Origin of the sequence: Thetidibacter halocola (assembly GCF_018224955.1) — a bacterium.
Taxonomy (GTDB): Bacteria; Pseudomonadota; Alphaproteobacteria; order Rhodobacterales; family Rhodobacteraceae; genus Thetidibacter; species Thetidibacter halocola.
The window spans coordinates 1-56,447 of record NZ_JAGTUU010000007.1; the positions used below are offsets into that span (position 1 = coordinate 1).

The following is a 56,447-nucleotide window of genomic DNA, read 5'->3' on the forward strand; positions in this document are numbered from 1 at the left end:
ATTTCGCCCGGCGTCTCAAAACCCTCGGTGGCCTCACACCATACGAATACATCTGCAAGGTCTGGAACTCAGAACCGGATCGATTCATCCTCGACCCGATCCACCAGATGCCGGGACTGAACACCTAGCCCATGTCTCGAAGAGCCAGCACACGCTCGTGGCCGCCGCGATCCGACAGGCATTCGACCAGCCTGACCGCACCCATGCCGGGGAAACCTGGCAGCGCGTGGCGGATCAGCTCCGGCGGCGCTGGCCCAAGCTGGCCGAGCTGATTGATGCCGGCGAACACGATGTGCTGCCCTGCATGGCCTTACCACGACAGCACCGCACCAAGTTGCATTCGACCAACCCGATCGAGCGGCTGAACAAGAAAGTGAAACGGCGTGCCGACGTCGTGGGCATCTTCCCGAATGAAGCCTCTATCATGCGCCTGATAGGCGCCGTGCTCTTCGAGCAGAACGACGCATGGCAGCCCTCGACCCGCTACATGATGGTCGAGGCATTCGCCCAGATCGACAAGGACGAGATCGACACCGTTCTCAACATAACCACGAAAGCCGCCTGATCATGCCTCAGGCCATCCGGGAAATTACACCAGCTTGACGGACGTGACCGTTTGGAAAATGTGGACGAGTCATCGGACCCGTTGCGCTTCCGATCATCGAAGAATGTCGGTCCTTGGGTTGGTCTGACACCCTCTCGCAGCCAGTCCGGAGAGCGGGATGTCTCAGGCGGCATCAGCAAGGCCGGGGACGTGAACCTGAGACGCGCCCTATGCCAAGCGGCTACGGTCATGCTGAACCGTGGGCGGGGCACCGGGCTCCGGACATGGGCATCCCGTGTTGCCAAACGCCGCGGGCGGAAACGAGCGATGGTTGCCTTGGCTCGCCGCATTGCTGTCGTGTTGCATCGTATCTGGGTCGATGGAACGACCTTCAGGATGGAGGCTGTGCCGAGCACCTAAGCCTGACCGCTTCGCCTGCCTGAATGCAGGCACCCGATGTCCCGAAGGGACGCGGTTCCAGTGATGTCGGGGTCTGGACCGTCGCCAGCCACGCTGAGCACGCCAATGAGATGGACACGCCGGAACTGCATCGAACCAGCATCTTGTCGGCAGCCCTCGGGCTGACCACGAACCGAAGCATGTTCCCGACGACTTCAAGAAAGAGCCGCGAGACGGCAGTCGAACCGACCCTGCCGCTATAGCCCGTTAGCGGGATTGGCACGCGTGCCCGAAATCGTAGGACGAAGCGGGACCCGTTACTGAAGTCCTGAGCCTAGGCGGCAGATACCGCGGTGATCCTTTGGAGCTTGGTTCACAAACAGGTCCGCGTTATTCGGGTTGCACGACTGCAAGGTTCATTGAACCTAGGAGCACTTTCCTGAAAACGACAAAGGGCCCCGTGGGGCCCTTGTTTCATTGGTCGGAGTGAGAGGATTCGAACCTCCGGCCCCTGCCTCCCGAAGACAGTGCTCTACCAGGCTGAGCTACACTCCGACCGTGACGCGGCGATTACAGAAGCGCCGCGGCTTTGGCAAGGGTCAGTTTTCGTCTTTTCCATCCTTGATATGTGGCGAGATCCGGAACGATGGGACATAGCTGCGCGACTTTGTCCGCAGAACCGGCGTCTGCGAGGCCGCGCCCTTGCTACTTTCGCGCGCCACGATGTAGATGCCCGAGGCGATGATGATGCCCGCGCCGACGATAGTCGGCGTGTCGATTGTCTCTCCGAACAGAAAATAGCCGAAGAAGGTCGCCCAGAGGATCTGGGAATATTGCATCGGTGCGACGGTGGTGGCCTCGCCCCTCTTGTAAGCGGCGATCAGGCATAGGCCCGCGACGAAGCCCAGCAGCGAGATCATCCCCGCCGCGCCGAAATCGGTGATCGGCATGGGCTTGTAGACCGGGATCATCAGCAGGCCCACCAGCAGGAAATTCGCGGCCATCGGGTAGAGCAGCATGACGACCGCCCGTTCCTCGCGGCCGATCTTGCGCATGATGATGGCCGAGAGCGCGCCCAGAAAGGCCGACCCGACCGCGGCCAGGTGACCCGCCGACAAGGGCGACGATCCCGGCCGCAACACCACCATCACCCCGATCAGGCCAACCACGACGGCAAGACCGCGCCGGATCCCCACCTTTTCACCCAGTATGGGGATCGACAGGATCGTGATGATCAGGGGTGCCGCGAAGAGGATCGCATAGGTCTGCGCCAGCGGTAGGACGGAAAAGGCGTAGAAGGCGCACATTCCGTTCAGCACCGCCGCCGCGGTGCGCAGCGCCGTCCACCACGGATGCACCGGCACCAGGTTGCCCTGCGTCACGTCGCGCATCAGCATGAAGGCCACCAGCGGGAAGGACAGCAACGTTGAGAAGAAGATCGTCTGGAACGGCGAATAGGTAGCGCCGAGGAACTTGATGACGACGTCATGCGAGGCATAGATGGCGAAGGACAGCAGGGCAAAGCCCGCGCCTTGTGCGTTCGGCGTCATGGGAGTTCTCGTCTTGCGCGGCCTGCGGGAGTCTAAGCGGGGCGGGCGGCGGGATGCAAGGGCGCTCCCGTTCAATCGGAAGGTAGGCGCCGCCCCTGATCCCGATCAAGGCGGTCGCCGCCCTCTTTGTTCAGCCTCTTCGATGCGCATTCATCGATCGGGCGGCACAGCCGGCCAGACCTGCCAACGGCGGGAGCCATGCCGAAAACCGGTCCGTTCTGGCGGCGTGCCCTGACCGGATTGTGGATCGCTCTGTGCCTGGTCATTTACGCAGCGGCGCCGGCCGAGGCGTGCGAGCCGGACTGCGCCCTTGCGGATACCGTCCTGTTCGAACTGGCCGCGCCCGGAGGCGTCCAGGTCTTCACGATCTCCATCAATCCCTTCCTGGTCTCCGGCCGGATAAGCGCGCGGGGCGGCACGGGTTTCCCGTTCGACGGCGGTTATGTCGCCACGAATTACCATGTCGTCGCCGATGCCGACATGCTGGTGATCTTCGAGGACGGTGCCGTGCACGACGTCGAGATCATCGGCATCGACCCTTCGGCGGACGTGGCCGTGCTGCACCCGATTCCACCGCTGATGGAAACCGAAGGGCTGGCCTTTGCGCCGTTCGACCCGGTGACGATCGGCCAGCAGGCGATTGCCATCGGGTTTCCGCTGGGGCTGGGGAAATCCATGTCCAAGGGTATCATCTCGGATGTGAGCCGCGTGCTGCCGATCACCACATCAAGCTGGATGGCGCCCTATCTGCAGACTGATGCCGCGATCAGTCACGGCAATTCCGGCGGGCCGTTGCTCGTTTCCTGCGGCCGGGTGATCGGCATGGCCACGACGGCGATCATCAGGGAAGGCGCGGAAAACCTCGGCTTCTCCATCCCGATACCGGCACTGGCGCCGATCCTGCAGAGCTCATCGAGACCGGGGCGGTGTCGCGGCCGTGGCACGGGCTTCACGGCCAGATCGTGCCCCCTCCGATCCTCTTGATGCTCGGCATTCCCGAAGAGGAGTGGGGCAGGTTCACTGGATTCCTGGTTGAGAAGGTTCAACCCCGCAGCGCCGGGGATACAGCAGGGCTGCGCGGAGGCCGCTGGCCGACGATGTGGGGTGGCAACGAGATCCTTCTGGGCGGCGACATCATCACCGAGGCGAACGGAATTCGCATCACCGAACACGATCAAGCGCTCGACGTCGTGCGCAGGCTGAAGGTTGGGGCGCGTATCGACCTAGTCTACCTGCGCAATGGCAACAGGATCACCGCATCGGTTGTTCTGCCGGAGCGGCCGCTGATCGCGGAAGAAATGGAAATCCACATGCGCCGCCAGTGAGGGCCGGGCGGCATCGCCCGGCCCGAGGATGCATCTCAGAGAGAGGCGTCCAGCGCAGCGACGATGGCGTCGCCCATTTCCGAGGTCGAGACCGGCGCGCGGCCTTCTTCGCCCAGCAGGTCGGCGGTGCGCAGGCCGTCGGCCAGCACCTTTTCCACCGCCTGTTCCACGCGGGTCGCGTCGTCGCCCATGTCGAAGCTGTAGCGCAGCGCCATGGCGAAGCTGAGGATGCAGGCGATCGGGTTCGCCTTGCCCTGGCCCGCGATGTCGGGGGCCGAGCCATGCACCGGCTCATAGAGCGCCTTGGGGCGGCCGTTCTCCATCGGGGCGCCAAGCGACGCCGAGGGCAGCATGCCCAGCGAACCCGTCAGCATTGCCGCCAGGTCGGACAGCAGGTCGCCGAACAGGTTGTCGGTCACGATCACGTCGAACTGCTTGGGCCAGCGGGTCAGCTGCATGGCGCCGGCATCGGCATACATGTGCGACAGCTCGACCTCGGGATAATCCTTGCCCACCTCGGTCACGACCTCGCGCCACAAAACGCCGGATTCCATGACGTTGGCCTTTTCCATCGAGCACAGCTTCTTGTTGCGGCGCATCGCCAGTTCAAAGGCCGAACGTGCCACGCGGTCTATTTCCGACTCGGTGTAGCGCTGGGTGTTGATGCCCACGCGCTCGTTGCCTTCCTCGAAGATGCCGCGCGGCTCGCCGAAGTAGACGCCCGAGGTCAGCTCGCGCACGATCATGATGTCGAGACCGGCGACCACGTCCTTCTTCAGCGACGAGAAATCTGCCAGCGCGTCAAAGCACTGGGCCGGGCGCAGGTTGGCATACAGATCCATCTCCTTGCGCAGGCGCAGCAGGCCGCGCTCGGGCTTCAACGAGAAATCGAGATTGTCGTATTTCGGGCCGCCCACGGCGCCCAGCAGGACGGCGTCGACCTCTTGCGCCTTAGCCATCGTGGCGTCGGCCAGCGGCGTGCCATGCGCGTCATAGGCGCAGCCGCCGACGAGATCCTCGGACACGTCGAAGGTCACGCCACGGCGGGCGCCGAACCAGTCGATGATCTTGCGGACCTCGGCCATGACCTCGGGGCCGATCCCGTCACCGGGCAGGATGAGAAGCGAAGGGTTGGACATTGCGGGCTTTCCTTTGCGGCAGTCGTTTGCGCTGCGGTAAACAAGGGCGCCGCGATGGTCAAGAAAGCTGCGTCGGCCATGCGGGCGCTGGCGGCCTGATCCGCGCGCCTCGCTGGACATTTCCGCCTGTCTGTGACAAGGCCGCGCGGGTCACGAGGAGCATGCCATGACCGCCACCGTTACCCGTTTCGCCCCGTCGCCCACCGGCTATATCCATGTCGGCAACCTGCGGACGGCGCTGTTCAACTACCTGATCGCGCGCAAGTCCGGCGGCACCTTCATCCTGCGGATCGACGACACCGATCCGGAACGGTCGAAAGAGGCCTATGTCGACGCGCTGAAGCAGGACCTGGAATGGCTGGGCCTGCATTGGGACCGGGTGGAACGGCAGTCGCTGCGGCTGGACCGCTATGCCGACGCTGCCGACAAGTTCCGGCAGATGGGCCGGTTCTACGAGGCGTTCGAGACGCCGGTGGAACTGGACCTCAAGCGCAAGAAGCAGCTGAACATGGGCAAGCCGCCGGTCTATGATCGCGCCGCGCTGGCCCTGTCGGACGAGGACAAGGCCCGCCTGCGGGCCGAGCGTGGCGATGGCGTCTGGCGCTTCAAGCTGGATCAGGAGCGGATCGAGTGGGAGGACGGCATCCTCGGCCCGATCTCTATCGACGCGGCCAGCATTTCCGACCCGGTGCTGATCCGGGCGGACGGGCAGGTGCTGTATACTCTGGCCTCGGTGGTGGATGACACCGACATGGGCGTGACCCACGTGGTTCGCGGCAACGACCACGTCACCAACACCGCCACGCAGATCCAGATGATGCGCGCGCTGGGGTTCGAGCCGCCGTCCTTTGCGCATCATTCGCTTTTGACCGGGCCGCAGGGCGAAAGCCTGTCGAAACGGCTGGGCACGCTGGCGTTGCGCGACCTGCGCGAACAGGGGATCGAACCCGAGGCGCTGCTGAGCCTGATGGCGCGGCTGGGCTCCAGCCAGCCGGTCGAGCTGCGCCTGACGCTGGACGAGATCGCAGACGGGTTCGACCTGTCGCAGTTCGGTTCCGCGCCGACCAAGTTCGACGCTGCCGACCTGTTCCCGCTGACCGCGAAAAAGTTGCACGGCCTGCCATTCGAGATTGTCGCCGCCGAGATTGCCGCGCTGGGCGTGCCGCTGGACAAGGCCGAGGCCTTCTGGTCGGTCACGCGCGAGAACATCACGACCCGCAAGGAACTGACCGAGTGGTGGGCGCTGTTCCGCGACGGGGCGGCGCCGCTGGTGGATGACGAGGATCGCGACTTCGTCGGGCAGGCGCTGGCCCTGCTGCCAGAGCCCCCCTACACGCCCGAGACCTGGCGCGAATGGACCGCGCTGGTCAAGGACCAGACGGGTCGCAAGGGCAAGGGCCTGTTCATGCCGCTGCGCAAGGCCGTCACCGGGCGCGAGCGCGGGCCCGAGATGGCCGACGTGATGCCTCTGTTGCAGAAAAAGCCGGGCTGATCCCGGCCCGAGGAACGGACGAACGCCCCGGAGCCGGCTCCGGGGCGTTTTTCGTTCAGGCCGCCGCTGGCAGGCCGGGGGCGCTGCGATTTTCCTTGATCGGCAGGTGCACCAGCGCCGACAGGGCGCCCACGCCCACGCCGATCCACCAGACCATCGTGTAATCGCCATAGGCGTCATACATCCGGCCGCCCAGCCAGACTCCCAGGAACCCACCCAACTGGTGCGAGAAGAAGATCAGGCCGTACAGCGTGCCCATGTAGCGCAGGCCATAAAGATGCGCGACGAGGCCCGAGGTCAGCGGCACGGTCGCCAGCCAGAGTGCGCCCATCACCGCCGAGAACACCAGAACGGAGACCGGCGTGATCGGCAGCAGGATGAACACCGCCCCGGCGATGGTGCGTGCCGTGTAGATGCCGCTCAGCAGGTATTTCTTGGTGTAGCGCTTGCCCAGCCAGCCCGCTGTCAGCGTTCCGGCGATGTTGAACAGCCCAATCACCGAAATCGCCACAGCCCCCAGCGCGCTGGTCGTGCCGATGCCGATCCCGTCCAGCACCGAGCCGGGCAGGATCGGGCCGCAGAGTTCCGTCACGAAGGCGGGGAAATGGGCCGTGATGAAGGACAGCTGGTAGCCGCAGGAAAAGAAGCCGATGAAGATCAGGTGGAAACTGGGGTCGCGCGTCGCCCGGCCGACAATGGTGCCCATGCTCTCCTGCAATTCCGCCTTGCTGGCCGGTTGCGGCGCGCGCATCAGCGGAAGGCTGGCCAGCATTCCCAGCACCATCGCGGCAAAGACCAGGAACACCGACTGCCACGGCATCATGCCCAGCAGCCATTCTGCCAGTGGCGCGCCGACGACCTGCCCGGCACTGCCCGCTGCCGTGACGATGGCGAGGCTCATCGAGCGGTTCTCGTCATTCGAGGCGCGGCCGACCACCGCCAGGACCACGCCAAAGCCCGTGCCCGCGATGCCGAAGCCCACCAAAACCTCCCAGGCCTGCATGGAAAACGGCGTTTCCGAGATCGAGGACAAGGCGAGGCCCACTGCGTAGAACAGGGCGCCAATGACGATCGCCTTGCGGTCGCCGATCTTTTCCGCCAGCGCGCCAAAGATCGGCTGGCCGAACCCCCATGCCAGGCTCTGGATCGCGATGGCGAGGCTGAATTCGGCCCGCGCCCAGCCGAATTCCTCGGCGATGGGGATCTGGAACACGCCGAAGCTGGCGCGCACGGCAAAGGACACAAGGATTATGAAGCAGCTCACCAGCAGGACAGGGGTGAACAGCGAGGCGCGGTCTTGCATTGGGGAACTCCGGTTCGCGCTGCCGGTTTACGCCTGCGGTCGTCAAGGTCAATCGCGAATGGCTGATGGGAAACATCAGCGAACGTGCAGGCATGCGCCCTCTACACAAGCTGCGTTGGGGGCGCTAAGCGAAGGACATGACGACGCTGACAGAGCTATATGACCAGCGGGTGGCCGAGGGCCGCTTGAAACGCGACGCCGCGCAGGAGGCTGCGCTGCCGGAACTCGAGCGTATCCGCGCCGACCTGGCCCAGCCGGTGAAAAAGGGTCTGTTCCGCCGGGCGCCGGAACCGCCCAAGGGGCTTTACCTGTGGGGTGGCGTTGGGCGTGGCAAGTCGATGCTGATGGACCTCTTCGTCGAGACGCTGAGCGTCCCAGCGCGGCGGGTGCATTTCCACGCCTTCATGCAGGAAATCCACGCCCAGATGCACCGCCTGCGCCAGCAGGGGGTCGAGGATGTGGTCAAGCCCGTCGCCAAGGGCGTCAGCGATTCAGTTCGGTTGCTTGCCTTCGACGAGATGCAGATCAGCGACATCACCGACGCGATGATCGTGGGGCGGTTGTTCCAGCAGTTGTTCGAGGCTGGCTGCGTCGTCGTCACCACGTCGAACCGCGTTCCCGACGACCTTTACAAGGACGGTCTGAACCGGCAGCTGTTCCTGCCCTTCATCGCGCTGCTGAAGGAGCGGATGGTCGTCCGCGAACTGGCCAGCGACAAGGATCACCGGCAGGACCGGCTGTCCGGCACGCAGGTCTATTTCACTCCGGTCAACGCTGCCTCGCGGGCGAAGATCGACACGCTGTGGTCCGAACTGACCCACGGGGTCGAGGAAACGCTGACCCTGCGCGTGCAGGGGCGCGAGGTGACGCTGCCGCGCTATCACAACGGGGTGGCGCGGGCGTCGTTCTTTGACCTGTGCGGGCGGGCGCTGGGCCCGGCGGATTATCTGAAGCTGGCGGAAACCGTGCGCGTGCTGGTGATCGAGGAAGTGCCGCAGCTGTCGCGGCGCAACTTCAACGAGGCCAAGCGGTTCGTGACCCTGATCGACACGCTGTACGAGGCGCGGGTCAAGCTGATCCTCCAGGCCGCTGCGGCGCCCGATTACCTCTATGTCGAGGGCGAGGGCAGTTTCGAGTTCGAGCGCACCGCCAGCCGCCTGCACGAGATGCAGGCCGCTGACTGGGCGGGAGCCTGAGCGGCGGCGCGGAAAAAAGGAGGGTCCCGAAGGACCCTCAAGGCTGCTCGGATAAGGTCTGCTGCCTGATCTAGGTCGTCTCGCGCAAGGTCTCTGGCCTTGTCGCGCGGGGTCCGGTCGTCAGAATGCCGGTCGCCCGAAATCCGTTTTGAGGGGAGGTGCCTATCGCTGACGCATCCCCTGGCGCACGCGCCCCGGGTCTGCGTGATGGTCCGTTCGCCCGCGCATCAAGGCGCGGCGCGTCTGGCTCAAGCGGCGAAATCATCCTGTCCCCCTGGAAGAGCACCCTTATCTGGCAGTCCGGGTACCCTTTCAAAACGTATAGGCGAACGTGTGCCGTTCAGTCAACATTTAGTAGTCTTGCGGATATCCATGAATGCCAGAATTGTTGCACGCCAAGGGTTGTGTCGCGGATCACTCTGGCAGGGTCAACCTCTGGCCGGGCCGGAGGTCGTCTGGCCGCGCCAGGATCGACTGGTTCGCAGCGAACAGCGGCCCGGTCATGTTGACGTCGCCGTACAGCGCTTGCGCGATGGAGGCGAGGCTGTCGCCCGGTTTCACGAAATATACGCCGGGCGACGGCGCAGCGGCCGCGTCCCCGGTCTCGGCCAGGGAGCGCTGGACGATCATGTGCAGCAGGCTGCCGGGTTGGCCGGGCGCTGCGTCGCGGCCGGTGGCGTGGTTGATGCCGGCCAGCGTGGCCCATGTCAGGCGGCGCAACGCCTCGTCATCCAGTGGGCCGTCGGCGGGCAGGGCGACGCGCGAGGGCACGAAGGTGGCGACCGGTGGCGGTGCGGGCGGGATCTCGACCGGGATGGCCTGGGCGACGGCGTCGAGCCTCGGATCGGCCCGCGTGACCTCTGCCGGCGGCAAGGTCTCGTAGGGCTGGCGCCGGTTGCTGCCGGGCTGGACCATCAGAAGCGCGACGGTAATCGCGATGAAGCCGATGGTGAAGAGAACCATGCGGATCATCCCTTGCCCCGCCCCGCCATCAGTCGGCCTGCGCGGTGGTCAGGCCCAGTGCGCGCCATGCCGTCAGTCCACCCCGGTAGTATTTCAGCTTTTCCGCCGGATAGCCGGCCTCGGCGAGGTGGCGCAGGGCTTGCGCCGCGTCGGTCGCGTTGGCTCCCTCTCCGAAGATCACCAGGTCGTAGGCCTCTGCGAAATTGCCCCGCTGCGCGCCAAGCGCCGCCAGCAGGTCGTCGCGATACGGGTTTTGCGGGTGCAGCGTCGCCTCGGGGACATTCACCGCCCCGGGCACGGTGCCCTCGGCAAACCTGTCAGGCAGGCGGGCATCGACCAGCAGGCCGCCCCCGGCGGCGACGGTGCCAGAGAGGAAATCCAACACTTCCAGTTCCCCGATCGTGGCCACCCCTGGAGCGGCCTGCATCGGCTGGACGCAGGCAGGCGGACAGGCCGGGCCCTGCCGGTCGATGATGATGCCGCGGCCGTTCAGGTCGATCGTGACGCTTGCAATATCCTCGGAAATCCGGCTGACCTGCGCAAAGGCAGGGAGGGCCGCGCCCATCGCGGCCAGAGCGGCAAGGTATGCCCTGTGCGACATCTGCTCGTCCTCTGGCGGGTGAGCCCCCGCAAACTGTGCCCGACGCAACATATAGCGTGTGGCTGGCGCGCCGGTCAACAAGTGTGGGGTCAGGTGCCTGCGTTCTCGCGCAGGACATGCCCTGCAAGGTAAAGCGACCCGCAGATCAGGATTCGCGCTTGCGGATCGCGGGAGGCGATGGCGGTCAGGGCATCCTGCACCGAGGCGGCGGTTTGCGTCGGCATCCCGGCCTTGCGGGCAGCCTCGGCGGTGGTCTCGGCGGGCAGGGTGTTGGCCTCGCCCGGGATCGAGACGGCGGTCAGGCTGGCGGCCTGCGCTGCGAGCGGCCGCATGAAGCCCGCGACATCCTTGGTGTTCAGCATTCCGCAGACCAGGTGCGTCGGGCGCGCGGGCAGCCGGGCCAGGTGAGCGCCCAACGCCTCGCCCGCCGCCGGGTTGTGTCCGCCGTCGAGCCACAGTTCGGCCTGCGGCACCAGCGCGGCCAAGGCGCCCTCGCGCAGCCGCTGCATCCGTGCGGGCCATTCGGCGCGGATGACGGCGCCGGTCGCCGCGTTCTCGCCAAGGCCAAGAAGGCGCAACGCCGTCAAGGCCATCCCCGCATTGCCGATCTGGTGCGCGCCGGGCAGGTTCGGCAGCGGCAGGTCCAGCAAGCCGCGTTCGTCCTGGTAGACCAGCCGCCCGCGCTCCTCCCAGGCATGCCAGTGCTGGCCGAAGGCGAGCACGGGCGCACTCAGCGCCGTGGCGCGGTCCTCGATCACCCGCAGGCCGTCTTCTGCCTGCGGGCCGACGATCACCGGCACGCCGCGCTTGATGATCCCGGCCTTTTCGCCAGCGATCTTGGCCAGCGTGTCGCCCAGATACTGTTCGTGATCCATCGAGACGGGCGTGATGATGGTCAGCGCGGGCCGCGCGACCACGTTGGTCGCGTCCAGCCGTCCGCCGAGGCCGACCTCGAGCAGGGTGTAGTCCGCCGGGCTGCGCGCCATGGCGAGGATCGCGGCGACGGTCGTGATCTCGAAATAGGTGATCGGCACGCCACCGTTGGCGGCGTAGCACTCGTCCAGCACGGCGGTCAGCGCATCCTCGTCGATCAGCTTTCCGGCCAGCCGGATGCGTTCGTGGAAGCGCACCAGGTGCGGCGAGGTATAGGCATGCACGGTCTTGCCCGCGGCCTCGAGCCCGGCGCGGATCATCGCCTGGGTGCTGCCCTTGCCATTGGTGCCCGCGATGTGGATCACCGGCGGCAGGGCCTCTTGCGGGTTGCCAAGTGCGTCAAGCAGCCGCCAGACCCGGTCCAGCGTCAGGTCGATGATCTTGGGATGCAGCGCCAGCATCCGTTGCAGGATGAGGTCGGACCCGGTTGCGCTCATGGTTGGGCGGGTGCCTGGCCCGGCGGTGCCGCGTCGCCCGGTGCGGGCAACTCGCCCCAGACGGGCGGCGGCATCTTCATCAGCAGGCGGGTCAGCACGATCAGTTCGTCGCGCATCTTGCGCCGGTCGATCACGCGGTCGAGCATGCCGTGTTCCAGCAGGTATTCCGCCCGCTGGAAGCCCTCGGGCAGCTTTTCGCGGATCGTCTGTTCGATCACCCGCGGCCCGGCAAAGCAGATCAGAGCGTTGGGCTCGGCGATCTGCACGTCGCCCAGCATCGCATACGACGCGGTGACGCCGCCGGTGGTCGGATGGGTCAGCACGACGATGTAGGGCAGGCCCGCCTCTTTCAGCATCTGCACGGCGACGGTGGTGCGCGGCATCTGCATCAGGCTGAGAATGCCTTCCTGCATCCGCGCGCCGCCGGCCGCCGAGAACAGGATCAACGGCCGGCCCAGGCGCACCGCCTCTTCGGCGGCGGCGATGATGGCGTTGCCGACATACATCCCCATCGACCCGCCCATGAAGCTGAAATCCTGTGCGACGGCGACGATCGGCGTGCGGCCGATCTCGCCGATGCCGACGAGCATCGCCTCCTTCTCGCCGGTCTGCTTCTGCGCGGCGCGCATCCGGTCGGGATATCGCTTCTGGTCGCGGAAATGCAGCGGGTCCGGCAGCGGCTCTGGCACCGCGACCTCCTTGAAGATCCCGCCGTCGAACAGCGCGTGAAAGCGGTCACGTGGCGTGATGTGCATGTGGTGGCCGCAATTGGTGCAGACGTTCAGGTTGTCGCTGATCTCGCGGTGGAACAGCATGGTGCCGCAACTGTCGCACTTGGACCACAGGTTCTCCGGCGTCTCGCGGCGCGAGAAGATGGAGTTGATCCGGGGGCGGACGTAGTTCGTGATCCAGTTCATGCGCGGTTCCCACAGCCTGATGGGCGAGGAAATAAGCGCAAGCGGGCTGGGATGCAATCGGGCAGGCGCGCCGGGTTGAGCGCGGACAGGGACCGGGTTAAGACGCGCTGATCCTCGGTCGGTGGTAAGCTCCATGCAGCGTTTCATTATTCTCGGACAGCCGCGAAGCGGCACGACGCATCTGACCACCTTGCTGGATTCGCATCCGGACGTGATCTGTGCGGGCGAGCTGTTCAATCCCTACATCATGATGGGCATGACGAACGACGCCGGCGACGACGCCATCCTGGCGCGCGACGCCGCGCCCAGGCGCGCGGCCGAAGCGTTCTTTGAACAGGCAGAGGCCGAGGGTGCGCGGGCCGCAGGTTTCAAGTTCATGCTGGGGCATGACATCGCCGTGCTGAAGTGGATTTCCCGGAACCCCGACATCCGGATCATCTACATCCGCCGCGCCAACAAGCTGGCGCAGGTGGCCTCGCTGATCAAGGCGAACCAGACGCGGGAATGGGTCGACAACGAGGTGGCCAATACCCCCTTGCGGCGCGTCATGCGCCGGGTGCGGATCGTCTATCAGGGCCTGTTCGTCCTGGGACGCAAGGAACGGCCCAATCTGGTCCCGACGATCCGCGACATCGACGAAAACGGGCGCCTGATCGTGGGACCGCGCCGCATCAGCCAGCGCTGGCACGACCTGGCAACCAGCGACTTCCTCGCCTCGCAATGGCTCCGGTCCACGCCGAACAAGGTGCTGCGGCTGGAATACGTCGCCTCGCTCAAGCCGGAGGCGCACGAACGGATCTGCCGGTTTCTCGGCGTCTCGACCGACGCCGAGATCGCCTCGCCGCTGCGCAAGCAGGGCGCGAACCGGGTGATCGACCGGTTCGCCAACCAGAAACAGATTTCCGACTATTTCACACGCCGGGGCCTGGCCCATTGGCTGGGCGAGGAACTGGACGAGGGCGAGGACACTCAGGACAGAGACGAGGCCTGACGCAGCACATCCGCGTATCCCCGCGCCGTGGTCATCCGGGGCCCCAGGCCCTTTTCCACCAGCAGCCGGTGCAGGCGGGGCAGGTTATGGGCGGGGATATGCATCACGAGGTGATGCTCGAGGTGGTAGTTCACCCGGTAGGGGGCGAGGAACAGCCGCTCCATCGGGTTGGCCAGCGTCGTGCGGGTGTTGCGGAACGGATCGTCGGAGAATTCGACGGCACCGTGTTCCGCGATGTTGCGGATTCGCAGGACCATCTGGAACCAGGTCAGCAGGGGCGCCAGCCATAGTGCCAGCCAGCCCCACCAGGCGCCCGTAATCGCCCAGAACAGGGCGAACAGGACCACGTTGGCGAGGATCGCGCGCCCGATCACGGGCCCGCTGAAGGCCTGGGCAAGGTCCTGGCTGCTGACGGCCTCGGTCTCGCCGGCCATCTTGAAGGCGAACATGACTTGTTGCGCGCGCTGCTTCACGCCGGTCTGGCCGGTGATGTCGCGGATCAGCTTGCGGCGCAGGCTGGCACGGGTGGTGGGAAAGGGCTTCGACAGCTGCAGGTCCGGGTCGCGGTCGGTCTGGGTGTGGCGGTGGTGGGTCAGGTGATAGTGGCGGTATTCCGGCAGGTCGGCGATGATCGGCCTGCCGCAGAGCCATTCTCCCGCCCAGTCGTTCAGGCGGCGGTTGCGGAACAGCGCGTTGTGCGCGGCCTCGTGCATCAGGATGGCGAGGCCCAACTGGCGCGAGCCGATGACCATGACCGCCAGGAGCCAGGTCAACAGGTTCGGGAAGGCGGCAAAGACCGCCGCCGCGCCCAAGATCAGACCCCAGCAATGCACCACAAGCCACGCGCCCCACAGGTCGGACCGCTGCGACAGGTCCCGGATTTCCGCGCTGCTGAGATAGGCCTTTCCCAGTGCCATGGTGCTGCCTCCCTCCGGGAAGGGTGTCAGCGCGGGGCCAGGCCTGTCAATCGTGACGCGCGGTCCGTTTCATGCCCGCGATCCTTGCCGCGTAACGGCCAAGATCGTCGATGCCCATCGGCGCGCCGAAATGGTAGCCCTGCAGCCGGTCGCAACCGAGCCTCGACAGCAGCCGTGCCTGTTCCGGCGTCTCGACCCCTTCGGCCGTTACGCCGATTTCCAGCGCATGGCCGATCTCGACGATCGAGCGGACGAGGCGTTCGGCGCTGGGGGTTTCGGTCAAGGGCGCGACCAGTCGGCTGTCGATCTTCAGCCGGTGTGGTGCGATCCGCTGCAAGGCCACGACGGATGCGCGGCCGCTGCCGAAATCGTCGACCTCGATCGTCAATCCCAGCTCGCGGAAATGGTCGAGCTTCATCAGGAACTCGGTATCGGCTTCTTCGAGAAAGATGGTTTCCAGCAGCTCGAACGCCACCTTGCCCGGATAGCGTGACGCCGTCCTGCCGATGTGGTCGATGTCGCCGGATAGCACACGCTTGATGCTGACATTGAACGACAGTGATGGCGGGTCAGGCCAGTCCCGGAACAATGTGGCGCATGAGTCGATGGCCTTTTCAAAGATCATCCGGTCGATGTCGGCCAGCACGTTCAGGTCTGCCGCGACATCCAGAAACGTGTCCGGCGACAGGATGCCGCGTTCGGGGTGCTGCCAGCGCGCCAGCGCCTCGAGCCCGACGAAGGCTCCGCTGTGCGCGTCCACCTGCGGCTGCAGGTAGGGAACGAACTCTGCCCGTTCGAGGGCAAGGATGATGTCGTCGGCCACCGCCTTGACCCGGCGCATCTCGTTCAGGTCGGACTGGTCGAAGACGGCGTATTGCCCGCGCCCGCCGCGCTTGGCCTTGTAGAGTGCGATGTCGGAATCCGGCAGAAGGTCCGTTTCGTCGGCCAGCGGGGTGCGGGCAATGCCGACCGAGGCGCCGAACCGGCATTCGCGACCCTCGAACACTGTCGGGCGCGACAGCGCCTCGAGCAGGGTGCGCGCGAGCACCTCGGGGCGGTCAAGATCGGTCTCGGAGAGATAGAGCAGGATCACGAACTCGTCGCCGCCGATCCGCGCCACGACGTCGCTCTTGGCGATGTTGGCGCGGATCCGTTCGGCGACCACGGTCAGCACATGGTCGCCCGCGGCATGGCCGATCGTGTCGTTGATCTGCTTGAACCGGTCGAGATCGACATGCAGGGCGGCCAGCTCTCCTCCGCGGAACTCGCGCCGTTTCGACAGCCGCCGGAACTGGTTTTGCAGGAATCGCCGGTTGCCCAGCCCGGTCAGCTGGTCGTGGAAAGCGTCATGCAGGATGGCCTTGTTGGCCTGTTCCAGCATCCGGGCATATTCCTCGATGCTGCGGCGCTGGCGCACCAGTTCGGTCGTGTCGATTCGCACCAGAAGGATGTCCCCGTTCTCGGCGCGCGAGCGCAGCACCCGTTGATGGATGTCGCCGGCCAGTTCCAGATCCTCGAACGGGCGGTTCGCCATGTTCGCGTCCAGCTTTTCGGCGATCCAGTCGTCCTCGCGGCCGAGGGCGTCGGGGAAACGCCCGTGGCGCAATCCGATCGTCAGCACCTCGCGCACATGCATCCCGGTCGAGATTTCCTCGGGCGTGTCGGTGAAGGAACGCAGATAGCTTTCGTTGCAGGTGACCAGAAGCCTGTCCCGATCGTAGATGGCGAATGGCGCGGGATAGGCGTTCAGCGCATTGATCAGCCGCGCGCGGCTTTCCTCGGCGGCGCGGCGCTGGCGCACCAGTTCGGTCGTGTCCACGCGGATGATGACGTGATCGCCCGCGCTGCTGCGGCTGCGCAGGATCCGGTGATGGGTGTCATTGGCCAACTCGATGTCCAGCACCGTCTTGCTGATGCATCCGTGTTGCAGGATGTCCGAGACGAACCTGTCGCGATCACCCTCGGGTGGCAGGATCAACCCGTCGTCGATGGCGATGTTCAGCACGTCCGCCACGGGCATGCCGGGGCGAATGCGGTCGGGGTCGCGGGCCATCGCCTTGCGGTAGGCCTGGTTGCACTGCACAAGGCACAGGGACTTGTCGTAGATCACGAAGGGATCGGGGTAGGATTCCAACGCCGAGACAAGACGCTGCTGCACGGCCTCCAGCTCGGCCAGCATGCGTTCGTTGTCCAGCAGGGCGCCGGAGGCGCGCCTTTCCTTTTCCTTCAGCTCGGATACGTCGCGATGGGTGCTGACGATCATCAGGCTGCCGTCGGGCTGATACAGGACGCGCATCGACAGGACTGCCCAGAACGGCGAGCCGTCGGCCCGGACGCAGCTTGTCTCGATCGCGAGATGATCCTGCCCGGCGGCCAGCCGGGCGTTTAGGTCGGCATAGAACGCCTCGCGCGCGTCGGGCGACAGGGTCTCGGCGGCGGGTCGGCCGATGATGGTCTCGGGCGACCAGCCAAAGGCCGCCTGGAAGGCCGGGTTGACATAGTGCACGATGGAACGGTGCGCGACGCTGTCACGCCGGGCGATCATCACGGCGTCGGGCGACAGCTCGATGTAGTTCTCCAGCAGGTCCTTCAGGTTCATGCGGTCTGCCCCTTGCACAGCGTCCGGGATAGCGCGCCCTTCTTGGCGTTCGGTAAACCGTCACCGATGCTGACCCGGAAAATGCGGAAAGGTTTAGGGTTCGCGGACGCGCGCTTGTCGCTTGTGCCGCAGCAGTCGCTTCGCTATTCCGATTGCCGACACGTTCTTCGGGAGGAAACCGCGATGCTCAAGCGTCCGTTCGACAAGTCCAAGCTGCCCAGCCGCCACGTGACCGAGGGGCCAGAGCGCGCGCCGCACCGGTCCTACTACTATGCGATGGGCATGACCGAGGAAGAGATCCACCAGCCTCTGGTCGGCGTCGCCACCTGCTGGAACGAGGCCGCGCCCTGCAACATCGCGCTGAACCGGCAGGCGCAGGCCGTGAAGATGGGGGTCAAGCAGGGCTTCGGCACCCCGCGTGAATTCACCACCATCACCGTGACCGACGGCATCGCCATGGGTCACGAGGGCATGCGCAGTTCGCTCGCCAGCCGCGAGGCGATCGCCGACACGGTCGAGCTGACGATGCGCGGCCATTGCTACGACGCCATCGTGGGCCTTGCTGGCTGCGACAAGTCGCTGCCGGGCATGATGATGGCGATGGTGCGCCTGAACGTGCCGTCGGTCTTCATCTATGGCGGCTCGATCCTGCCGGGCCGCGCGCCGAGCGTCCCGGACGTCCCCGAGGAATACCGCAACCGCGACCTGACCGTGCAGGACATGTTCGAAGCGGTGGGAAAGCATCAGAACCACCAGCTGTCCGACGCGGCGCTGGACATCCTCGAACGCGTGGCCTGCCCCAGCGCGGGCGCCTGCGGAGGCCAGTTCACCGCCAACACCATGGCCTGCGTGTCCGAGGCGATCGGGCTTGCGCTGTTCAACTCCTCCGGCATGCCCGCGCCCTACGAGAGCCGCGACCAGTATGGCGAGGCGTCGGGCCGCGCGGTCATGGATCTGGTCGAGATGAATATCCGTGCCCGCGACATCGTCACCCGCAAGTCGCTGGAAAACGCCGCGCGCGTGGTTGCCTGCACCGGCGGGTCGACCAACGCGGGCTTGCACATGCCGGCCATCGCGCATGAGGCGGGGATCGAGTTCTTCCTCGATGACGTGTGCGAGATCTTCCGCGACACGCCCTATTTCGTCGACCTCAAGCCGGGCGGCGCCTATGTCGCCAAGGATCTCTACGAGTCGGGCGGCGTGCCGGTGGTGATGAAGGAACTGCGCAAGGCGGGGCTGATCCACGAGGACTGCATGACCGCCAGCGGCAAGACCGTGGGCGAGGAACTCGACCGCGTCACGCGCGAGGCCGATGGCCGCGTGATCTACCCGATCGAGACGCCGATCACCAAGACCGGCGGCGTGGTCGGCCTGAAGGGCAACCTCGCGCCGCAAGGCGCCATCGTGAAGGTGGCGGGCATGAAGGCGGAAGAGCAGGTGTTCACCGGTCCGGCCCGTGTCTTCGAATGCGAGGAAGACGCCTTTGCCGCGGTCAAGGCGCGCGCCTACAAGGAAGGCGAGGTGCTGGTCATCCGCAACGAGGGTCCCGCAGGCGGCCCCGGAATGCGCGAGATGCTGGCCACCACGGCCGCCCTGTCCGGCCAGGGCATGGGCAAGAAGGTGGCGCTGATCACCGACGGGCGCTTCTCGGGTGCGACGCGGGGCTTTTGCGTTGGCCATGTCGGCCCCGAGGCAGCGCATGGCGGGCCCATCGCGTTGCTCAAGGATGGCGACATGATTACCATCGACGCGATCAAGGGCGAGCTGTCCGTTGCGCTGAGCGATGCGGAACTGGCGACGCGCAAGGCTGACTGGAAGGGTCCACGCGACACGATCTATGCCTCTGGCGCTCTGTGGAAATATGCCCAGCTGGTCGGCGAGACCTACAAGGGCGCGGTCACGCATCCCGGCGGGCAGGCGGAAAAGCACGTCTACGCGGATCTCTGACCGCGGATGACAGGGCTGGGCCGGATCCTCGGGGCGGGTTGCCTGGTTCTGGCGGGCTGCGCCGGGGTCGTGTCCGACTCGGGCTCTGACAGCGCGCAATCCGGGGGCGGCGGCCTGTTCGCCGCCCTTGCCGCACCTGCCGCCGGGGCGGAGGGCGCCGCGCAGGACGACACCGCCACGCGGCCGCGCATGCCGCGACCGCTGGCGCGCGTGCGGATGGCACGGGGCACGGTCGTCGTCACGCCGCCGCCCGGTTATTGCATCGATCCCATTACGGCGCAGGCGCAGCGCGGCTTTGCCGTGATCGCCTCCTGCCGGATCCTGACGGGCGGGGCGGTGGCCACGCAGGTGCCCCCGATGATCGTCACCGTGGCCCTCGGCCCGCGTGGAACGGCCGAGGATCTGCCGTCGCCGCAGGCCCTCGCAGACGCGCTGGGAGAGCCGATCGTGTCGGGACAGAGCGGCAAGGACATGGTCACCGCGCACCTGGCCGGTGGCGGTGGAGAGGTCCTGCCGGGCGGCGACAGCCGCCATTGGCGCGGCGCCTTCGTGCAATCGGGTCACCTGGTGGGCCTTGCGCTCTATGCGCCGGCGGGCAGCGACCTGGCCGGGGCCGAGGGCGGCGTCATGCTGGACCGGGTGCGCGCCTCCATCGCGTCGGGCAGCGGTGGCGCGGCCCCGCCGAAAGCAGCGGACGCGGGCAGCCCGCCGGGGTTGCTCGGGCGTTTATTCAATCGTCAGGATTTGCCATGATGGTGCCCGGGGGCGCAGGTCTCTACCGGGGCGACGGAAGGGCAGTTGCGGGGACATGACAATCGAGCGTCAGGGATGGCTTGACCGGACCGTCGACCTCGCGGCGCTGCGGCGCTGGCGGCGCCGGGCACGGCTGGCCTGGAAGGCGGATCCGATGGCACTGCGCGACCAGCGCAACCGCGCCCGGCTGCTCAGGGCGCAACTGGACCAGGTGATCCACGTATCCGACGCGCGGCTTGCCTTGCCGATGATCGGCACCCAGGCTTTTCCGCGGCCGCGCGGCTCTGACTGGGCCTGGCGCCCGGAATTGTGGTGCGGGCCGCTGGCGGTGCCGGGTCTCGCCTCGGTACCGTCGAAATCGAAACTGGGGGCCGAGGTCGCGCTGTTTCACGACTGCCCGCGCGCCGAGATCGCGCTGCGCCAGTTGCGCAACACCGCCGAACGCGACCTGGCCGCCTATGGCATGCGGCTCGAGGTGTTCCGCTTCGACGGCTCCTACCTGTCGCTGGCCGTCGACATGCCCGAGGCCGCCGCGGATGGTCTGGGACGTGAGCACCTTGTGCGGGTCGACACCATTGTCGAGTTGGAAAAGAAGATCGAGATCTTCGCGCGGCTGAACATCCGCCACGGGCCGAACACCGAACAGATCGTGCGCGAGGTGCCGGTGCAGGACGCCGAGGTGTTCGTCGAGTTCGATCTCGCCTATACGAAACTGAACGAAAAGCGGGTCGAGCGGATGTGGCTGGACCTGATCTTCGAGTCGCCGCAGATGAACCAGATTATCCTGCGCGACCTGACATTCTCGCGCCGCAAGCGGGCGGCGTTCTGACGGGGGGCGGAATGGGCGCATCGGGCTACACGCTGACCAAGACGCGGTTCCGCAACGGCATGTGGGAAGGCTTGCTCGCGGCCGGCGCCGACGATCCGCGAGAGCCGGAGATCGCCGTGACCTACCACGGAACGCCGGTGCGCGGCGTCACGGTGTCGGGCGCGGGCGCCCCGGGGCGCTGGGTGCTGGAAGTGCCCGTCCCGGTCGAGGCGGTGGGTGACGGGGTGCAGACCTTTCTGATCCTCGACATGAGGACCGACACGGTGCTGGACAGTTTCGCTCTGCTGGGCGGCGACGCCCTGTCCGAGGACATGCAGGCCGAGATGGCCTTGCTGCGCGCCGAACTGGACATGCTGAAACGCGCGTTTCGCCGGCACTGCCTGGAGGGGCGGTAGGGGCTTGCCGCGGCGGGGCGAAACACCGCCTGGCGCTCAAAGGTCGAGCGCGCCGGCCAGCAGATAGGCCGGCGCCAGCAGCGCGCGCCGCGCCCGACCCAGCGGAAAGCGCCGGGGGACGGCGCGCATGGCGGTCGGGTATGGCGCGTCGGGCGACCTGCCCTGCACCAGGGACGCCAGCAACCGTCCGGCATGGCATCCCATCGCCACGCCATTGCCGTGGAACCCCATCCCGGCGAACAGGCCGGGATGATCCGGAACAGCTCCGACAAAGGGGGTCAGCCCCGCCATCAGGCAGACCAGGCCTGACCATTCATGCGTGATCTCGACCCCCGCCCAGGCCGGGAACATCCGCGCGAAATCCGCGCGGATCCGGCGCGAGATCGCCTCTTGCGCCTGCGGCGTCGCCCGCAGCCCGCCGCGCATCCCGAACAAGAAGCGCCCGTTCGGCATCAGGCGGAAGTAATGCAGCAGCGTGCGCGAGTCATAGGCCATCTGCGCGCTGGTCCAGCCCTGCGCCTCCTGTTCGGCTTGGGTAAGGGGGCGGGTGACGATGACGCTGGATTGCACCGGCAGGTAGCGCGCGCGCAGCCAGTCGGGCAGGTCCTCGGAGGAATAGCCGTTCGTGGCCAGCACAACCTTGTCGGCCCGCACCGAGCCCGACGGCGTATCGAGGCGCCAGCCGCGGCCCTCGCGGTGCAGACCCGTCACCGGGCTGTGCGCACAAAGCCGCGCGCCAGCGGCCGAGGCGGCGCCGGCGAGACCGGAATGCAGCTTGCGCGGGTTCAGCGCGAAGCCCAGCGGCGTGGTCAGCGCGCCAAACCAGTCACCCGCCAGCCCCTGCTGCCGCAGTTCCTCGCGCGGGGTGAGGGTCGGTATCACGCCATACAGCGCGGCAGTCTCAGCCGCGCCGTCCTGCATCGCGGCCCACGCGCGCGGGGAATGGGCCAGCAGGGTCTCGCCCTGCGAATGGCGGTCGACGTCGATCGCGTAAGCTTCGAGCAGGTCCTGGACGGTGTCGATTGCCGCCATCTCGGTCGCGCGCCACTCGCGCAAGCCGTCATCGCCGAAGCGGCGGCGCAGCATCCCGGCGCTGGCCTTGGCGCCGCCAAGGCAGCAAAAGCCGCCGTTCCGCCCCGAGGCGCCCCAGCCGGGATGCTCGGCCTCGAGCAATGCGACGGAAACTCCCGCCTGAGCGAGGTGCAATGCCGTGGACAGGCCGGTAAAGCCGCCGCCGATCACCGCGACATCGGCCTGCGCATCGCCCTCCAGCGCGGGCCAGTGCAGCGGCGCAACCGTGTCGGCCCAGTAGCAGCCGCCCTGCGGGCCGTAGGCGGCCGGCTCATAGATTCGTTTCATTCCGAGCGGACGGCGGCTTGTTCCTCGCGGGCGCGGGCGACGGCGGTGCGTTTCGAGATCAGCGAGGCGGTGACGACGCCAACCGTCACGATGGCGATCATGATGGTCGACAGCGCGTTGATCTCTGGCGAGACGCCGAGGCGCACGGCTGAGAAGACCTTGATCGGCAGCGTGGTGGCGCCCGGCCCGGTGGTGAAGCTGGCGATCACGAGATCGTCGAGCGACAGGGTGAAGGCCAACAGCCAGCCCGAGATCACCGCCGGGGCGATGATCGGCAGGGTCACAAGGCGGAACGCCTCCCACGGGGTGGCGCCGAGGTCGAGCGCGGCCTCTTCCAGCGAGCGGTCGAAACTGACGAGCCGCGACGAGACCACGACCGAGACATAGCACATGGCAAAGGTCGTGTGCGCCAACACGACGGTGAAGATTCCACGTTCCAACCCGATGCCGATGAACAGAAGCAGCAGCGACAGGCCGGTGATGACCTCGGGCATGACGAGCGGCGCATAGATCATGCCCGAGAACAGCGTGCGGCCCTTGAACCGACCGGCATTCACCAGCACATGCGCCGCCATCGTGCCCAGCACGGTGGCGAAGGTCGAGGACAGCACCGCGACCTGCACCGTCACCCAGGCGGCATCGAGGAATTCGGCATTGCGGAACAGTTCGCCATACCATTTCGTCGAGAAACCGGCCCAGACTGTGACCAGTCGGCTTTCGTTGAAGCTGTAGATGACCAGGATGATCATCGGCATGTAGAGAAAGGCGAAGCCCAGCGTCAGGGACGTGGCGTTGAACCAGGAAAAGCGTTTCATGTCTTCCCTCCGTGGCGACGGGGGTGGCGGGCGCGGCCCCCCGCCTTCGGCTCCCCCCGGAGTTTTTCCGGCAAGATGAAGCAATGCGCGTGGGTCATCCTTCGGCCTCGCGCTGTTTCTGCTCGTTGCGCTGGAACAGGATGATCGGGATGATCAGGATCAACAGCAGGATCACCGCCACGGCGGAGGCCACCGGCCAGTCGCGGTTCGAGAAGAACTCTTCCCACAGGATCTTGCCGATCATCAGCGTCTGGGAGCCTCCCAGCAGCGAGGGGATCACGAATTCGCCCAGCGTCGGGATGAAGACGAGGAAGCAGCCCGCGATGACGCCGGATTTCGACAGCGGCAGGGTGACCAGCCAGAAGGCCGAAAGCCGCGAGCAGCCAAGATCCTCGGCGGCCTCGAGCAGGCTTTCGTCCATCTTCTCCAGCGCCGAGTAGATCGGCAGGATCATGAATGGCAGGTAGGTGTAGACGATGCCGATATAGACGGCGGTATTGGTGTTCAGGATCTGGAGCGGCGCGTCGATCACGCCGAGCCAGGACAGGAGTTGGTTCAGCACGCCTTCGTTCGACAGGATGCCCATCCATGAATAGACGCGGATCAGGAACGAGGTCCAGAAGGGCAGGATCACCAGCATCAGCAAGGTGGGCCGCCATTCCTGCGCCGCGCGGGCCATGCCGTAGGCAATGGGATAGCCGACCAGAAGCGTGATGAAGGTGGCGGTAAAGGCGATCTGGAGAGAGCTTAGATAGGCCTTCCAGTAGAGCGAGTCCTGGGTGAGAAAGACGAAATTCTCGAAATCCAGTTCCGCGAGGAAGGCGAACAGGCCCGACAGCCCCTCGGACAGGTCGAGCTGAGGCATGTAGGGCGGCCGCGCCAGCGCGATGTCGCTGAGCGAGATCTTCAGCACAATCAGGAAGGGCACCAGGAACAGCGCCACCAGCCACAGGTAGGGAATGCCGATCAGGACCGCGCGGCGCATCAGGAAACGTCCTCCAGCACGACGCCCGCGGTGGCGGTGAAGCTGAGCCACACGTCGTCTTCCCAGGTGATGTCGCGGCGGGAAATGCGGCGGGTGTTGGCGGTCTGCGCCTTGATCATCGCGCCGCCGGGCAGTTCGACATGGTAGGTCGAGATGTTGCCGAGATAGGCGATGTCTATGACCTTGCCCTGCATGGCATTGGCTGCGTCGGGCCGGGTTTTCGAGATGCCGACCTTTTCCGGGCGCAGGGCCAGGACGACCTTCTTGCCCGCCAGTGCTTCGTCGCCATTGGCGGCGATAAGCGGCGGCTTGTCGTCAGCCCAGACGATCTGCAACCCGCCTGCGGGGATGTCCTCGGCATGGCTTGCCGGGGTTTCGGCGGTTTCGGCGTGGGCCGCGCGCTCTTCGTCGGTGGGGGCTGGCAGCGCCCTGGGGCCGGGATCGCGCTGGCCAAGGATCGGCGTCAGAAGCGTGTCATGCAGCCATTCGCCAAGGGCGTTTGGCTGTGGCCTGGGCTCGGGTTGCGTGTCGGTCGCCGGTTCGGCGGCGGTGGTCTCCGGCTCTGGCGGCGGAGCGTTCGGAGCGGGTTTCGCGATCGGTGTCTCTGCCGCAGGGGCCGCGGGGCGGGCGCTGGCGGTGCCGCGGATCAGGTTCACGTCGCCGATGAAATCCGCGACATAAACCGAATTCGGCGCCTCGTAGATCACCTGGGGCGTCGCGACCTGAACGATACGGCCCTCGTCCATCACCGCGACGCGGGAGGCGACGGTCATCGCCTCTTCCTGATCGTGGGTGACGATAACGAAGGTCGTGCCGGTCTTTTCCTGGATGTCCATCAACTCGAACTGCGTCTCTTCGCGCAGCTTGCGGTCGAGCGCGCCCAGCGGTTCGTCCAGCAGCAAAAGCTTGGGTGCCTTGGCGAGGCTGCGGGCCAGCGCCACGCGCTGCCTCTGGCCGCCCGAGATCTGGTGCGGCTTGCGCTTGGCGAACTTGGTCAGGCGGGTCAGGCGCAGCATTTCCTCGACGCGGGCGGCGATGGCGTCCTTGTCCTTGCTTTCGCGCCGCAGGCCGAAGGCGATATTGTCCCAGACCGAGAGATGCGGGAACAGGGCGTAGCTCTGAAACATCATGTTCACGGCGCGCTTGTTCGGCGGCACGGTGTCGATGACCTTGCCGTTCAGCAGGATATGCCCCTTGGTCGGGTTCTCGAACCCGGCGAGCATCCGCATCATCGTCGTCTTGCCGCAGCCGGATGGCCCGAGAAGGGCGAAGAATTCTTTTTCGTAGATGTCCAGCGTCAGGTCGTCGATCGCGGTGAAATCGCCGAACCGCTTAGTGACGTTCACGAACTGGATGAGCGGCTTCTGCTCTGGATCGTCCCAGGGGGCAAAGACGGATTGGGCCATGATTTCAAGCTTTCGGGCATGCAAAGGCCCGCGGTTCAGCGACCGCGGGCCATAATGGGCTCAGGTGCCCGACTTGATCTTCGTCCACAGGCGGGTCAGCGAGCGCTGTTCCTTCGGTGGGAAGGGCGTCGTCGTGTAGAGGTTTTCCAGCGCCGCCGCATTCGGGTAGATCGCGGTGTCGCCGATCACGTCCTCGTTCAGGAATTCCTGCGACGCCTTGTTGCCGTTGGCGTAGTAGACATAGTTCGATGCCGCGGCCATGTTCTGCGCGTCCATGATGAAGTTCAGGAACACGTGGGCCGCTGCCGGGTTCGGGGCATCGACCGGGATGGCCATCTGGTCGAACCACATCAGCGCGCCCTCGGAGGGTGCGTTGTAGGCTACCTCGACGCCGTTGTTGGCCTCGGCCGCGCGGTCGCGCGCCTGAAGGATGTCGCCCGACCAGCCGAAGGCCACGCAGATGTCGCCATTGGCCAGCGCGTTGATGTATTCCGAGCTGTGGAACTTCTGGATGTAGGGGCGAACTGCCATCAGGACTTCTTCGGCCTTGGCCAGTGCCTCATCATCCTTGGCGTCGGGGTTCATGCCGGCATAGGCCAGCGCAGCAGGCACCACCTCGACCGGAGCATCCAGAAGGTGAACGCCGCAGGAAGCCAGCTTTTCCATGTTTGCGGGGTCGAAGATCAGCGCAAGGCTGTCGACCGGCGCATCTTCACCCAGCAGTTCCTTGACCTTGCCGACGTTCACGCCGATGCCGGTCGTGCCCCACATGTAGTTGATCGAATATTCGTTGCCCGGATCGTAGACCGCGGTCCGCTTGGCGATCACGTCCCACATGTTGCCGAAGTTCGGCAGCTTGGACGTGTCCAGCTTCTGGAAGGCGCCGGCCTCGATCTGGCGCTGCAGGAACGTGCCGCTGGGCACCACGACGTCATAGCCCGACCCGCCGGCCAGCATCTTGGTTTCCAGCACTTCGTTGCTGTCGAACACGTCATAGATCAGATCGATCCCGGTTTCCTGCTCGAACTTCTCGAGCAGCGATTCGTCGATGTAGTCCGACCAGTTGTAGACGCGCACTTGCTCGGCTGCCGCGGCACCGGCCACCAGCGCAAGCGTTGCGGTAAAACTCATGAGGGTCTTCATATGGGTCTCCCTTCGGTCCCGGGGTCGTTGGCGCCCCTGTGGTTCCGATTTGATCAAATGTTGCGCCATCTGGCAACATCTGGAATGTTTTCATGCAGCGTCGCCATGTGCAAGCGGCGCCGGGCCATGGGTGCCACAACGGGAGGCAGCTGATGAATAACGAGGCAGACAAGGAGCGACGCGCCGGCCCGCCCGTACATGAGCAGGTCTATCGCAGGCTGCGTGAGATGGTCCTGTTCGGCGAGATGGAGCCGGGGCAGCCGGTGACGATCCAGGGCCTGGTCGAGACGCTGGGGGCGGGCATGACCCCGGTGCGTGAGGCGCTGCGCCGCCTTACGGCCGAGGGCGCGCTTGCCGCGCAAGGGAACCGGCGGATCGTCGTTCCTATGCTGGATCACGGGTTGATCGACGAGTTGACGATCGCGCGCGTCGCACTGGAACCGCTGCTGGCCGCGCGGGCGGCGCCCAATGTCGACGCGGGCACGCTGGCGCTTCTGGCCGAGACGGACGAACGGCTGGACCGTGCCATCGCGCGCGGCGACATCGCGCTTTACCTGCGCGAAAACCACGTCTTTCATGCCCAGCTGCACGGGTTGGCGCAAGCACCGATCATGGGGGCGCTGGTGGACAGCCTTTGGTTGCGTTTCGGCCCCAGCCTGCGGGTCGTCTGCGGCCAGGTGGGAACCCGCAACCTGCCGGATCGGCACAAGGATCTGCTTGCCGCGCTGGCGGCACGCAACGCGATGGCGGCCGCCGAAGCAGTGCGGTTGGACGTGCTTCAGGGAATGGATCTGATCCGCGCCTCGCTTTGAATCCGGGCGTTTCGCGGGTCTTGGGCCGACCCAACTCTGCGCCGTGGCGTCGCGGCCCCGCAACGCGTGATTCGATTGACACGGAACAATTTGATCATATTCTGCGCGCAAAGCTTTCGGAGGCAGCCATGAACGTGATCTCGACCAATACGCCCACCGCCGAGTTGCAGGCCCTGGACGCCGCCCATCACCTGCACCCGTTCACCCATGCAGCGGCACTGAACAAGAAGGGCGCGCGCATCATCACGCGGGCCGAGGGCTGCTGGCTGACGGACAGCGAGGGCAACCGCATCCTCGATGGCATGGCCGGGCTGTGGTGCGTGAACGTGGGCTACGGCCGGCGCGAACTGGCCGACGCGGCGCACCGCCAGATGATGGAACTGCCGTTCTACAACACCTTCTTCCAGACCAGCCACGTGCCCGCCATCGCGCTGTCCACCAAGCTGGCCGAACTGGCGCCGGGCACTCTGAACCACGTGTTCTTCGCCGGCTCGGGGTCCGAGGCGAATGATACCAACCTGCGCATGGTGCGCGCCTACTGGATGCAGAAGGGCCAGCCTGAGCGACAGTGGATCATCTCGCGCTGGAACGGCTATCACGGTTCGACTGTGGGCGCAGGCAGCCTTGGCGGGATGAAGCCGATGCACACCCAGGGCGTCCCGACGATCCCCGGCATCGCCCATATCGACCAGCCCAACTGGTGGTCCGAGGGTGGCGATCTGTCGCCCGAGGAATTCGGGCTTGAGCGTGCCCGCCAGCTGGAGGCCAAGATCCTTGAACTGGGGCCGGAAAACGTCGCGGCCTTCATCGCCGAGCCGGTGCAGGGCGCCGGTGGCGTGATCGTCGCGCCTGACAGCTACTGGCCGGAAATCCAGCGAATCGTGAAGAAATACGGTATCCTGCTGATCGCTGACGAGGTGATCTGCGGGTTCGGCCGGACCGGCAACTGGTTCGGCAGCCAGACCCTCGGCATCCAGCCTGACATCATGACCATCGCCAAGGGCCTGTCCTCGGGCTATCAGCCGATCGGCGGCTCGATCGTGTCCGACGAGGTGGCCGAGGTGATCGGCAGCATGGAGTTCAACCACGGCTACACCTATTCCGGCCATCCCGTGGCCTGCGCCGTGGCGCTTGAGAACCTGCGCATCCTCGAAGAGGACGGCATCGTCGATCGCGTCCGCGAGGACACCGCGCCCTATCTCAAGACGAAATTCGAGGCGCTGGCCGAGCATCCGCTGGTCGGCGAGGCCAAGATCGTCGGCATGATGGGATCGATCGCGCTGACGCCAGACAAGGCGTCGCGCGCGGCCTTCGCCTCCGAGGCCGGCACGGTCGGCCTGATCTGCCGCGAGCGGTGCTTTGCCAACAACCTGATCATGCGCCATGTCTATGACCGCATGATCCTGTCGCCGGCGCTGGTGATTTCGAAATCCGAGATCGACACGCTGATCGACCGCGCCTGGCAGTGCCTGGACGAGACCCATGCCAAGCTGAAGGCCGAAGGCATGATGAAGTCGGCTTGAGCCGTCTTCATCCGGTGTTAAGACCGTCCGGGTTATACCGTCCGATCATCACGGGGCGGGTGGGTTCGCATCAGGAGGCGACCCATGACTTGGTTACGGATCTGCGCGGCTCTGGCGGCCTGTCTGCTGGCGTTGCCCTCTGCCTCACGCGCGGGCGCACCGACGCCCGCCGCGATGGAGCCTCCCGGCATGGTCGACGTGGCGCTGATGCTGGCCGTCGACGTGTCGTCCTCGGTTGATGCCGATGAACGCCGGTTCCAGCGCATGGCCTATGCCCGCGCTCTGGCCGATCCTCTGGTGATGCGCGCCGCGCTGGGCGGGCGCAGCGGGCGCATCGCGCTGGGCTACATGGAATGGTCGGGACCGGGCTACCAGAACCTGGCGCTGCCGGTGCGCGCCATCGGCTCGCCCGACGAGATGCAGGCCTTTGCCGCCCAGATCGGGGCGATGGCGGATGCGCCTGTCGCCGCCCACGTGATGGATTACGGCATCTATGACGGCACCACCGCGATGGGCAATGCTCTGGCCCGCGCGGCCGAGGCGCTGCGCGCGTCCGGCTTCGCCGCGCGCTCGACCGTGATCGACATCTCGGCCGACGGGGTCAGCAACGACGGACTCCATGTGGACACCATGCGCGACGGTCTGCTGGCGCAAGGTATTATCATCAACGGCCTGCCCATCGCGGTCGGCCCTCCGGCCACGGATGGTTACGCCATCGGGCTCGACAATCAGGAACAGCGGCTGGAGATATTCTTTGCCGATTGCGTCATCGGCGGGCCGGGCGCGTTTCACATCCTGGCGCGCGGCTGGAAGGACGTGGAACAGGCCCTGCGCGCCAAGCTGATCCTCGAACTGGCGGGGCTGCCGCCGTCTGACCGGCAACGCGTTGCACAGGCGCTGGGCGGTGATCCCAGTCCGGTCGAACGGGTCCGCCCGGCGCAGTTCCGAATCGACTTGGGCGCGGACCCCGTGGTGGACGCTCCGAGGATCGACTGCGCCTCGGGCATGGTCAATCCGCTGCTGGCCGCGCGCTGAGTGGAGGCGTCATGCCACCCGGTGCGGCGCGCCGGTGGACATGTTGGTGCCGATATAGGGCTTCTTCGCCCCCTTCCATGCGCCAAAGCCGCCCTCCATATGGGCAACGCGGGCCATCCCGGCCTCGATCGCGGCGCGGCTGACCTTTTCCGACCGGACACCCGAGCCGCAATGAAACACGATGCGCTTGTCGGTCTGGCCTGGCAGGGCGTCGGCCTTGAAGAAGGCCATCGGCATCAGCAGCGCGCCCTCGACATGCTCGAACATGTATTCCTGCGGGGTGCGCACGTCGATCAACACGATTTCATGGTTGTTCAGGGCCGTTTCGACCTCGTCCACGGTCCAGGTTTCGAAAAGGGCGTCGCCCACCTGCTCGGTCTTCATCCCGTGTCTCCCCTTCGTTGCGGTTCTGCCGGAATCCTGCCCCGACTGGCCGCGCACCGCAAGCGTCGCGGTCAACTGGCGCGTCGCACACCACGGCGGCAGACTTCGACCATGTGCTCGGCGAACACCTGCACCTTGGGGTCGCGATGACGGCGCGAGGGGGACAGACAGGCCAGTTGTGTCGGATAGGGCGGGGTTGCGGTCGCCACCGGCACCAGCGCGCCCGAGGCCAGGTGTTCTGCCACCTCGAATTCCGGTTTCAGCACGATTCCCGTGCCCGCCAGCGCCCAGTCGGTCAGGACATCGCCATCGTCGCATTCGAAGGGTCCGGCAATCTCGAACCGCTTGGGGCCGTCGACGGTGCGCAGGGTCCACTGGAACTCGCTGGCGCCGGGAAAACGCAGGTTGAGGCAGTCGTGCCGGTCACGCACCAGCGCCGCGCCGTTCTTCGGCATGCCGCGAAGCGCGATGTAATCGGGAGACGCAACCAGCACGCGCGGGCAATCGGCGATCATCCGAACCTTGAGGTCGCTGTCGGCCAGCGGACCGAGGTGAAAGGCGAGGTCGAGCCCCTCTCCCGTCACATCGACGACCCGATCGGACAGGCGCAGGCGCACGTCGATCTCGGGATAGGTTTCGCGAAAGCGCGGCAACTCGGGCGCGATGATCCGGCGGCCCAGGCCCAGAGGCGCGGCGACGAACAGCGTGCCGCGCGGACTCTGAGCCGCTTCCATCACTGCGCCTTCGGCGGCATCGATGGATTCGAGGATGCCGCGCGCGCCGTCATAGAAAAGACGCCCATGCTCGGTCGGGTTCAGCGCCCGGGTCGTCCGGTTGAACAACCGCACGCCCAAGTGCTTTTCCAGTTCCGCAATGCGAGACGAGGCGACGGCGGGCGAGGTGCGCTGATCCCGGGCGGCGGCCGACATGCTGCCCAATTCGTAGACGCGGACGAACATCCGGACGTTGTTCACATAGGACATGGCGCTTTTCGGATTTCTTTGAAAGTCTCGCGGGATTATCTGGATTAACACGCAAACGGCGATGCGTATAGCCTGCGCGGGACTTCAGACAGGGAGAGTGTCATGTACGATCTTGCCGCGATGGGCGCCTGGGTGGAATTCGGCGTCCGCTGGCTGCATGTCATCACCGCGATTGCGTGGATCGGGTCGAGTTTCTACTTCATCGCGCTGGACCTTGGCCTGCACCGCGACCGCAACCTGGCCTCGGGTGCCGATGGCGAGGAATGGCAGGTGCATGGCGGCGGTTTCTACCACATCCAGAAATACCTGGTCGCGCCCGAACAGATGCCCGGCGACCTTGTCTGGTTCAAATGGGAAAGCTACGCCACCTGGCTGTCGGGTTTCGCCATGCTGGTGCTGGTCTATTACCTCGGGGCCGAGTTCTATCTGATCGATCCGGCTGTGATGGACCTGTCGGTCTGGCAGGCTGTGCTGATCTCGCTCGCCTCGCTGGCCTTTGGCTGGCTGGCCTACAACACGATCTGCCGTGTCTTCGTGAACGCCAACCAGACCGCGCTGATGGTCGCGCTGTTCGTGGTGCTGGTGGGCATGGCGTATTTCTACACCTCGGTGTTCTCTGGGCGGGCGGCGCTGCTGCATCTCGGGGCGTTCACCGCCACGATCATGAGCGCGAACGTCTTCATGGTCATCATCCCGAACCAGAAGATCGTCGTCGCCGACCTGATCGCGGGCCGCAAGCCCGATCCGAAATACGGCAAGATCGCCAAGCAGCGGAGCACGCACAACAACTACCTGACACTGCCCGTGCTGTTCCTGATGCTGTCGAACCACTACCCGCTGTCCTTCGCCACCGACTACAACTGGATCATCGCCAGCCTCGTCTTCCTGATGGGCGTGACGATCCGGCACTTCTTCAACACAATGCACATGCGCAGGGGAATGCCGTGGTGGACCTGGGCGGCGACCGCGATCCTGTTCCTGATCATCATGGGTCTGTCGACGGCGCCCATGCGGGGGAATGACAGCGACGAGGTGCAGGCCTGGGCGCAGCGCTATGCGCAGGCCGAGGGGTTCAACGAGGTGACGGATATCGTGATGGGGCGCTGTTCCATGTGCCATGCGGCGGAACCGGCGTGGGACGGGTTGCTCTGGGCGCCCAAGGGGGTGCATCTGGACACGCCGGCGCGCATCGCCGAGCACGCGACCTCCATCTACCTGCAATCCGGGCTGAGCCACGCGATGCCGCCCGCGAATCTGTCATGGATGGAGGAAACGGAACGCGCGGCGATCCGCGCGTGGTACGAGGCCGCGACGGCCAAGGGCGGGGCGTGACCCCGCCGGTTGCGATCAATGCGGTTTCTTCACCAGGCTGACTGGCCGGAACCAGGTGCGCGCGAACGCCTCGCCATAAATGGCAGAGATCGTTTCGAAGGTGATCAGTGAAACGGGCATTGAAGCCTCCATGACTGCTCTCGGAGATTTATTAACGTAATTTTCATACGCAATCCATCCGACCTTAGTTCAATTATTTCTTCAATACGCTAACATCTCGTGAACGGGATGTTGGCGGTGTTTCCGAATTCCCGCGTTTCAGAATCGCAGCTGCCATGCTAGGTCTGGTGGCATGAACAGCGTCAGCCCCAATATGCGCCCCGTGATCCGGCAACTTGACGAGTCCGCCGTCAACCGCATCGCGGCCGGCGAGGTGGTGGAGCGACCCGCCAGCGCCGTTAAGGAACTGGTGGAAAATGCCATCGACGCGGGCGCGCGGCGCGTCACGGTCGAGGTGGCGGATGGCGGCAAGACCCTGATCCGGGTCAGCGACGACGGCTGCGGCATGACCGAGGCGGAATTGCCGCTGGCCCTGTCGCGGCATGCCACGTCGAAAATCGACGGATCGGACCTGTTGAACATACATTCCTTCGGCTTCCGGGGCGAGGCGCTGCCCTCGTTGGGGGCGGTCGGGCGACTGACGCTCCAGAGCCGGGCCAAGGGGTTCGACCCGGTCGAGTTGTCGGTGAACGGTGGCGCGATGGGGGCCGTGCGGCCCTGCGCGCATGGCATCGGCACCACGGTCACGTTGCGCGATCTGTTCTATGCAACGCCCGCGCGGCTGAAATTCCTGCGCTCGGACCGGGCTGAGATGCAGGCCATCTCGGACGTGATGAAACGCCTTGCGATGGCCGAACCCTCGGTCGGCTTTGTCCTGCGCGACGTGTCGGGCGGCGAGGACCGCGTGAGTTTTCGCGCCGACCCCGAGACGGGCGATCTGTTCGATGCGCTGCGCGGTCGGCTGGCGCGGGTCATTGGGGGCGAGTTCACGGAAAACGCCCTGCCCATCGACGCCACGCGCGATGGGTTCCGCCTGACCGGCTTTGCCGCGCTGCCCACCTATTCGCGGGGCTCGGCCGTCGCGCAATTCCTGTTCGTCAACGGCCGCCCTGTGCGGGACAAGCTGCTGATCGGCGCGCTGCGTGGCGCCTATGCCGATTTCCTGTCGCGCGACCGGCACCCGGCCGTGGCGCTGTTCGTCGATTGCGACCCGCAACTGGTGGACGTGAACGTGCACCCGGCGAAATCCGAGGTCCGCTTTCGCGAGCCGGGTCTGGTGCGGGGTCTGATCGTCTCTGCCTTGCGGCACGCGCTGGCTGAGGCGGGGCATCGCGCCTCGTCGACCCTTGCCGGGGCGACGCTGGGCGCGATGCAGGTCGAACCGGCGCAGCCGCGCGTCTACCAGATGGATCGGCCAAGCCCCTTGGCGCGCGCCGCCTCTTATGCTGCGCAGGCGCCGCAGGCGGGGTTCGCCGATCTGGGCGCGGTCTGGTCGGGTCGCGTGGTCGAGGCCGAACCCGCCGGCACGCCCGACACCGTAGCCGAGGCGCTGCCGCTGGGCGCCGCGCGTGGACAGGTGCATGAGAACTACATCATCGCCCAGACCGCCGACGGCGTCGTGATCGTCGACCAGCACGCGGCTCATGAGCGGCTCGTCTACGAGAAGCTCAAGCGGCAGATGGCCGAGACCGGCGTCGCCGCGCAGGCCCTGCTGATCCCCGAGGTGGTCGACCTGTCCATGGGCGACCGCGCCCGCCTGCTGGAGCATGCCGAGACGCTGCATCGCATGGGCCTGTCGATCGAACCCTTTGGCGGCGGCGCGGTAGCCGTGCGCGAGACGCCTGCGATCCTCGGCGAGATCAACGCCGGGGCGCTGATCCGTGATATCCTCGACGAACTCGACGACCTGGGCGACAGCCAGCTTGTGCAGGACAAGATCGAGGCGATCCTCAGCCGTGTCGCCTGTCATGGCGCGATCCGGTCGGGCCGCCGGATGCGCGCCGAAGAGATGGACGCCCTGCTGCGCGAGATGGAGGCGACGCCCCATTCCGGCCAGTGCAACCACGGGCGGCCCACCTATGTGGAATTGAAACTGTCCGACATCGAACGGCTGTTCGGGCGCACATGATCGCGGTCGGCGGGCAGGTCTATGCGTGGAACGATCCGCTGGTTCTGGGCGTCGCGGTGGCGCTGGTCGTCGTCCTGCTGATCCTGCGCGCCAGCGCCGCCGCAGCACGATCTGCCCGGCTGACCGAGACGATGGCGGCGCAGATGGGACAGCTCGGCCAGCGGGTGCAGGCGCTGGGCGACGGTCAGGAACGGCTGGCGGGCGGGTTGCATCATGTGTCGGAGGCCCAGGCCAAAAGCCAATCGGCGATGTTGCAATTGATGGAGGCCCGGCTGGCCGAGGTGCAGGAACGGATGGGCGAAAGCCTGACCGGCTCGGCGCGGCGCACGGCGCAGAGCCTGGGCGAGTTGCAGGAACGGCTGAAGGTCATCGACCAGGCGCAGGCCAATATCACCCGGCTGTCGGGCGACGTGCTGTCGTTGCAGGACATTCTTTCGAACAAGCAGACACGGGGCGCCTTTGGCGAGATCCAGCTGCATGACATCGTGTCCAAGGCGCTGCCCTCGGACAGTTTCACGATGCAGGCAACGCTGTCGAACGGACGACGGGCCGATTGCCTGATCCACCTGCCCAATCCGCCGGGCGCCATCGTGGTCGACGCGAAATTTCCGCTGGAAGGCTACGAGGCGCTGCGTCGGGCAGAAACGCGCGACGAGGCGGCCCGCGCCGCGCAGAGTCTGCGCCTGTCGGTGCGCAAGCATATCCGCGACATCTCTGATCGCTACATCATCGAGGGCGAGACCGCCGACAGCGCGCTGATGTTCCTGCCATCCGAGGCAGTCTATGCCGAACTGCATGCCAATTTTGCCGAGCTTGTGCGTGAGGGGTTCAACGCCCGCGTCTGGATCGTGTCGCCCACGACCTGCATGGCCGTGCTGAACACGATGCGCGCGATTCTCAAGGACGCGCGAATGCGCGAGCAGGCCGGGGCGATCCGCCGCGAACTGCACCACCTCTCAGGTGACATGGAGCGCCTATTGTCGCGGGTCGGCAATCTCGACCGCCATTTCTCGATGGCGAGCCGCGATATCGAGGAAATCCGCATCAGCGCGGACAAGGCCGGTAAACGGGCGCGACAGCTGGATAATTTCGATTTCGAGGAGATCGCCCAGCCGTCCGCCGACCCAATCGTTCCGATCCGGTCACCCCGGTGATTGCTGCGCTGCGGCAATAGTTGAGCCTTAAACCAATCTTCCCCTTGTGCCATGCGGCCGGCGCATGCAGGCTATGCGTCAAGCGATCTGCCGCCAAGGAACTTCACCTGCTAGGACAGCGCCAATTCGCGGGTCCGAGAGGTGAATGCGGGCCGGCAGGCAGACCGAAACAGGATCGTTCAGGGTTAAACAGTCCGGACGGTCAGCGAAAGGGAGAGGGCCATGAAAGACCAGCCGACAGACATCGATGCCGTCGAATCCCAGGAGTGGCAGGACGCCATCGAGGACGTGATCGAACGCGACGGCGCGGACCGCGCGCATTTCCTTCTGGACAAGGCGGTGCAACGGGCACGGGCCGCGGGCGCGAAGCTGCCCTTCTCGGCCACCACGCCCTACCAGAACACGATCTCGCCCGATGACGAGGTCGACATGCCCGGCGACTACGAGATGGAGTGGCGCATCCGCACCATCAACCGCTGGAACGCCATGGCGACGGTGGTCAAGCGGAACAAGGAAAGCAGCGAATACGGCGGCCACATCGCCAGTTTCGCATCCTCGGCCGCACTGTATGACGTCGGCCTCAACCATTTCTGGCGCTCGAAATCGGCGATCCATGGCGGCGACCTGGTGTTCTTCCAGGGCCACGTGGTGCCGGGGATATACGCGCGGTCCTTCATGGAGGGGCGCATCAGCGAGGACGAGCTGAAGAATTTCCGCTCCGAGGTCGCGGGTGGCGGCCTGTCCTCCTACCCGCATCCGTGGCTGATGCCGGATTACTGGCAGTTCCCGACAGTCAGCATGGGCCTGGGCCCGCTGATGGCGATCTACCAGGCGCGGTTCATGAAATATCTCGAGAACCGCGGCCTGATCGAGAAGCAGGGCCGCAAGGTCTGGGCCTTCCTCGGCGATGGCGAGATGGACGAACCCGAAAGCCTCGGTGCCATTGCGCTGGCGGCGCGCGAGGGGCTCGACAACTTGATCTTCGTCGTCAACTGCAACCTGCAACGCCTCGACGGCCCGGTGCGCGGCAACTCCAAGATCGTCCAGGAACTCGAGGGCGATTTCCGCGGCGCAGGCTGGGACGTGATCAAGCTGCTTTGGGGCAAGGGCTGGGACGAGCTGCTGGAGCAGGACACGTCCGGCAAGCTGCGGCAGCTGATGGACGAGACCATCGACGGCGACTACCAAACCTTCAAGTCCAAGGACGGCGCCTATATCCGCAAGCATTTCTTCGGCAAATATCCCGAGACCGCCGAATTGGTGAAGGACTGGACTGACGACCAGATCTGGGCGCTGCGCCGAGGCGGCCATGATCCCAAGAAGGTCTACAACGCCTTCCTGCGCGCCACCAAGGCCGAGGGCCAGCCTACCGTCCTGCTGGTCAAGACGGTCAAGGGCTATGGCATGGGCACCGCCGGTGAGGGGCAGAACACCACCCACCAGCAGAAGAAGATGCAGTTCGACCAGCTCAAGGCGATGCGCGACCGGTTCAAGATCCCGGTCACCGATGCCGAGTTGGAAAAGGACGTGCCCTTCGTCAGCCTGAACAACGCGCAGAAGGCCTACCTGGCCGAGCGCCGCAAGGAACTGGGCGGCTCCTTCCCCAAGCGGAACACTGAAAGCCCGAAACTGGAAATTCCGCCGCTCGAGGCGTTCAAGGGCCAGCTGGAATCCACCGGCGACCGCGAGATTTCGACCACGATGGCCTTTGTCCGCATCCTGACCACGCTGTTGCGTGACAAGAAGGTGGGGAAGCAGGTGGTTCCGATCGTGCCGGACGAGTCCCGCACCTTCGGCATGGAGGGCCTGTTCCGCAGCGTGGGCATCTACAACCCGCTGGGCCAGAAATACACGCCCGAAGACCGCGAGCAGATGTCCTACTACCGCGAGTCGGAAAGCGGGCAGGTGCTTCAGGAAGGCATCAACGAGGCCGGCGCAATGGCCGACTGGATTGCCGCCGCCACGTCCTACAGCAACCACGGCGTGCCGATGATCCCGTTCTACATCTACTACTCGATGTTCGGGTTCCAGCGGATCGGCGATCTGGCCTGGGCCGCCGGCGACAGCCGCGCGCGCGGCTTCATGCTGGGCGGCACGGCGGGACGGACCACGCTGAACGGCGAGGGTCTGCAGCACGAGGACGGGCACAGCCACATCCTTGCCAGCACCATCCCCAACTGCATCAGCTATGACCCGACCTTCAGCTACGAGGTCGCGGTGATCGTGCAGCACGGGCTTCAGCGGATGTTCGTCGATCAGCAGGACGTGTTCTTCTACCTGACGCTGATGAACGAGAACTATCAGCATCCCGAGATGCCCATGGGCTCCGAAGAGGGCATCATCAAAGGCATCTACCGGCTGCAAAAAACCGACCGACCCGGCAAGAAGCACGTCAACCTGATCGGCTCCGGCACCATCTTGGTGCAGGCGATCAAGGCGGCGGCGATGCTGAAAGAGGATTTCGGCGTCACGTCCGATATCTGGTCCGCCACCTCGTTCAACGAGCTGGCGCGGGATTGCCAGGACGCGCATCGCTTCAACCGGCTGAACCCGTTCGCCGAGCAGCGCACACCCTACATCTCGCAGGTGCTTTCGGGCGCCAAGGGGCCGTTCATCGCCGCGACCGACTACATGAAGAACTTCGCCGAGCAGGTCCGCGCTTGCGTCCCGGGCCGTTTCACGGTGCTGGGGACGGACGGGTTCGGACGGTCGGACAGCCGGGTGAACCTGCGCCGCTTCTTCGAGGTGGACGCGAACCACATCGCCGCCGCCGCCATGGTCGACCTGTGGCGCGAAGGGCATGTGAGCGACAAGGACCTCGAGAAGGCTCTCAAGAAATACGAAATCGACGGCGGCAAGCCGAACCCGCGGCTAGTGTAAGCGCGGAACGGAGGACAGATTATGACGACTGAAGTGAAAGTTCCCGATATCGGCGATTTCAAGGACGTGCCGGTGGTGACGATCCTGGTCAGCGTGGGCGATACGATCGCGGTGGAGGATCCCATCGTCGAACTGGAAAGCGACAAGGCCACGATGGAGGTGCCATCCTCGGCCGCCGGTGTCGTGAAGGAGATCAAGGTCGCAGAGGGCGACAAGGTATCCGAAGGCTCGCTCATCCTGATCGTCGAGGGCGCTGACGCCCCGGCAGCCAAGGAAGCGCCCAAGGCCGAGGCGCCCAAGGCTACTGCCCCTGCCGCCGCGCCAGCCCCTGCCGCGGCACCCGCCCCGGCAGCCGTGACCGATGCCGGTTTCTCCAAGGTGCACGCATCTCCGTCCGTCCGGGCCTATGCCCGCCGGGTCGAGGTGGATCTGAACAAGGTGAACGGATCGGGCCGCAAGGGCCGCATCCTGCGCGAGGACGTGGAAAAGGCGCTCAAGGCGCAGACGGTTCCGGCAGCAAGTGGTGGGGCCGTTTCGGGCGGCATGGGTATTCCGCCGATCCCCGTGGTCGATTTCTCCAAGTTCGGGCCGATCGAAGAGGTCGAGATGCCCCGGATCAAGAAGCTTTCGGGCCCGGCGCTGCATCGCAGCTGGCTGAACGTGCCGCATGTCACCCACAATGACGAGGCCGACATCACCGAGCTGGACCAGTATCGCAAGGAGATGGACACCCAGGCCAAGGACGAGGGCTATCGCGTCACGCTGCTCTCCTTCGTCATCAAGGCGTCGGTCTCCGCGCTCAAGACCCATTGGGAGGTCAACTCCTCGATCCATCCCGATGGCGACAAGCTGATCCGCAAGTCGTTCTACAATATCGGCTTCGCCGCCGATACGCCGAACGGGCTGGTGGTGCCGGTCATCAAGGATGCCGACCGCAAGGGTCTTGTGGAAATCTCGAAAGAGCTGGGCGAACTCAGTGCCAAGGCCCGCAAGGGAGAGCTGAAATCGGGCGACATGTCCGGCGCGACCTTCACCATCTCGTCACTGGGCGGGATCGGGGGCACGTCGTTCACGCCCATCGTGAACGCGCCTGAGGTGGCGATCCTGGGCCTGACCCGGTCCAAGATGGCGCCGGTCTGGGATGGCGAGCAGTTCGTGCCGCGCCTGATGCAGCCGCTGTCGCTGTCCTATGACCATCGCGCCATCGACGGGGCCCTGGCCGCACGCTTCTGCGTGACGCTCAAGACCCTGCTCGGTGACATGCGCAAGCTGATGTGGTGAGGTGACGACATGGATGTGAAAGTTCCCGATATCGGCGATTTCAAGGATGTTCCGGTCGTCTCGATCCTCGTCTCGGTGGGTGACACCGTCGCCGCCGAGGACCCGCTGATCGAGCTGGAATCCGACAAGGCCACGATGGAAGTGCCCTCGCCCGCCGCGGGCGTGGTCAAGGCGATCAAGGTCGCAGAGGGTGACAAGGTTTCCGAAGGCACCGTCATCATGGTGCTTGAGGGCGCCGACGCGAAAGATGCGGCGCCCGAACCCGAGGCCCCCGCAGCCGAGGCGCCCAAGGCGGTTGCCGCCACCGGCAGCGCCTCCGGCCCCGGCGACATCCATGCCGAGGTGGTCGTGCTGGGCTCCGGCCCAGGCGGCTATACGGCGGCGTTCCGCGCCGCAGACCTGGGCAAGAGCGTGGTTCTGATCGAGGCGAACAGCACCCTTGGCGGGGTCTGCCTGAACGTGGGCTGCATCCCGTCCAAGGCGCTACTGCACGTCGCCAAGGTGATCACCGAGGCCGAGGAAATGGCCTCGCACGGGATCAGCTTTGGTGCGCCGCAGATCGACCTCGACGACTTGCGCGACTTCAAGGACAGCGTGGTGGGCAAGCTGACCGGCGGACTCGACGGTCTGGCCAAGGGGCGCAAGGTGACGGTGGTGCGGGGCTACGGCAAGTTCACCGGGCCGAACATGATCTCCGTCGAGGGCAAGGAGCCCAAGACCGTAAGCTTCGACCAGTGCATCATCGCCGCCGGCTCGGAACCCGTCACGCTGCCCTTCATCCCGCATGACGATCCTCGCGTGATCGACTCGACCGGCGCGCTCGACCTGATGGACGTACCCGAGCGGATGCTGGTGCTGGGCGGTGGGATCATCGGTCTGGAGATGGCCTGTGTCTATGACGCGCTGGGATCGAAGATCACGGTCGTCGAACTGATGGACCAGATCATTCCCGGCGCCGACAAGGACATCGTCAAGCCGCTGATGACCCGGATCAAGGGGCGGTATGAGAACATCTTTCTCAAGACCAAGGTGACGGGGGCCGAGGCCACCGATGCCGGGATCAAGATCACCTTCCAGGACGAGAACGGAGAGAGCTTCTCCGACACGTTCGACAAGGTGCTGGTCGCCGTGGGCCGCCGCCCGAACGGCAAGAAGGTCGACGCGGAAAAGGCCGGTGTTGCGGTGGACGATCGCGGCTTTATCGCCGTGGACAACCAGCAGCGCACCGGCGTGCCGCATATCTTCGCCATCGGCGACGTGGTGGGCCAGCCGATGCTGGCGCACAAGGCTGTGCACGAGGGCAAGGTCGCTGCCGAGGTCTGCGCGGGACACAAGCGGTTCTTCGACGCCTCGCTGATCCCGTCGGTCGCCTATACCGATCCCGAGGTGGCGTGGTGCGGCGTCACGGAGGTCGATGCGAAGGCGAAGGGCATAAAGTACGAAAAGGGCGTCTTCCCCTGGGCAGCATCCGGGCGCAGCCTGTCCAACGGTCGCAGCGAAGGCATGACCAAGCTGCTCTTCGACCCGGAAGACCAGCGCGTGATCGGCGGCTGCATCGTCGGCACCAACGCCGGCGACCTAATTTCCGAAGTCGCGCTTGCGATCGAGATGGGTGCGGACGCGGTGGACCTGGGCCACACGATCCACCCGCATCCAACCCTGTCGGAAACGGTGAACTTTGCCGCAGAGATGTTCGAAGGCACGATCACCGACCTGATCCCGCCGAAGAAGAAGCATTGAGGGCAGGGGCGGAAAAAAAACCTCGCCCTGAATCGACGTGGTTCAACCCACCAAACACAAAGGCCCGGCATCGCGCCGGGCCTTTTCATGTCGTGCATGTGCGGCAGTTCAGATCCGCAGGAAGGGCTGCGCGAGGCGCGGGATGAGCCCCTTGAAGCGCAGCGGCGCGTCCGTCACGGCAAGGCAGATGCAATCCTCGGAGATGTCCGCGACCGGCGTGTGGTGCAGGTCCTCGTGCGCCACCTCGATGTCGCCACGCGCGAACAGTCCGTCATCGTCGGAAAACGCACCCTGGAGAACCAGCGTCAGTTCCATACCACGATGACCGTGGTCCGGGATCGCCATGCCCGCCGGGATATACAGCAGGCGCGCGGTGGCGTCGCCCTGCGTCGGCAGGATGGCCTGCTTGACCCCCATGCCGACGGGCCGCCATTTCACGTCGGCCAGCGATCCGCCGACGTAATCGCGCAGCGGTGCGGGCAGCACCGGGTCCGCCGCCTGGACGCGCTTTTCGGGGGCTGCCCAGGCGCCATTGCGGATCAGGTCCAGCGCGCCCACCAGACAGGCGTCCGACACCTCGACGCTGTCGCAATCCTCGATCAGGGCGCCGCCAACGGCGTCATGCGCCTCGACCGCCGCGCGGCACGTGTCGCAGAGCGAGACATGGGTCGCGACGATCAGGTTCACGGCCTCAGGCAGGGTGCCCGCGGAATAGCCGAGGATCAGGTCATCGGTCAGGTGGTGTTTCGGTTCGGTCATCGTCTTCTTCACTTCTTGTCCATCGCGTGGCGCAGCCGTTCCAGCGCCAGGCGGATGCGGGATTTGATCGTGCCCAGGGGCAGGCCTGTCTGTTCTGCGATCTCGCTATGCGAAAGGTCGCCGAAATAGGCCTTTTCGATCAGTTCCCTCTGTTTCTCGGGGAGAGAGGCGATGGCCTCTCCCAGGCGTTCACTTTCCTGTTGCAGCATCACGATATCCGCCTGGTCGGGTTCGGATTCCGGCCCCCAGGGGATGTCCTCAGGCTCGGGGCGGCGCGTGCGGCGCAGTATGTCTATCTTCCTGTTCCGGGCGATCGTGTAGATCCACGTCGCGACCGAGGCCCGCGCCGGGTCGAACTGCGCGGCCTTGTGCCAGACCGTCGCCATCACTTCCTGCGTGCATTCCTCGGCCAGCGCCGCGTCGGAGCCGGACCGCATCAGGAACGCCTTCACCCGTGGTGCGAAATGCCGAAACAGCTCGACGAAAGCGGCTTCGTCGCGCAAGTCACGTATGCGGATCAGGCAATTGACCCAATCTGTCGGCATGTCACGGGTTTGCAGACCCACGCGTTTCTTCCTTGCAGCCCGATCCCGTGCGACAGATCCGTCATATCCGGCCGGAGCAACCGACGCGGTATCACAATCATCGAAAGGCGCAGAACTGCCGAACATGCACAGTCTACGCAAGCCAAACCATAGCGGATCAAAATTTTTTCGCAGAGTTTTTTTCATCCGACTGGACGGCGTCGGCGTAAACCTGTCTAGACAATGCAAAACGAGGGAGCAGTCCAACATGCCATTCGAAGCCCACGCGGCGCCGCCGCGCAGGATCGCCGTGATTGGCGGTGGAATCTCTGGCATGGGAGCGGCATACATGCTCTCCGAAGACCACGAGGTGACCCTGTTCGAGGCAGAACCGCGCCTTGGCGGGCATGCGCGCACCCTGATCGCCGGCAAGCGCGGCGACCAGCCGGTCGACACGGGTTTCATCGTGTTCAACTACGCAAATTACCCGCTGATGGCGCGGCTGTTCGCCGATCTCGACGTGCCGGTGACGAAATCGGACATGAGCTTTTCCGCCTCGCTGCGGGGCGGCGCGATGGAATACGGCCTGCGCAACCTGCGCGCGCTGTTCGCGCAGCCAAGAAACGCGGTCGACCCGCGGTTCCTGCGCATGGTCCGCGACATCGTGCACTTCAACAAGAACGCGCTGGATGGTGCCCGTGACCGCAGCGCCAGCCTGGGCGACTTTCTGGACAATCTCGGCACGGGCGACTGGTTCCGTGACTATTACCTGCTGCCGCTGTCGGGCGCGATCTGGTCGACGCCGACCGACAAGATCCTCGATTTCCCGGCCCACGCGCTGATCAGTTTCTTCGAGAACCACGCGCTGCTGAACCATTCCGGCCAGCACCAGTGGTACACGGTGCAGGGCGGGTCGCGCGAATATGTTCGCCGGCTGGGTGCGGCAATGCAGGCCCGTAGCGTCCGGATGCGTCTCGGATGCCCGGTCGAGGGGGTGCGGCGCACCACCACAGGCGCCGAGGTGCGGGCCCGCGGCGATTGGGACGGGTTCGATGACGTTGTCTTTGCCACCCATTCCGACGACACGCTGCACCTGCTGACCGACGCCACCCCCGAAGAACGCGGCGCGCTGGGTGCGGTGGCCTATCAGCCGAACCGCGTGGTGCTGCATGCCGACACCGCCATCATGCCGAAACGGCGCGCGGTCTGGTCGTCCTGGAACTATACCGAGGCGGTGCGCAAGGACATGAACACGATCGACCTCACATACTGGATGAACTGCCTTCAGCCGATCCCCAAGGACGATCCGATGTTCGTCACCCTGAACTCGGTCCGACCTATCCGCGAGGATCTGATCTATGACGAGACGGTGCTGCGCCACCCGGTCTATGACCTGGCCGCACTAGAGGCGCAAGAACTGATCGCGGCCCGCAACGGCACCCGCAACACCTGGTTTTGCGGCGCCTGGATGAAGAACGGCTTTCACGAGGACGGCCTTGCCAGCGCCGCCGACGTGGTCGAGGCGCTTCGCGCTCGCGACGCCGTGGCGGCGGAGGCGGCATGACACGCGTCGATCACATCGAGGGGCATACCTATCACGGGCGCAAGGGCGCGATCGGAAACGATTTCCGCTATTCCGTGGACTACGTGTTGCTCGATGCGGAAAGGCCTGTTTCCGGCCCGGCGCTGTTCTCGCGCAACCGGGCGAACGTGACCGCGTTGCATGACGTCGACCACGGCGGTGCCCCGGCCAAGGGGCGTGGCCCCGCTTGGGCGCGCGAGGTTCTGGCCGCGCACCAGGTGCGCGCCGAGGGACCGCTCATGCTGCTGGCGCAGCCGAGGATGCTGGGCCACGTGTTCAACCCGGTCTCGTTCTGGCTGGCGCATGACTCCGAGGGCGCGCTGGTTGCGGTCATTGCCGAGGTGTCCAACACGTTCGGCGACCGGCATTCCTACCTGTGCGTCAAGCCCGACGGTTCGGCCATCACCCGTGAGGACCGGCTGGGCGCGCGCAAGATCTTCCACGTCTCGCCGTTCCAGCCCGTCGAGGGCGGCTATACCTTCCGCTTTGACATTGCGCCGGACCATGTCGGCGTCTGGATCGACTATGCGCAAGACAAGGGCGGGCTGATTGCCACCTTCTGCGGCAAGCGCAAGCCGATGACCAACAGGTCTGTCCTGCGTTACGCGCTGCGGCGGCCGCTGGGCGCGCGGCGCGTGCTGGCGCTGATCCACTGGCAGGCGCTGAAACTGTGGTGGAAGGGCGCGAAGTATCGCAACCGGCCCGAACCGCCGATGGAGGAAGTCACCCGTTGACCGATCGCCTTGGGGCGTGGGCGGGCTTTGCCGCGGTGATCGCCGCGGCAGGGTTGCCGATCTATATCCACGCGCCGAAATTCTATGTCGATACCTATGGGGTCAGCCTCGCCACGCTGGGCGCGGTGCTGTTCGCGCTGCGCCTGCTGGACGTGGTGCAGGATCCGTTGCTGGGGCGGCTGGCCGTCGCGCTGAAGGCACGACGCGGCATGGCCGTGGCTGTGGCGGCGGGGCTGATGGCGGCGGGGATGGGGGGGCTGTTCGCGGTGCCGCCGCTGCTGCCGCCGGTCTGGTGGTTCGCGCTGATGCTGACCGTGGTGTTCTCGGCGTTCAGCTTTCTCAGCATCGCCTTCTACGCCACCGGCGTCGCCAAGGCCGAGTCGCTGTCGGGACAAGGCCATTTGAGACTGGCCCGCTGGCGCGAGGCCGGTGCGCTGGGTGGCATCTGCATCGCCGCGCTGATCCCGGGCCTGTTCGAGGGGCTTGGCTTGCCGCCCTTCGCCGGGTTCGCGGCCGCCTTTGCGCTGGCCGTGGCCGTCGCCACCTGGGCGATGGCGAGCCAATGGGCGCGCAGCGTCGATCTGCCCTCTGGCGGGTTCGGCCCCGTGTTGCGCGACGGTCAGGCGCGGCGGCTTCTGCTGATCGCGCTGGTCAACGCCTCGCCGGTGGCCATCACCTCGACTCTGTTCCTGTTCTTCGTCGAAAGCCGCCTGGCCGCGCCGGGGTGGGAGGGGCCTCTGCTGCTGCTGTTCTTCCTCGCCGCCGCGCTGGCCGCGCCTGTCTGGAGCCTGCTGGCCGAACGGTTCGGTGCGCGGCGCGTGCTGCTGGCCGCGATGGCGCTGTCCATCGCCGCCTTCGGCTGGGCGCTGTTCCTCGAGGCGGGCGACATCCTGCCCTTCGCGGTGATCTGCCTTGCCTCTGGCGCGGCGCTGGGCGCGGACATGACGCTGCTACCGGCGCTGTTTGCCCGCCGCATGGCCCGCATCGCCCCCGGCGCGGGCGAAGGCTTTGCTCTGTGGTCCTTCGTGTCGAAATTCACGTTGGCCTTCGCGGCTGCCGCACTACTTCCCGCACTGGAGCGGTGGGGGTTCGTTCCGGGCGCCGAGAACGCACCGGCTGAATTGCAGGGGCTCAGTCTGCTTTACGCGGGCATTCCCTGTGTCTTGAAAGTGATCGCCATCCTCCTTCTGGCGACCACTTCGATCGAGGAGGAAGCGTGATGGACGCTGTTGCCTATATCCTGTTCGGCGCCTTTCTGATGCTGGTGCTGGGCTATCTGAAAACCCGCTACCTCGACTTTCCGGGGCAGGGGCCGGTCGACTATGCCGCGGCACCGGGCGAGGCGCTCGACCTGCGCCGCCATCTCGACGGGCCGATCCTCTGCGAGGGTGTGATCTATGGTCCAACGGGGCGTGTCGCTTCGCGTTTCGTCGGCGATTTCGAGGCGCGCTGGGACGGAAATCACGGCGTGATGACAGAACACTTCGTTTACGACAGTGGCGCCGAGCAGCACCGTGAATGGCAACTCACGCTGGGCAATGACGGGCGCATCCGCGCGCAGGCCGCAGACGTCGTTGGCGAGGGGACCGGCATTCAGAGTGGGCCGACCGTGCAGCTGAAGTACCGCATCCGCCTGCCCGAGGATTCGGGTGGCCATGTCCTCAACACCACCGACTGGATGTATCTGGCGCCCAACGGCACCATCGTGAACCGCAGCCAGTTCCGCAAATACGGGATCAAGGTGGCCGAACTGGTCGCCACCATGCGCCGGAAGGAACCGGTGTGAGGGACTGGGCGGGCAAGCGATACTGGCTGGTGGGCGCCTCCGAGGGACTGGGAGAGGCGCTGGCCCACAAGTTAAGCCGCGCGAGTGTCTCGCTGGTCCTGTCGGCGCGCTCACGGGACAAGCTGGAGGCGCTGGCAGCCGCGCTGCCCGGCAAGGCCGAGGTCATGCCGCTGGACGTGACCGACACCGCCGCCCTCGAAGACGCCATGCTGCGCATGGGAGAGATCGATGGCGTCGTGCAGATGGCAGGGGTCTACTGGCCTTTCGGGGCGCAGGACTGGGACGCCGAGCAGGCCAACATCATGGCCGATGTGAACTTTACCGGCGCAATGCGTCTGATGGGGGTCGTCGTGCCGCGTTTCGTTGCACGCGACCGCGGGCACATCGTGCTGACCGGCTCGCTGTCGGGCTTTCGCGGCCTGCCGGGCGCCGCGGCCTATGTCGCGTCCAAGGCCGGGGTGATGGCGCTGGCCGAATCGCTGCGCGCCGACCTGCACCGGACAGGCGTCGACGTGCAACTGGTCAATCCCGGCTTCGTGCGCACCCGCCTGACCGACAAGAACGCTTTCAAGATGCCCTTCATCATGGAGCCCGAGGACGCCGCGCGCGTCTATTTCGAGCATATGACGAGCGACACGTTCAAGAAATCCTTTCCGACGATGTTCAGCCTGGTGTTCCGCGGCAGCCAGTTCCTGCCGGACTGGCTTTACTATCGGCTGTTTGCGTAAGATCAAGGAAGGGCGCATCTTTTCCTGACACGCTGCGTCGTGAACAGGGAAAGGAGATACGCCATGGACCAGATCAGCGTTCGCAAGGTGGCAGCCGTCATCGTCATGGCACGTGAGCTTGACCGCGCCGAGCCGGAATTGCGCGCCCTCATCGACCGCATGGACGAGGAAGAACAGGCCGCGCTTGTGGCGGTCATGTGGATCGGGCGCGGGGCGTTCGAGACCGAGGAATGGGACGAGGCGTTTTCTACCGCCTATGCCGAGGCAACCACCCCCACCGCAGACTACCTGATCGGCACGCCGCATCTGGCCGACAACCTTGAGGCGGGGCTTGAGGCGCTCGGATATGATGCAATGCACGAAGAAGAGTCATTTTAGAAACAGTTATCCGCCGAAATGGGCCCCTGACAGCAATGTGGGGTTGATTGGAAGCGCCGTGTCGGTGTTTCTTGCCTTACGCAAAGCATAAGGCCTTCCTTGGCCTTCGAATCGCATACGGGAAAGGGAAACCATCATGCTCAACAAGATCGCACTCGCGGCCGCTGCAGCAGCCGCCATCGCAACCGCCGCACCTGTCGCTGCCCAGCAGGCGACCACTCAGGATCCGTTCATCGCCACGCAGTTCGACACGTCGGGCAACCTGCTGCCGGGTTGGGCGATCGTCGGCGGTCTGGCCGTGTTCGTCGGTATCGCCGCCGCCACCTCCGGCACCGACTGATCCGGCATCCACCGCATCATCTCAGGGCGCGACCTTTCAGGATCGCGCCCTCACCGAAACGGGCCCGGATCGCATCCGTGGCCCGTTCTGCTTTTTCACGCGTCGCGGCGTTCGGGTCCAGCAAGTCCCCGGCGCGGTCGGCCATCGCCTCTGGCACCAGGTCAGACAGGCCCGCGCCCAGCAGGCGATAGGGGCCGGCGCCCGGCACCTGGTCGAACAACGCGCGTGCCGTGCGATACAGGCGGTCGGCGATCTGCGTCGGGTCGGACAGCGCGTGCCGCCGCGTCAGCAGGGTGAAATCCGCCTTCTTCAGCTTCAGCGTCACCACCCGGCCTGCCAGACCCCTGGCCTTGGCGCGGTCGGCGACCTTTTCGCACATCCGCCACAGATGACCGTCGAGAATCTCGGGATCGCCCGTGTCCTCTGAAAACGTCGTCTCGTTCGAGATCGACTTGATGGGCGCGTTGCGCGTGACGCGGCGGCGATCCTCGCCCCGCGCCAGGTGCCAAAGCCGGTCGCCCATGCTGCCGAACCGCGCGCCGAGGTCCTTGCGGTCCCAGCGCAACAGGTCGTCGAAGGTGCGGATGCCCGCGCGCTCCAGTGCCGCCTGGCTCGCCTCGCCCACGCCCCAGATCAGGCGAATGGGCTTTGGGCGTAGAAAGGCCTGCGTCTCGGCCCGGCCGATCACGGAAAAGCCATGCGGCTTGTCGAGGTCCGAGGCGATCTTTGCCAGGAACTTGTTGTGGCTGAGGCCGATCGACCCGGTCAACCCCAGTTCGTCCCGCATCCGCCGCACCAGTCGGGCCAGCATCGCGGCGGGCGGCGCGCCATGCAGGCGGGCGGTGCCGGAGAGATCGAGAAAGGCCTCGTCCAGCGACAGGGGTTCGATGGCGGGTGTCATTTCCTCCATCATGGTGCGAATCTGCCGCGAGACCTCGGCATAGACCTGCATCCGGGGGCGCACCACCACCGCATCGGGACACAGTTGCAGCGCCTTGAACATCGGCATGGCCGACCGCACCCCCCGGATGCGCGCGACATAGCAGGCGGTCGACACCACGCCCCGCCGCCCGCCACCGATGATCAGCGGCTTGTCGGCCAGGTCGGGATTGTCGCGCTTTTCGACACTGGCATAGAAGGCGTCGCAATCCATGTGCGCGATGGTCAGGTCCCAGAGTTCGGGATGCGACACCACCCGCGGCCGCCGGCAGGACGGGCAGCGCGGGCCGGAATCGAACCGGGTCAGGCAATCGCGGCACAGGGCGGGCATGATCGCCAGATATACCACGCCATGCGGCCCGGGCAATCTGGCGCGGAGGGCGGCGCGTCGCTACATTGAGGACAAGCCATTTCTCCGAAAGGTATCCCCAATGCCCATAGAGACCCTGCTTGCGGATTTCGCCAGCGAGAACATCGTCCTGATCCTGCTGGCCGCGCTGATCTTCATCAGCCTGTTCCTGGGCGTCCGCATCGTGCCGCAATCGCAGAAACACGTGGTCGAACGCTTTGGCCGGTTGCGGGCAGTGCTGGGACCGGGGATCAACTTCATCGTGCCGTTCCTCGACAAGGTGGCGCACAAGGTCTCGGTGCTGGAACGCCAGTTGCCGAACGCCGAACAGGACGCGATCACGCGCGACAACGTGCTGGTCCAGATCGACACCTCGGTGTTCTACCGCATCCTGGAACCGGAAAAGACCGTGTATCGCATCCGTGACGTGGATGGTGCCATTGCGACCACCGTCGCCGGGATCGTCCGGGCCGAGATCGGCAAGATGGACCTGGACGAGGTGCAGTCGAACCGCTCGCAACTGATCCAGCAGATCAAGGCCAGCGTCGAGGGCGCGGTGGACGACTGGGGGATCGAGGTGACGCGGGCCGAGATCCTGGACGTGAACCTTGACCAGGCGACGCGCGACGCGATGTTGCAGCAGCTGAACGCCGAACGTGCCCGCCGTGCCCAGGTGATGGAGGCCGAGGGGCGCAAGCGCGCCGTGGAGCTGGCCGCCGATGCCGAGCTGTATGCCGCCGAACAGGCCGCCAAGGCCCGTCGCATCACCGCCGAGGCCGAGGCCTATGCGACCGAGATCGTCGCCAAGGTGATCCGCGAGAACGGCGTCGAGGCGGCGCAATACGAGGTCGCGCTGAAGCAGGTCGAGGCGCTGTCCAAGGTCGCGGCAGGCGGCGGCAAGCAGGTGGTCCTGCTGCCGTCCGCGGTGATGGACGCGCTGGGTGACGCCTTCAAGATGCTCAAGGGGAAAAGCTGATGGCCTGGGACGTGTGGTGGCTCTGGTTCGCCGGCGGGCTTGTCCTGCTGATCGTGGAGGTTCTGGCGCCCGGGTTCATCGCGCTGGGCATCGGGCTTGGCGCCTTTGTCGTCGGGCTGCTGCTGCTGGTGACGGGGCTGGGTTCGCTGCCTGTGGCGCTGGTGATCTGGGCTGTCGCCTCGGTTCTGGCCTGGGTCGTGCTGCGCAAGCTGGCGGGCGAACGCAAGGGGCAGGTCAAGCTCTGGACCACCGACATCAATGAGTGATCGGGCCTTTGCCGGCGCCAAGCTGCTGCCCTTCATCGGGAACCGCCTGCTGGTCGTGCAGCGCGATTTCACGCCGGGGATCGTCTGGCCCGGCTGGCATGACCTGCCGGGCGGGATGCGCGAAGGTGCCGAGTCGCCCATGGCCTGTGCCCTGCGCGAGACCCGCGAGGAGGTCGGGCTGGTCCTCGCCGAGGACGACCTGCGGCTGGCCCATCTTCAGGACATCAGCGGGCGGCGCGTCTGGTTCTTCGCCGCGCATCTGCCCGCCAGCCACGCCACCGGGGTCGTTCTGGGGGACGAGGGGCTGGGCTGGCAGCTGATGCCGCCCGACGTCTTCGCCACCCACCCGCGCGCGATCCCGACCTTTCGGACGATCCTGCGTGTCTACATGGAAAAAGGCCGGGAACGCGCGGTTCCCGGCCAGTAGGGGCCGGCCCCAAGGGGGTAACCGGGGGCCGGAGGGTCGGTCATGCAGGCGACACGGCCGAGAGGGAATTCCTGTCAGGCGGCGTGGCGCTGCATGTCCTGCGGCGCCGGGCCGCGCCGCGCCGGGGCTAGCCTCGAGCGCAGCGTGCCCGTCTGCGCATAGTTGCGCAGGGCGTCGCGCAGCAACCCGTCGCTGACCCGGTCGAACTCGGCCGTCAGGGGCGCGTCATACGACGCGGCCACGCTGAACCGGCCCATCGCAGTGTGAAAGGTCACCAGCGCCTCGAAACATTCGAGCGCGGGGTTGTAGGCGATCTCGCCAATCTGGGTCTTGATGTAGGCCATGGTCCTTGCCTCCGAACTTATCCACATCAGGCGCGTGTCCTGTGGATAACTTTTAGATGGGCGTTTCGTTCCAAAGCCGGTAGGGGGCAACACGAAATCGTGTTAACCATTGCCAGTCGACACTAGATCTAGTGCCTAGTAGGCGCTGGTTCGCAGTGCTTGTGGCGAGCTCAGCTCTGCCACGATGGCCTGTGCCGCCGCGCGCGGGTCCGGGGCACGGTGGATCGGCCGTCCGACCACGATGTGATCGGCCCCGGCGGCGATGGCGCTGGCGGGGGTGGCGATGCGCTTCTGGTCGCCGGCATCGGCACCCGCGGGCCGGACGCCCGGGGTGACGATCAGCCGGCCCTCGGCCTCGGGCAGGGCACGGATCATCGCGGCCTCGTTGGGCGAGGCGATGACGCCATCGGCCCCGGCCTCGAAAGCCCGCGTAGCCCGGGCCGCCACCAGGTCGGGGATATCTCCCGGCACGATCAGTGCCGCGTCCAGGTCGGCACGGTCGAGCGAGGTCAGGATCGTGACGGCCAGGATCTTCATCCCTGACCCGGCTGCGCCCTCGCACGCGGCGCGCACCACGGTGGGGTCGCCATGCACGGTCAGGAAATCCAGGTCGAACTGCGCCAGGCCACGCACCGCCGCCTCGACCGTGGCGCCGATGTCGAACAGCTTCATGTCCAGGAAGATGCGCTTGCCATGCTCCAGCTTGAGTTCGTTGGCCAGGCCCAGCCCGCCGCCGGTCAGCATTCCCAGCCCGATCTTGTAGAAGCTGACGGCATCGCCAAGGCTTTCGGCAAGGCGCAGCCCCTCCAGCGCGTTCGGCACGTCGAGGGCGACGATCAGGCGGTCATCGGACATCGGTCTTCTCCTGCGGCTTGGCAGCGTCTTAGCTGCGTGCGGCCCATCGCGCCAGACGTTGCATTTCTGCAACTTGTCCCTCTTGAACCGGCGCGGATCGGTCGCCATCTTGTGAGCAGAGGCCCCGCGGCCCGCGTGCCTGTTTCAGGGCGTGGCCAATCCCAGGGGTGCTTAACGGAAGGAGAGACCCATGAACTTGGAGAAGTTCACGGACCGCGCGCGTGGTTTCGTTCAGGCCGCGCAGACGATCGCGATGCGCGAAAGCCATCAGAAGCTTTCGCCGGAACACCTGCTCAAGGCATTGATGGATGACGATCAGGGCATGGCCGCCAACCTGATCAAGCGCGCCGGCGGCGCGCCGGATCGCGTCGTGCAGGTGCTGGAGACCAAGCTGGCGAAGATCCCGAAAGTCTCGGGTGATGCCGGTCAGATCTATCTCGACAGCGCCACGGGCCGCGTCATGGACGAAGCCGAGAAACTGGCGACCAAGGCGGGCGACAGCTTTGTTCCCGTCGAGCGGATGCTGATGGCGCTGGCGATGGTGAAATCCCCCGCCAAGGAGGCGCTGGATGCCGGTGCGGTGAACGCGCAGGCGCTGAACGCCGCCATCAACGACATCCGCAAGGGGCGCACCGCCGACTCGGCCTCGGCCGAAGAGGGCTACGAGTCGCTCAAGAAATACACGATGGACCTGACCGAGCGCGCCCGCGAGGGCAAGATCGACCCGATCATCGGCCGGGACGAGGAAATCCGCCGTGCCATGCAGGTTCTCAGCCGCCGGACCAAGAACAACCCGGTCCTGATCGGGGAACCCGGCGTCGGCAAGACCGCCATCGCCGAGGGTCTGGCGCTGCGCATCGTCAATGGCGACGTGCCGGAGAGCCTGCGCAACAAGCGGCTTCTCAGCCTCGACATGGGTGCGCTGATCGCCGGTGCGAAATATCGCGGCGAGTTCGAGGAGCGCCTCAAGGCCATCCTGAAAGAGATCGAGGCCGCCGCGGGCGAGGTCATCCTGTTCATCGACGAGATGCACATGCTGGTCGGTGCGGGCAAGACCGATGGCGCGATGGACGCAGCCAACCTGATCAAGCCTGCGCTGGCACGCGGTGAGCTGCACTGCATCGGTGCGACCACGCTGGATGAATACCGCAAGCACGTGGAAAAGGACGCGGCTCTGGCCCGCCGGTTCCAGCCGCTTCTGGTGGACGAACCGACCGTCGAGGACACGATCAGCATCCTGCGCGGCATCAAGGAAAAGTATGAACTGCACCATGGCGTGCGGATCAGCGACTCGGCCCTCGTGGCGGCGGCGACGCTGTCGCATCGCTACATCACCGACCGCTTCCTGCCGGACAAGGCCATTGACCTGATGGACGAGGCCGCCAGCCGACTGCGGATGGAGGTCGACTCCAAGCCCGAGGAACTCGACGCGCTGGATCGCCAGATCCTGCAGATGCAGATCGAGCAGGAAGCCCTGCGGAAAGAGGATGACCAGGCCTCCAGGGACCGGCTGGAAAAGCTGGAAAAGGAACTGGCCGACCTTCAGGAACGTAGCGCCGAAATGACGGCGCAGTGGCAGGCCGAACGCGACCGACTGGCTTCGACCCAGCAGATCAACGAGCAGCTGGACCGTGCCAGGGCCGACCTCGAGATCGCCAAGCGCGAAGGCAACCTCGCCCGCGCCGGAGAGCTGTCTTACGGCATCATCCCGCAGCTGGAACGCCAGCTGACCGAGGCCGAAGGCACCGAGGAGCAGATGGTCGAAGAGGCCGTCCGCCCCGAACAGATCGCGGCCGTGGTCGAACGCTGGACGGGTATCCCGATGTCCAAGATGCTGGAGGGCGAGCGCGACAAGCTGCTGCGTATGGAGGACGAGCTGCACAAGCGGGTCGTCGGCCAGAACCAGGCGGTCAAGGCGGTGGCCAATGCCGTGCGCCGCGCCCGTGCAGGCCTGAACGACGAGAATCGCCCGCTGGGCAGTTTCCTTTTCCTTGGCCCGACCGGCGTCGGCAAGACCGAACTGACCAAGGCGGTGGCCAACTATCTCTTTGACGACGACAACGCGATGGTCCGCGTCGACATGTCGGAATTCATGGAGAAACACTCGGTCGCCCGCCTGATCGGCGCGCCTCCGGGCTATATCGGCTATGACGAGGGCGGTGTCCTGACCGAGGCGGTGCGGCGCAAGCCCTACCAGGTGGTGCTGTTCGACGAGGTCGAAAAGGCGCATCCGGACGTCTTCAACGTGCTGTTGCAGGTTCTCGACGACGGCGTGCTGACGGACGGCCAGGGCCGCACGGTGGACTTCAAGCAGACGCTGATCGTGTTGACCTCGAACCTCGGCTCGCAGGCACTGTCGCAACTGCCCGAAGGGGCCGACAGCAGCGCCGCGCGGCGCGACGTGATGGACGCGGTCCGGGCGCATTTCCGGCCCGAGTTCCTGAACCGTCTCGACGAGACGATCATCTTTGACCGGCTCAAGCGCGAGGATATGGCCGGGATCGTCGAGATCCAGATGGGCCGCCTGCTGAAACGCCTGGCCGCCCGCAAGATCCGGCTGGAACTGGACGACGGTGCGCGGCAGTGGCTCGCGGACGAGGGGTATGACCCGGTCTTCGGCGCCCGCCCGCTCAAGCGCGTGATCCAGAGGGCGTTGCAGGATCCGCTGGCCGAGATGTTGTTGGCCGGTGACATCCATGACGGCGACATCGTGCCGGTCTCGGCCGGGTCCGAAGGACTGATCATCGGCGACCGCGTGGCATCCAGCAATCGGCCGCGGCCCGACGACGCCGTGGTGCACTGAAATGACAAGGGGCAGGGGTTGATCCCCGCCCCTGAGTCTCGCAACCGGCGGTGCGCCATGCGCTCGCCGGTTTCTTCATGCGCTCATTCGCGCGCGCGCAGCACTCCGGCCGGGCGCGCCGCCAGCGGGCGCCAGGCAAAGGCCAGCCCCGCGACCATCGTCGCCAGCACGCCGCCCGTGATGATGGCCAGTGCCGAGGGCCAGATCACCGCGAAATCCGTCTCCATCACGAAGGTCGAGATCGCCCAGCCACCCGCGATCCCGGCGGCCAGCGCGACCACCCCCGCGCCCGCGCCCAGCAGGGCCGACCGCAGGGCGAAACTGCGCAAGATGCGCCCGCGGCTGGCGCCGAGCGTCTTGAGCAGCGCGGCCTCGTAGGTGCGGGCGCCTTCGCCCGCCGCCGCCGCGCCGATCATCACCAGGAAGCCGGTCAGCAGCGTCGCCGCCGCACCCCAGCGTACGGCCTC

51 protein-coding genes, 1 tRNA gene and 3 pseudogenes (1 of these 55 running past the window's edge) are annotated in these 56,447 nt (G+C 65.8%); 32 read left to right on the top strand and 23 right to left on the bottom strand.

Annotated elements, in window-relative coordinates; genetic code table 11:
* From KB874_RS16455 to KB874_RS16465, 3 pseudogenes are all read left to right on the top strand, one after another.
* Positions 1–128: pseudogene (locus KB874_RS16455) on the top strand (IS481 family transposase); the annotation flags it as partial.
* Positions 125–565: pseudogene (locus KB874_RS16460) on the top strand (transposase); the annotation flags it as partial. The pseudogenes KB874_RS16455 and KB874_RS16460, both read left to right, overlap by 4 nt.
* A gap of 75 nt (positions 566–640) precedes the next feature.
* A pseudogene (locus tag KB874_RS16465) lies at positions 641–964 on the top strand (transposase); the annotation flags it as partial.
* A 457-nt stretch (positions 965–1,421) separates the two neighbouring features.
* On the opposite strand, the gene KB874_RS16470 reads toward KB874_RS16465, so the two are convergent.
* Positions 1,422–1,498, bottom strand: a tRNA-Pro gene (locus tag KB874_RS16470).
* 44 nt (positions 1,499–1,542) lie between these two features.
* Positions 1,543–2,493: a DMT family transporter gene (locus KB874_RS16475; protein ID WP_212537656.1), complete on the bottom strand. Its 951-nt coding sequence runs from the start codon at positions 2,491–2,493 to the stop codon at positions 1,543–1,545.
* A gap of 126 nt (positions 2,494–2,619) precedes the next feature.
* Here KB874_RS16475 and KB874_RS16480 point away from each other — a divergent pair, with 126 nt between their 5' ends.
* Together KB874_RS16480 and KB874_RS16485 are read left to right on the top strand one after the other, a co-directional pair.
* On the top strand, positions 2,620–3,477 hold the full coding sequence (locus KB874_RS16480) for a S1C family serine protease (protein WP_212537657.1): 858 nt from the start codon (positions 2,620–2,622) through the stop codon (positions 3,475–3,477).
* Positions 3,477–3,818 (top strand): PDZ domain-containing protein, encoded by a 342-nt coding sequence (locus KB874_RS16485; RefSeq protein ID WP_212537658.1) that lies wholly within the window; start codon positions 3,477–3,479, stop codon positions 3,816–3,818. The genes KB874_RS16480 and KB874_RS16485 overlap by 1 nt, the downstream gene beginning before the upstream one ends.
* A 35-nt stretch (positions 3,819–3,853) precedes the next feature.
* Here KB874_RS16485 and leuB read toward each other — a convergent pair whose 3' ends face one another.
* Complete coding sequence (gene leuB / locus KB874_RS16490) at positions 3,854–4,957, bottom strand: 3-isopropylmalate dehydrogenase (protein WP_212537659.1); 1,104 nt, start codon at positions 4,955–4,957, stop codon at positions 3,854–3,856.
* Positions 4,958–5,123: 166 nt separating this feature from the next.
* On the opposite strand from leuB, the gene gltX reads away from it, so the two are divergent.
* Positions 5,124–6,449, top strand: coding sequence for a glutamate--tRNA ligase (gltX, locus tag KB874_RS16495; RefSeq protein ID WP_212537660.1), 1,326 nt, complete (start codon positions 5,124–5,126; stop codon positions 6,447–6,449).
* Between the two features lie 55 nt (positions 6,450–6,504).
* Here gltX and KB874_RS16500 read toward each other — a convergent pair whose 3' ends face one another.
* Positions 6,505–7,752 (bottom strand): MFS transporter, encoded by a 1,248-nt coding sequence (locus KB874_RS16500; RefSeq protein WP_212537661.1) that lies wholly within the window; start codon positions 7,750–7,752, stop codon positions 6,505–6,507.
* Positions 7,753–7,889: 137 nt separating this feature from the next.
* Here KB874_RS16500 and zapE point away from each other — a divergent pair, with 137 nt between their 5' ends.
* Entirely contained in the window at positions 7,890–8,948 is a 1,059-nt protein-coding gene (gene zapE, locus KB874_RS16505) for a cell division protein ZapE (RefSeq protein ID WP_212537662.1), read from the top strand.
* 414 nt (positions 8,949–9,362) lie between these two features.
* Here the strand turns inward: zapE and KB874_RS16510 are convergent, their stop codons facing one another.
* From KB874_RS16510 to accD, 4 genes are all read right to left on the bottom strand, one after another.
* Complete coding sequence (locus KB874_RS16510; RefSeq protein ID WP_212537663.1) at positions 9,363–9,911, bottom strand: LysM peptidoglycan-binding domain-containing protein; 549 nt, start codon at positions 9,909–9,911, stop codon at positions 9,363–9,365.
* Positions 9,912–9,939: 28 nt separating this feature from the next.
* Positions 9,940–10,512, bottom strand: coding sequence for a rhodanese-like domain-containing protein (locus KB874_RS16515; protein WP_212537664.1), 573 nt, complete (start codon positions 10,510–10,512; stop codon positions 9,940–9,942).
* Between the two features lie 89 nt (positions 10,513–10,601).
* Complete coding sequence (locus KB874_RS16520; RefSeq protein WP_212537665.1) at positions 10,602–11,882, bottom strand: bifunctional folylpolyglutamate synthase/dihydrofolate synthase; 1,281 nt, start codon at positions 11,880–11,882, stop codon at positions 10,602–10,604.
* Positions 11,879–12,799 carry an acetyl-CoA carboxylase, carboxyltransferase subunit beta gene (gene accD / locus KB874_RS16525; RefSeq protein ID WP_212537666.1) on the bottom strand — a complete coding sequence of 307 codons (921 nt, stop codon included), beginning with the start codon at positions 12,797–12,799 and terminating at the stop codon, positions 11,879–11,881. The genes KB874_RS16520 and accD overlap by 4 nt, the downstream gene beginning before the upstream one ends.
* Positions 12,800–12,932: 133 nt before the next feature.
* Between accD and KB874_RS16530 the strand changes: the two genes are divergently transcribed.
* Entirely contained in the window at positions 12,933–13,790 is an 858-nt protein-coding gene (locus tag KB874_RS16530) for a sulfotransferase (RefSeq protein ID WP_212537667.1), read from the top strand.
* Here the strand turns inward: KB874_RS16530 and KB874_RS16535 are convergent.
* Both KB874_RS16535 and KB874_RS16540 read right to left on the bottom strand, forming a co-directional pair.
* Positions 13,769–14,707 (bottom strand): fatty acid desaturase family protein, encoded by a 939-nt coding sequence (locus KB874_RS16535; RefSeq protein ID WP_212537668.1) that lies wholly within the window; start codon positions 14,705–14,707, stop codon positions 13,769–13,771. The genes KB874_RS16530 and KB874_RS16535 overlap by 22 nt on opposite strands.
* Positions 14,708–14,753: 46 nt before the next feature.
* Entirely contained in the window at positions 14,754–17,306 is a 2,553-nt protein-coding gene (locus KB874_RS16540) for a sensor domain-containing protein (protein WP_212537669.1), read from the bottom strand.
* A gap of 183 nt (positions 17,307–17,489) precedes the next feature.
* Between KB874_RS16540 and ilvD the strand changes: the two genes are divergently transcribed.
* Genes ilvD through KB874_RS16560 form a run of 4 tightly spaced genes read left to right on the top strand, consistent with a single transcriptional unit; the run spans position 17,490 to position 21,230 of the window.
* On the top strand, positions 17,490–19,253 hold the full coding sequence (gene ilvD, locus KB874_RS16545) for a dihydroxy-acid dehydratase (RefSeq protein ID WP_212537670.1): 1,764 nt from the start codon (positions 17,490–17,492) through the stop codon (positions 19,251–19,253).
* 6 nt (positions 19,254–19,259) lie between these two features.
* Entirely contained in the window at positions 19,260–20,006 is a 747-nt protein-coding gene (locus KB874_RS16550; RefSeq protein WP_212537671.1) for a dihydroxy-acid dehydratase, read from the top strand.
* A 55-nt stretch (positions 20,007–20,061) separates the two neighbouring features.
* Entirely contained in the window at positions 20,062–20,835 is a 774-nt protein-coding gene (locus tag KB874_RS16555; protein ID WP_212537672.1) for a DUF6478 family protein, read from the top strand.
* Between the two features lie 11 nt (positions 20,836–20,846).
* Positions 20,847–21,230, top strand: coding sequence for a hypothetical protein (locus KB874_RS16560; protein ID WP_212537673.1), 384 nt, complete (start codon positions 20,847–20,849; stop codon positions 21,228–21,230).
* 36 nt (positions 21,231–21,266) lie between these two features.
* Here KB874_RS16560 and KB874_RS16565 read toward each other — a convergent pair whose 3' ends face one another.
* The 5 genes from KB874_RS16565 to KB874_RS16585 all read right to left on the bottom strand — a co-directional run bounded on the left by KB874_RS16565 (position 21,267) and on the right by KB874_RS16585 (position 26,938).
* Entirely contained in the window at positions 21,267–22,589 is a 1,323-nt protein-coding gene (locus tag KB874_RS16565) for an NAD(P)/FAD-dependent oxidoreductase (protein ID WP_212537674.1), read from the bottom strand.
* On the bottom strand, positions 22,586–23,404 hold the full coding sequence (locus KB874_RS16570) for an ABC transporter permease (protein WP_212537675.1): 819 nt from the start codon (positions 23,402–23,404) through the stop codon (positions 22,586–22,588). The genes KB874_RS16565 and KB874_RS16570 overlap by 4 nt, the downstream gene beginning before the upstream one ends.
* Positions 23,405–23,498: 94 nt before the next feature.
* Complete coding sequence (locus KB874_RS16575) at positions 23,499–24,389, bottom strand: ABC transporter permease subunit (RefSeq protein WP_212537676.1); 891 nt, start codon at positions 24,387–24,389, stop codon at positions 23,499–23,501.
* Entirely contained in the window at positions 24,389–25,795 is a 1,407-nt protein-coding gene (locus KB874_RS16580) for an ABC transporter ATP-binding protein (RefSeq protein WP_212537677.1), read from the bottom strand. The genes KB874_RS16575 and KB874_RS16580 overlap by 1 nt, the downstream gene beginning before the upstream one ends.
* 60 nt (positions 25,796–25,855) lie before the next feature.
* Positions 25,856–26,938 (bottom strand): polyamine ABC transporter substrate-binding protein, encoded by a 1,083-nt coding sequence (locus tag KB874_RS16585; RefSeq protein WP_212537678.1) that lies wholly within the window; start codon positions 26,936–26,938, stop codon positions 25,856–25,858.
* A gap of 152 nt (positions 26,939–27,090) precedes the next feature.
* Between KB874_RS16585 and KB874_RS16590 the strand changes: the two genes are divergently transcribed.
* The 3 genes from KB874_RS16590 (at position 27,091) to KB874_RS16600 (ending at position 30,308) form a co-directional block, all read left to right on the top strand.
* Positions 27,091–27,750 carry a GntR family transcriptional regulator gene (locus KB874_RS16590; RefSeq protein ID WP_212537679.1) on the top strand — a complete coding sequence of 220 codons (660 nt, stop codon included), beginning with the start codon at positions 27,091–27,093 and terminating at the stop codon, positions 27,748–27,750.
* A 128-nt stretch (positions 27,751–27,878) separates the two neighbouring features.
* Positions 27,879–29,273, top strand: a complete 1,395-nt coding sequence (locus KB874_RS16595) for an aspartate aminotransferase family protein (protein WP_212537680.1) — start codon at positions 27,879–27,881, stop codon at positions 29,271–29,273.
* Positions 29,274–29,357: 84 nt separating this feature from the next.
* Positions 29,358–30,308: a DUF1194 domain-containing protein gene (locus tag KB874_RS16600; RefSeq protein ID WP_212537681.1), complete on the top strand. Its 951-nt coding sequence runs from the start codon at positions 29,358–29,360 to the stop codon at positions 30,306–30,308.
* A 9-nt stretch (positions 30,309–30,317) separates the two neighbouring features.
* Here KB874_RS16600 and KB874_RS16605 read toward each other — a convergent pair whose 3' ends face one another.
* Complete coding sequence (locus KB874_RS16605; protein ID WP_212537682.1) at positions 30,318–30,692, bottom strand: rhodanese-like domain-containing protein; 375 nt, start codon at positions 30,690–30,692, stop codon at positions 30,318–30,320.
* A gap of 71 nt (positions 30,693–30,763) precedes the next feature.
* Positions 30,764–31,675, bottom strand: a complete 912-nt coding sequence (locus tag KB874_RS16610; RefSeq protein WP_212537683.1) for a LysR family transcriptional regulator — start codon at positions 31,673–31,675, stop codon at positions 30,764–30,766.
* A gap of 102 nt (positions 31,676–31,777) precedes the next feature.
* Between KB874_RS16610 and KB874_RS16615 the strand changes: the two genes are divergently transcribed.
* The 6 genes from KB874_RS16615 (at position 31,778) to lpdA (ending at position 42,190) form a co-directional block, all read left to right on the top strand.
* On the top strand, positions 31,778–33,007 hold the full coding sequence (locus KB874_RS16615; protein ID WP_212537684.1) for a urate hydroxylase PuuD: 1,230 nt from the start codon (positions 31,778–31,780) through the stop codon (positions 33,005–33,007).
* A gap of 292 nt (positions 33,008–33,299) precedes the next feature.
* Entirely contained in the window at positions 33,300–35,135 is a 1,836-nt protein-coding gene (gene mutL / locus KB874_RS16620) for a DNA mismatch repair endonuclease MutL (RefSeq protein ID WP_212537685.1), read from the top strand.
* Positions 35,132–36,289: a DNA recombination protein RmuC gene (locus KB874_RS16625; RefSeq protein WP_212537686.1), complete on the top strand. Its 1,158-nt coding sequence runs from the start codon at positions 35,132–35,134 to the stop codon at positions 36,287–36,289. The genes mutL and KB874_RS16625 overlap by 4 nt, the downstream gene beginning before the upstream one ends.
* A 222-nt stretch (positions 36,290–36,511) precedes the next feature.
* Positions 36,512–39,169 (top strand): pyruvate dehydrogenase (acetyl-transferring), homodimeric type, encoded by a 2,658-nt coding sequence (aceE, locus tag KB874_RS16630; protein WP_212537687.1) that lies wholly within the window; start codon positions 36,512–36,514, stop codon positions 39,167–39,169.
* Between the two features lie 21 nt (positions 39,170–39,190).
* The gene (gene aceF / locus KB874_RS16635) at positions 39,191–40,450 is read left to right on the top strand and encodes a dihydrolipoyllysine-residue acetyltransferase (protein ID WP_212537688.1); all 1,260 of its coding nucleotides are present in this window, start codon (positions 39,191–39,193) and stop codon (positions 40,448–40,450) included.
* Between the two features lie 9 nt (positions 40,451–40,459).
* Positions 40,460–42,190 carry a dihydrolipoyl dehydrogenase gene (lpdA, locus tag KB874_RS16640; RefSeq protein WP_212537689.1) on the top strand — a complete coding sequence of 577 codons (1,731 nt, stop codon included), beginning with the start codon at positions 40,460–40,462 and terminating at the stop codon, positions 42,188–42,190.
* 108 nt (positions 42,191–42,298) lie between these two features.
* Here the strand turns inward: lpdA and KB874_RS16645 are convergent, their stop codons facing one another.
* Together KB874_RS16645 and KB874_RS16650 are read right to left on the bottom strand one after the other, a co-directional pair.
* The gene (locus tag KB874_RS16645; protein ID WP_212537690.1) at positions 42,299–42,949 is read right to left on the bottom strand and encodes a ChrR family anti-sigma-E factor; all 651 of its coding nucleotides are present in this window, start codon (positions 42,947–42,949) and stop codon (positions 42,299–42,301) included.
* A gap of 8 nt (positions 42,950–42,957) precedes the next feature.
* A complete protein-coding gene (locus KB874_RS16650) occupies positions 42,958–43,494 on the bottom strand; it encodes a sigma-70 family RNA polymerase sigma factor (RefSeq protein WP_212537957.1) in 537 nt (178 codons plus the stop codon).
* Between the two features lie 247 nt (positions 43,495–43,741).
* Between KB874_RS16650 and KB874_RS16655 the strand changes: the two genes are divergently transcribed.
* The 7 genes from KB874_RS16655 to KB874_RS16685 all read left to right on the top strand — a co-directional run bounded on the left by KB874_RS16655 (position 43,742) and on the right by KB874_RS16685 (position 49,021).
* On the top strand, positions 43,742–45,037 hold the full coding sequence (locus KB874_RS16655; RefSeq protein WP_212537691.1) for an NAD(P)/FAD-dependent oxidoreductase: 1,296 nt from the start codon (positions 43,742–43,744) through the stop codon (positions 45,035–45,037).
* A complete protein-coding gene (locus KB874_RS16660) occupies positions 45,034–45,789 on the top strand; it encodes a DUF1365 domain-containing protein (RefSeq protein ID WP_212537692.1) in 756 nt (251 codons plus the stop codon). The genes KB874_RS16655 and KB874_RS16660 overlap by 4 nt, the downstream gene beginning before the upstream one ends.
* On the top strand, positions 45,786–47,009 hold the full coding sequence (locus tag KB874_RS16665; protein ID WP_212537693.1) for an MFS transporter: 1,224 nt from the start codon (positions 45,786–45,788) through the stop codon (positions 47,007–47,009). Before KB874_RS16660 ends, KB874_RS16665 begins: the two co-directional genes overlap by 4 nt.
* The gene (locus KB874_RS16670) at positions 47,009–47,575 is read left to right on the top strand and encodes a DUF3833 family protein (protein WP_212537958.1); all 567 of its coding nucleotides are present in this window, start codon (positions 47,009–47,011) and stop codon (positions 47,573–47,575) included. The genes KB874_RS16665 and KB874_RS16670 overlap by 1 nt, the downstream gene beginning before the upstream one ends.
* On the top strand, positions 47,572–48,303 hold the full coding sequence (locus KB874_RS16675; RefSeq protein WP_212537694.1) for an SDR family NAD(P)-dependent oxidoreductase: 732 nt from the start codon (positions 47,572–47,574) through the stop codon (positions 48,301–48,303). The genes KB874_RS16670 and KB874_RS16675 overlap by 4 nt, the downstream gene beginning before the upstream one ends.
* A 63-nt stretch (positions 48,304–48,366) precedes the next feature.
* Complete coding sequence (locus KB874_RS16680) at positions 48,367–48,681, top strand: DUF3775 domain-containing protein (protein WP_212537695.1); 315 nt, start codon at positions 48,367–48,369, stop codon at positions 48,679–48,681.
* Positions 48,682–48,817: 136 nt separating this feature from the next.
* The gene (locus KB874_RS16685; RefSeq protein WP_212537696.1) at positions 48,818–49,021 is read left to right on the top strand and encodes a hypothetical protein; all 204 of its coding nucleotides are present in this window, start codon (positions 48,818–48,820) and stop codon (positions 49,019–49,021) included.
* Between the two features lie 16 nt (positions 49,022–49,037).
* Here KB874_RS16685 and KB874_RS16690 read toward each other — a convergent pair whose 3' ends face one another.
* Positions 49,038–50,291 carry a DNA polymerase IV gene (locus tag KB874_RS16690; RefSeq protein ID WP_212537959.1) on the bottom strand — a complete coding sequence of 418 codons (1,254 nt, stop codon included), beginning with the start codon at positions 50,289–50,291 and terminating at the stop codon, positions 49,038–49,040.
* 100 nt (positions 50,292–50,391) lie between these two features.
* Here KB874_RS16690 and KB874_RS16695 point away from each other — a divergent pair, with 100 nt between their 5' ends.
* The 3 genes from KB874_RS16695 to KB874_RS16705 are packed head-to-tail and all read left to right on the top strand — an operon-like array spanning position 50,392 to position 51,978.
* A complete protein-coding gene (locus KB874_RS16695; RefSeq protein WP_212537697.1) occupies positions 50,392–51,285 on the top strand; it encodes an SPFH domain-containing protein in 894 nt (297 codons plus the stop codon).
* A complete protein-coding gene (locus tag KB874_RS16700) occupies positions 51,285–51,551 on the top strand; it encodes an NfeD family protein (protein WP_212537698.1) in 267 nt (88 codons plus the stop codon). Before KB874_RS16695 ends, KB874_RS16700 begins: the two co-directional genes overlap by 1 nt.
* Positions 51,544–51,978, top strand: coding sequence for an NUDIX domain-containing protein (locus KB874_RS16705; RefSeq protein WP_212537699.1), 435 nt, complete (start codon positions 51,544–51,546; stop codon positions 51,976–51,978). The genes KB874_RS16700 and KB874_RS16705 overlap by 8 nt, the downstream gene beginning before the upstream one ends.
* Before the next feature lie 74 nt (positions 51,979–52,052).
* Here KB874_RS16705 and KB874_RS16710 read toward each other — a convergent pair whose 3' ends face one another.
* Positions 52,053–52,322 (bottom strand): hypothetical protein, encoded by a 270-nt coding sequence (locus tag KB874_RS16710; RefSeq protein ID WP_212537700.1) that lies wholly within the window; start codon positions 52,320–52,322, stop codon positions 52,053–52,055.
* A 135-nt stretch (positions 52,323–52,457) separates the two neighbouring features.
* On the bottom strand, positions 52,458–53,177 hold the full coding sequence (gene pyrF, locus KB874_RS16715) for an orotidine-5'-phosphate decarboxylase (protein WP_212537701.1): 720 nt from the start codon (positions 53,175–53,177) through the stop codon (positions 52,458–52,460).
* 190 nt (positions 53,178–53,367) lie between these two features.
* Between pyrF and clpB the strand changes: the two genes are divergently transcribed.
* On the top strand, positions 53,368–55,980 hold the full coding sequence (clpB, locus tag KB874_RS16720) for an ATP-dependent chaperone ClpB (protein WP_212537702.1): 2,613 nt from the start codon (positions 53,368–53,370) through the stop codon (positions 55,978–55,980).
* A gap of 83 nt (positions 55,981–56,063) precedes the next feature.
* On the opposite strand, the gene KB874_RS16725 is transcribed toward clpB, so the two are convergent.
* Positions 56,064–56,447, bottom strand: partial view of an ABC transporter permease gene (locus KB874_RS16725; protein WP_212537703.1) — the final stretch only. The gene runs 2,133 nt beyond the window's last position; 384 of the gene's 2,517 nt are visible here — the last part of the coding sequence; its start codon lies off the right edge, out of view — the gene reads right to left on this strand; its stop codon occupies positions 56,064–56,066.

Coding starts and splice junctions, on each gene's coding strand:
- KB874_RS16510 (WP_212537663.1), bottom strand. CDS start 9,911: ATGGTTCTCTTCACCATCGGCTTCATCGCGATTACCGTCGCGCTTCTG.
- KB874_RS16705 (WP_212537699.1), top strand. CDS start 51,544: ATGAGTGATCGGGCCTTTGCCGGCGCCAAGCTGCTGCCCTTCATCGGG.
- pyrF (WP_212537701.1), bottom strand. CDS start 53,177: ATGTCCGATGACCGCCTGATCGTCGCCCTCGACGTGCCGAACGCGCTG.
- KB874_RS16605 (WP_212537682.1), bottom strand. CDS start 30,692: ATGAAGACCGAGCAGGTGGGCGACGCCCTTTTCGAAACCTGGACCGTG.
- KB874_RS16530 (WP_212537667.1), top strand. CDS start 12,933: ATGCAGCGTTTCATTATTCTCGGACAGCCGCGAAGCGGCACGACGCAT.
- KB874_RS16655 (WP_212537691.1), top strand. CDS start 43,742: ATGCCATTCGAAGCCCACGCGGCGCCGCCGCGCAGGATCGCCGTGATT.
- KB874_RS16590 (WP_212537679.1), top strand. CDS start 27,091: ATGAATAACGAGGCAGACAAGGAGCGACGCGCCGGCCCGCCCGTACAT.
- KB874_RS16560 (WP_212537673.1), top strand. CDS start 20,847: ATGGGCGCATCGGGCTACACGCTGACCAAGACGCGGTTCCGCAACGGC.
- KB874_RS16685 (WP_212537696.1), top strand. CDS start 48,818: ATGCTCAACAAGATCGCACTCGCGGCCGCTGCAGCAGCCGCCATCGCA.
- ilvD (WP_212537670.1), top strand. CDS start 17,490: ATGCTCAAGCGTCCGTTCGACAAGTCCAAGCTGCCCAGCCGCCACGTG.
- zapE (WP_212537662.1), top strand. CDS start 7,890: ATGACGACGCTGACAGAGCTATATGACCAGCGGGTGGCCGAGGGCCGC.
- clpB (WP_212537702.1), top strand. CDS start 53,368: ATGAACTTGGAGAAGTTCACGGACCGCGCGCGTGGTTTCGTTCAGGCC.
- KB874_RS16570 (WP_212537675.1), bottom strand. CDS start 23,404: ATGAAACGCTTTTCCTGGTTCAACGCCACGTCCCTGACGCTGGGCTTC.
- KB874_RS16680 (WP_212537695.1), top strand. CDS start 48,367: ATGGACCAGATCAGCGTTCGCAAGGTGGCAGCCGTCATCGTCATGGCA.
- KB874_RS16660 (WP_212537692.1), top strand. CDS start 45,034: ATGACACGCGTCGATCACATCGAGGGGCATACCTATCACGGGCGCAAG.
- KB874_RS16475 (WP_212537656.1), bottom strand. CDS start 2,493: ATGACGCCGAACGCACAAGGCGCGGGCTTTGCCCTGCTGTCCTTCGCC.
- accD (WP_212537666.1), bottom strand. CDS start 12,799: ATGAACTGGATCACGAACTACGTCCGCCCCCGGATCAACTCCATCTTC.
- aceF (WP_212537688.1), top strand. CDS start 39,191: ATGACGACTGAAGTGAAAGTTCCCGATATCGGCGATTTCAAGGACGTG.
- KB874_RS16575 (WP_212537676.1), bottom strand. CDS start 24,389: ATGCGCCGCGCGGTCCTGATCGGCATTCCCTACCTGTGGCTGGTGGCG.
- KB874_RS16565 (WP_212537674.1), bottom strand. CDS start 22,589: ATGAAACGAATCTATGAGCCGGCCGCCTACGGCCCGCAGGGCGGCTGC.
- KB874_RS16650 (WP_212537957.1), bottom strand. CDS start 43,494: ATGCCGACAGATTGGGTCAATTGCCTGATCCGCATACGTGACTTGCGC.
- gltX (WP_212537660.1), top strand. CDS start 5,124: ATGACCGCCACCGTTACCCGTTTCGCCCCGTCGCCCACCGGCTATATC.
- KB874_RS16500 (WP_212537661.1), bottom strand. CDS start 7,752: ATGCAAGACCGCGCCTCGCTGTTCACCCCTGTCCTGCTGGTGAGCTGC.
- KB874_RS16625 (WP_212537686.1), top strand. CDS start 35,132: ATGATCGCGGTCGGCGGGCAGGTCTATGCGTGGAACGATCCGCTGGTT.
- KB874_RS16540 (WP_212537669.1), bottom strand. CDS start 17,306: ATGAACCTGAAGGACCTGCTGGAGAACTACATCGAGCTGTCGCCCGAC.
- lpdA (WP_212537689.1), top strand. CDS start 40,460: ATGGATGTGAAAGTTCCCGATATCGGCGATTTCAAGGATGTTCCGGTC.
- KB874_RS16520 (WP_212537665.1), bottom strand. CDS start 11,882: ATGAGCGCAACCGGGTCCGACCTCATCCTGCAACGGATGCTGGCGCTG.
- mutL (WP_212537685.1), top strand. CDS start 33,300: ATGAACAGCGTCAGCCCCAATATGCGCCCCGTGATCCGGCAACTTGAC.
- KB874_RS16550 (WP_212537671.1), top strand. CDS start 19,260: ATGACAGGGCTGGGCCGGATCCTCGGGGCGGGTTGCCTGGTTCTGGCG.
- KB874_RS16695 (WP_212537697.1), top strand. CDS start 50,392: ATGCCCATAGAGACCCTGCTTGCGGATTTCGCCAGCGAGAACATCGTC.
- KB874_RS16515 (WP_212537664.1), bottom strand. CDS start 10,512: ATGTCGCACAGGGCATACCTTGCCGCTCTGGCCGCGATGGGCGCGGCC.
- KB874_RS16555 (WP_212537672.1), top strand. CDS start 20,062: ATGACAATCGAGCGTCAGGGATGGCTTGACCGGACCGTCGACCTCGCG.
- KB874_RS16485 (WP_212537658.1), top strand. CDS start 3,477: ATGCTCGGCATTCCCGAAGAGGAGTGGGGCAGGTTCACTGGATTCCTG.
- KB874_RS16580 (WP_212537677.1), bottom strand. CDS start 25,795: ATGGCCCAATCCGTCTTTGCCCCCTGGGACGATCCAGAGCAGAAGCCG.
- KB874_RS16600 (WP_212537681.1), top strand. CDS start 29,358: ATGACTTGGTTACGGATCTGCGCGGCTCTGGCGGCCTGTCTGCTGGCG.
- KB874_RS16670 (WP_212537958.1), top strand. CDS start 47,009: ATGGACGCTGTTGCCTATATCCTGTTCGGCGCCTTTCTGATGCTGGTG.
- aceE (WP_212537687.1), top strand. CDS start 36,512: ATGAAAGACCAGCCGACAGACATCGATGCCGTCGAATCCCAGGAGTGG.
- KB874_RS16595 (WP_212537680.1), top strand. CDS start 27,879: ATGAACGTGATCTCGACCAATACGCCCACCGCCGAGTTGCAGGCCCTG.
- KB874_RS16585 (WP_212537678.1), bottom strand. CDS start 26,938: ATGAAGACCCTCATGAGTTTTACCGCAACGCTTGCGCTGGTGGCCGGT.
- KB874_RS16615 (WP_212537684.1), top strand. CDS start 31,778: ATGTACGATCTTGCCGCGATGGGCGCCTGGGTGGAATTCGGCGTCCGC.
- KB874_RS16700 (WP_212537698.1), top strand. CDS start 51,285: ATGGCCTGGGACGTGTGGTGGCTCTGGTTCGCCGGCGGGCTTGTCCTG.
- KB874_RS16690 (WP_212537959.1), bottom strand. CDS start 50,291: ATGCCCGCCCTGTGCCGCGATTGCCTGACCCGGTTCGATTCCGGCCCG.
- KB874_RS16610 (WP_212537683.1), bottom strand. CDS start 31,675: ATGTCCTATGTGAACAACGTCCGGATGTTCGTCCGCGTCTACGAATTG.
- KB874_RS16710 (WP_212537700.1), bottom strand. CDS start 52,322: ATGGCCTACATCAAGACCCAGATTGGCGAGATCGCCTACAACCCCGCG.
- leuB (WP_212537659.1), bottom strand. CDS start 4,957: ATGTCCAACCCTTCGCTTCTCATCCTGCCCGGTGACGGGATCGGCCCC.
- KB874_RS16535 (WP_212537668.1), bottom strand. CDS start 14,707: ATGGCACTGGGAAAGGCCTATCTCAGCAGCGCGGAAATCCGGGACCTG.
- KB874_RS16645 (WP_212537690.1), bottom strand. CDS start 42,949: ATGACCGAACCGAAACACCACCTGACCGATGACCTGATCCTCGGCTAT.